The organism is Bradyrhizobium sp. McL0616, from assembly GCF_049993385.1.
GTDB lineage: Bacteria > Pseudomonadota > Alphaproteobacteria > Rhizobiales > Xanthobacteraceae > Bradyrhizobium.
On sequence record NZ_CP188255.1, the window covers coordinates 2,369,250 to 2,426,920 of the forward strand.

Genomic DNA, 57,671 nt, shown 5'->3' on the forward strand with positions numbered 1-57,671 from the left:
AGTTGCGCCCAATTCTCGTCTAGAAACGCCGCATCGAGCCTCCCGGCAACCAACCGTCAACGGTTTTGACCGAGAATTTGAGGGCTCAAAAGGGTCTGGCAATGCTGATTCGCGGCCAAATCGATGGGATTTCGGGGGAGGTGGCTCTGGCCGCCGCCACGATCCCGGCCGCGTCCCTGCCCACCCTGATTATTGGCGAGCTCCTTCTTAGCTGCCCCTGAGGGCCGGCTGGGCGCACGCGCCTGGGCACTCAGGGGTTGGTCGAGATCACCGGACACCTCCAAGCGCCCAGACGATTGAACGGCGCAAAAGCTCAAAAGGAATCTGACAATGGCCCCCGCGAACAAGTCCGAGAAGGACCGCGTCATCATATTCGACACCACGCTGCGCGACGGCGAGCAGTGCCCCGGCGCCACCATGACGTTCGAGGAAAAGATCGAGATAGCCGAGATGCTCGACGACATGGGCGTCGACGTCATTGAGGCCGGCTTCCCGATCACGTCCGAAGGCGACTTCCAGGCCGTCAGCGAGATCGCCCGGCGCTCCAAGAACTCCGTGATCGCCGGCCTGTCGCGCGCCAATCCAAAGGACATCGACCGCTGTGCCGAAGCGGTGAAATTCGCCAGGCGAGGCCGCGTCCACACCGTGATCGCGACCTCGCCGCTGCACATGCGCGTGAAGCTGAACATGACGCCCGAGCAGGTGATGGAGCTCTCGATTGCCAATGTCACCCGCGCCCGCAACCAGATCGACGACGTCGAATGGTCGGCCGAAGATGCCACCCGCAGCGAGATGGACTACCTCTGCCGCATCGTCGAGGCCGTGATCAAGGCTGGTGCCACCACGGTGAACATCCCGGACACCGTCGGCTACACCACGCCGGATGAATATAGCCGCTTCATGAAGACGCTGATCGAGCGGGTGCCGAATTCCGACAAGGCGGTGTTTTCGGTCCACTGCCACAACGATCTCGGCATGGCGGTGGCGAACTCGCTGGCTGGCATCACCGGCGGCGCGCGCCAGATCGAATGCACCGTCAACGGCATCGGCGAGCGGGCCGGCAACGCTTCACTCGAGGAAGTCGTGATGGCCATCAACGTCCGTAACGATGTGTTTCCGTGGTGGAATAAGATCGACACCACGCAGCTCACCCGCGCCTCGAAGGTGGTGTCGGCGGCGACCTCGTTCCCTGTGCAGTACAACAAGGCGATCGTCGGCCGCAACGCGTTCGCGCACGAGAGCGGCATCCATCAGGACGGCGTGCTGAAGGACGCCTCGACCTACGAGATCATGCGGCCCGAGATGGTCGGCCTGAAGCAGTCCTCGCTGGTACTCGGCAAGCATTCCGGCCGCCATGCCTTCGTGCACAAGCTGGAGGAGATGGGCTACAAGCTCGGTGCGAACCAGCTGGAAGATGCGTTCACGCGCATGAAGGCACTCGCCGACCGCAAGAAGGACATCTACGACGAGGACATCGAGGCGCTGGTTGACGAGGAGTTGGCGGCGTCCCACGACCGCATCAAGCTGACCTCGCTGACCGTGATCGCCGGCACCCATGGCCCGCAGCGCGCGACCATGAAGCTCGACGTCGACGGCCAGATCAAGATCGAGGAGGCCGAAGGCAACGGTCCGGTGGATGCTGTGTTCAACTGCATCAAGGCGCTGGTGCCGCACGAGGCCAAGCTGGAACTGTACCAGGTTCACGCCGTCACCGAAGGCACCGACGCGCAGGCGGAAGTGTCGGTGCGGCTGTCGCATGAGGGACGCGCGATGACGGCGCGCGCGGCGGATCCGGATACGCTGGTGGCGTCGGCAAAGGCCTATCTCGGCGCGCTCAACAAGATCGTCATGAAGCGCCAGCGCGACACGGTGACGACGGCCGCCGCGAGCTGAATAGCTGCCCTGCTAACGGCCAATAGCACGTCTGCGCGCCGGCCTGTATTGGTGCCCGGCATGAGGACAGGCCGCCCGCGCGCCGGGCGGCCCAAAAACAACAGGGAGAGACTATGCGCACCTTCGCGATCGCGGCATCCGTCGCGGCACTGGCCTTGGCGTTGGACTTGGGTCTTGCCGGCTCCGCCAGCGCCGACCCGATCATCATCAAGTTCAGCCATGTGGTCGCCACCGATACGCCGAAGGGCAAGGCGTCGGAGAAGTTCAAGGAACTCGCCGAGAAGTACACTGGCGGCAAGGTCAAGATCGAGGTCTATCCGAACTCGTCGCTGTACAAGGACAAGGAAGAGCTCGAGGCACTTCAGCTCGGCAGCGTGCAGATGCTGGCGCCGTCCAACTCGAAATTCGGCCCGCTCGGCATCCGCGAATTCGAGGTGTTCGATCTGCCCTACATCCTTCCCGACCTGAAGACGCTGCGGAAGGTGACGGAAGGCCCGCTCGGTCTCAGGCTGCTCAAGCTGCTCGACACCAAGGGCATCACCGGCCTTGCCTATTGGGACAACGGTTTCAAGCAGATGAGCGCGAACAAGAAGCTGGTGACCCCGGCGGATTATCAGGGCGTCAAGTTCCGCATCCAGTCCTCGCGCGTGCTCCAGGCCCAGTTCAAGACGCTCGGTTCGCTGCCGCAGGTAATGGCATTCGGCGAAGTCTACCAGGCGCTGCAGACCGGCGTGGTCGACGGCCAGGAGAACACCTGGTCGAACATCTATACCCAGAAGATGCACGAGGTGCAGAAGTACATCACCGAGACCAATCACGGCTACATCGGCTACGTCGTGATCGTGAACAAGAAGTTCTGGGACGACCTGCCGGCCGATATCCGCGACCAGCTCAGTAAGGCGATGAAGGAGGCGACCGACTTCAACAACGCGCAGTCGCAGAAGGAAAACGACGACGCGCTCGCCGAAATCAAAAAGAGCGGCAAGAGCGAGATCATCAAGCTGACGCCGGAGCAGGACGAGGCGATGCGCAAGGCGATGGAGCCGGTCTACAAGGACGCCGCAAGCCGCGTCGGCCAGCCGCTGATCGACGAGTTCCTGAAGGAATCCAAGAGCACGACGAACTAGGCGTACGACGAACCGGTTTGAATGAATTGTGAATGAAGGGCTTCCGTGCTGACTGCACGGAAGCTCTTTTTTGTTACGAATGATGTCAGACTGCGGCTGAACGGACATTCAGGTGAGTTACATCCGCGAAAGAACGCCCTCCCTGTCCAAGTTGTAATTTGCATGAGAGGCGAACGACGCTCATCTTCAACGCATCCTTCCAGAGGAGGTTGTTATGAGGAAGTTCACCATCGCCGCCATCGCCGTGCTCAGCATCGCCGGCTCGGGTGCGGTCTATGCCCAATATCATCGCCCGTGGATGGAGCACTTCCGCCACATCCGCATGAACCCGGAAGACCGCGCCGCTTTCGTCGACGCGCGGATCGCTGCCGTCCATGCCGGGCTGAAGCTCAACGCCGATCAGGAGAAGCTGTGGCCGCCGGTCGAGAGCGCCGTGCGCGACTTCGCCAAGCTGCGCATCGACCGCGCCAATGCGCGGATGAATGCCGGCCCCGGTGATGCTGCGAAGGATGCCGACAAGCCGGAGGATCCGGTCGCCCGCCTGCGCCAGCGCGCCGAGGACATGGGGGCGACCTCCGCCGCCCTGAAGAAGATCGCCGATGCCGCCGATCCGCTCTACAAGACCCTGGATGACGGCCAGAAGCGGCGCCTCGCTCTGCTGACCCGCCACCGCGGTCCGTTCGGTGGCGGCGAAGATGGCACTCCCCACCGGTTCATGGAGCGCGGCATGGACCGCTTCCATGGCGGCGACCGTTTCGACCGGGACGGCGGCCCGGATCGGGAAGGCCGGCTCTGAGCAGCCCGGGATTCCCCGGAAATTAACCCTTGCGAAGCCGCTGGAATCCAGCGGCTTTTCGCATTTCCGGGGCTGTGCAAGAACCCTTGGAAAACCTTCGCCGCATCGCTTGCCAGACCCGGATCGCTTTGCTAAACGACCGACCTCGCAAGGCATTGACCGCCTTTCGGGCGCATAGCTCAGTTGGTAGAGCAGCTGACTCTTAATCAGCGGGTCCCAGGTTCGAGCCCTGGTGCGCCCACCATTCAAATCAAGCACTTAGCATCTGGCTTGGTAGAGTAGGCGGCCTCATTTTACAGGTCGTTTTACAGTTTTGTTCTCGCTTCGAGCTTGAGTGCCGTAGCGTCTGCAAGCTGAATGTCGCGACCAAGATAGTACGCATTCAGAATGCTTTCGACGTCCTTTAACGAGTGGCCGATCACGGCCGCGATCTGCGGTACGCTCGCGCCAGCAATCGCCAGCCGAACCACTGCAGTGCCTCTCAGATCGTGAAACGTAAGGTCGCAAATGCCAAGCCCGTTCGCAGGCATTTGCCCATAACGAGCGAAAGCCATCGGACGTCCAGGGCCGGCCGAGCGTGTTCGTTAGGATAAGAGATCCACGACGCTGCGTGGTGTCGAGCAAGGCCCTCAAGGCAGTGCCGGCGGGCATCACCACGCGCCGCCCACCTTTCGACTGGCGGAGGCGAATGTGAGGGCTCTCGTAGGCTGACCAAGGCAATCGCAAAAGGTCGCCTTGTCGTTGACCGCTCCATAAGGCCAAGATCAGCGCCAGCCTGATCTCTTCGGATGCAACCGATAGAACCGGGGCAATGTCTTGTTCGGTCAGATCTTGTCTCGCCGGTCTGCGACGTAGAGCCGACCACCGCGCTCGCTAGGATTGCTGGTAACAATGCCTCGATCCTTTGCGAAAGACAGAATGCGCGCCAGCACCGTCCAGGCGAGATCAGTTTTGCGTGGCGTGTTGGCGTATTTGTCGCGCCAGCTTTTGAAGTCGTAGCGCTGCAGGCACAATTCATAGGCCAGCGTGCATTCTTCGGGCGAGCGGAGCCTGCCGAGAAATTCAGCTTCTACCAAGCGTGGCTGTAGGTCCGACGCAATGCTAGGTCATTGAATGCAGCAATGCCTTCAGCCCGGCCCGAAGCCCTTCTTCAAATAGTCCGCCGTTGGCGGCGCTCGCAGCATCTGACTGAGCGGACATGGCAAAGCCCGCTCGCCGTGCGGCAGGGTCAAGAGCGCTTCGTGTGAAGACACGATTGCAGTCGGTTGGTCGGTTTTTCTGCACTCTGACCTGTGTTAATGGCACAGGACTAAGCTAAACGGCAAAGGCCATTTCTAACAAGACCGCAGCGGCGTCCCATGAGCGTCTCCCAACTCACGAAGCGCGTTCGGCACGAGCTGACGTATTTGGACTACCCGGCTCGGGAGTGGACCGTTCCTCGATTTATAGACGGCGTGCCAGTTCTGGACGCGCTGATTGTCGGCGCTGGACAGAGCGGGCTGGGAATCGCGTTCGGTCTGAGACTTGAGCGCATAAGCAACTTCCGGATCATTGATCGTAGCCGCCGCGGTTTTGAAGGGCCTTGGCGCAGTTTCGCTCGGATGAAACAGTTGCGCACACCGAAAGAGGTAACTGGCATTGATTTCGGCATCCCGAGTTTGACGGTGCGGACGTGGTACGAGGAAAAATTCGGACGACGAGCATGGGATCGCATAGATACCCTACCTCAGGAAGTATGGCGATCGTATCTGGATTGGTACCGAGACGTCTTGGATCTCGCGGTTGAGAACGAGGTCGAATTAGTGTTGATTGAGCCGGCGGATGATATCCTCATTGCTCATCTCCGGAGATCCGACCGGATTGAGCGGGTGCATGCAAGAAAGATCGTTCTCGCAACGGGCTTTGAAGGAAGTGGTAGCTGGCGGGCTCCTAAGTCTCTGGTCACTCACTTGTCCGCACATCTTTATGCGCATTCGACCGATGATATTGATTTTCACAAGCTAGCGGGAAAACGCGTTGGCATTCTTGGTGCCGGGGCATCCGCCTTTGACAACGCGGCTCTTGCACTTGAATCGGGTGCTGCGCGAGTAGACCTTTGTTTCCGGCGTTCGGAGATGCCGCGAGTCAACCCGCTCACCTGGATGAATTTTGCTGGCATTTTGGGCCACTTCGGGGAGTTGGCGGACCTGGACCGCTGGCGCTTCATGCGCCACATTCTGGAGGAGCTTCCGGTCCCGCCCACACAGGACGCTTATTGGCGATGCCGTAAGTTTGATAATTTCGCCTGGCACCCCGACTGCGGGTGGAGTTTCGTTGACGAAGCAAGCGGTATCGCCAAGGTCCAAAGCAGCGATCGCAGCTTTGAATTCGACTTTATGATCTTTGCGAGCGGAGCCGAGACGGATCTCTCGGTGCGTCCGGAGCTGGCCCTGTTGGTTGATCAAATGGCCCTTTGGCACGACCGCTTTACGCCTCCAGCCGGCGAGGAAAGCGAGTCGCTCGCGCGCTATCCCTATTTGGGTCAAGCATTTGAATTCACGGAGCGGCACCGCGGCGCCGCTCCGTTCCTGCGAGGATTACACAACTTCACATTTGGAGCGATGCTGAGCCATGGCATATCGGGAGCGGCCATCACGGGAATGAAGTATGGAGTGCGGCGACTCGTAAACGGCATCGCGCGTGATCTGTTCTGCGAGGATTCAGCCGCTTACTACCGAGAGCTGCTGTCATACCGGACGCCTGAGCTGCGCACCCTGGACAATGCATTTGATTGGTTGAACCAACTTGGCAGTGACGCTGTTAATTTCGACAGCTTTGCCAACCAGCTCAATCAACATCAGTTTGTCGCGCTCCGTAGCTTGTTGCAGCGACCAAAGCCCCCGCATGAATCTCCGACTGCGAGATCCACCCGACCCGTCCGCGCAAAGCCCACCCCGCGACCGGCGCGGCTCAGGAAGAAAAAGCGGAAGTGAAATACGCCGACATGGCAGAGAGATGGGTGGCGGTACCGTTTGTTCTTGCGCGTCACGGCGGCAACCGCGGGCAGAAAGGCCGATCGAGCATTTCTTGAACAAATGCCGTTTGACTATAGGCCCATGATACTGGACAATATTGCACTTCACGGCCTCGCACATCGTGATCACCGCCTGACGACCACCACCCGCGGGAGGTAAGCAATGGCCTTCATCGCATTTGCGAAGTTGATCAATTCTGCCGCATTGACCGCCGACCAGCGAAAAGAGCTCAAGAGCATTCTTCTAAACCGTGAGAAGCAGCTCAAGCAGGCACTCAAGGATGTCGAGATGGCCCTGAGCAGGCTTGGACGAAAAGGCAGGAAGTCTCGAAAGCGAAAAGCGGCGAAGGGCAGGCGTTGATCGGACGTTGGTCAATTTGCGCCAAGCATGGATGTTGAGCAGCGTTGGCTAGCAGTTGCCGTGATCTAGCCCTCCTTCAGTCCTGAAACCGAGCTTAGTTCGTCCACAAGGTTCCTGGCATCTTCCAGATCGGGCGTGTCTCGACCTTCGGTAAACCAGGCGTATATTGGCTTTATGAGGGACCTAGCTTCAAAATATCTGCCTTCGTTACTCCAATGCCGAGCGAGACAGATCGAGGCGCGCAACTCCCACCAGCGGGCCTGCTGTTGCCGTGCAATCGCCAAGGCCCGCTGCAGTTCCGTCTCTGCTTGGTTTCGTCTGCCAAGCTCTAGGTTGATGCTGCCCCGAAGACGATACAGCTCAGCCTCAAAGAACCTCTCACCTGTTGCTTCGGCAAGCTGAACGCCTTCGTCCAGCAGACGGAGTCCAACTTCAGGCTCTCCGAGCTTGGCATGGGCGAAGGCGAGATGGCCCAAGTAGAGGGTGCGGCGACACCGTTCAGAGTTGCTGTAAGTTGCCGCCAGCGCGCTGCGCATCAGTTCGATTCCGGCTGGAAGCTCTCCTGCTTGGGCTAAGAGTGCTCCGCGGAAAAAACGCGCTCTTCGTTCGACGGCCGCAAATTCATGCTCGATGCTGAGCGATATCGCCTCGTCGGCGTGAGCCAATGCGCGCTTTGCATCGCCCCCGATCGTGCCCAAAACGACTACGTTCCCTAGAGCTAACGCTGTCGTAAAGCTTTGCTCTCTCGTTCGAGCAAGGTTTTCGGTCCGTTCGAGTATTGCTGCAGACTGTTCAGGATAGCCAAGCACGAGCAGCGTCGACGAGAGCCACGCCAGGCTGTTCACCGCGTCATCGACTCCGAAGCGGCGATAGGTCGAGACCGTGGCTGGATTGGTTGAGCACAGCGCGAGGGCGTGCTCGAGGTGCTTGCGTGCGTCTGCGAAAGCACCCGTCAAATGCAACGACTGCCCGATGAAGCGTGTGGCTAGGACGGACACGCCCGGGTGATCATACTCTACGGCCAACGCGAGGCAGTGCCGGGCCTCCTCCAGCGCTGCGCTATACTCAGCGCGCATGCTGTGGGCTAGGTAGTTGCCCCACAGGATCGTCATCTGTTCTTCCAGGCTGGCACTTTCGCCAAGTAGCGCGCGAGCCCGCGAGAAGACCCGGGACGTTTCGGGCGCGGCATCGCCCTCAGTCGCAGCGACTGCAGGCCCAAGGGCCAGATAGAAATCAAGTTCCTTGCGATCGCGTTGTGGTGAGCTCGGCAGTTGCTGGGTCAGTTCCATTCCCCGCGTGAGGTGCTCTACGGCCCCGGCGTTGGAGGAGCGACCGATCGCGCGCTTCCCGGCATTGAGCCAATAGTCCGTAGCCTGCTCAAGCAGGCCGGCTTCGGTGAAATGGTGCGCAAGGATTTCTGGGTCGTTCACGATGATATCCCTGAATCCGTCCTCGAGGACGCGCGCTATTTGAGCATGGAGTTGCCGCCGCCGTCTCTTCAGAAGACTTTGATAAGCCGCATCCCGTACCAGTGCGTGCTTGAAGCTGTAGATGGCATCGGGCAGTTCACCTTGGCGGAAAATAAGCCCGGCCTCCACGAGTTCGGCGAGGGAATGCTGCAACTGTGTTTCCTCTCGAGCAACCACAGCTCGCATCAAGGAATAGGAAAATTCGCGGCCGATGGTGGCACCAATTTGGGCGATCTCCTTCACTGAGTGCAGGCGGTCTAGCCGCGCCATCAGGGAGTCGTGAAGGGTTTCCGGGATGGCGAAAGGCGGTACCGGTCCCTCGAGCTGATAACGATCCTGATATTCGACCAGAATGCCTGCTTCGAGGACTGCCTTTGTGAGTTCCTCCACGAAGAGTGGATTTCCGTCGGTTTTCGTTACGATCTGCTTCATCACATCGATCGGAAGCGCGCGGCCATTCGCCACCTGCGTGGCCACATCTTTGACATCGTCTGGGTTGAGCCGTCCGAGGATCAGGCTTCCGACATTTGCAAGACCGGTCCAGGGAGGCTCGAACTCTGGTCGAAATGTAACGAGCGCAAGGATAGGCAATTGTCGGGCCCGCTCTACGACGAGGTCGAGCAATTCGAGGGTGGTGTCGTCTGCCCACTGAACATCTTCGATGATTAAGAGGATCGGCTGTTTGCGCGAACGGCTCTCGAATTGATCGAGGAGAGCGGCAAGTGTGCGACGACGCTGTTGGGCGGGACTGAGGTGTAGTTTCGGATAGCGGTCTCCGAAAGGAATCGATAGCAGCGCAGCAAAAAGCGCTGCCACTGTCTGAACAGGCGCCGCTCTCAGCGCGAGCAAAGCCTCCAGCTTTTCAAGCCGCATCTCGGCTGTATCGTTCGCCTTGAACCCGGCGCTCCTTTCTAATTGCTCGACCACGGGATGAAGTGCGCTGTTGGTGTGGTAAGGCGAGCACTGATAACGAAATTGCATGTATGGTTGATGCTTGGCTTCGCGTTCAGCTAGAGCGGCGGCAAGGCGCGACTTCCCGATGCCCGGCTCGCCGGAGATGAGAACGATCTGGCCTTCGCCGCCGCGAGCCAAACGCTGACATTCCAATAGGTACTCTAACTCCGAATCGCGGCCGATGAGATCGGCGAGCTCAGCCGGACGCGCCGCGTCAAATCGACTTTCGGAAGCCGAGAGGCCCTGAACGACCCACGCGCTCACGGGCGCGCTGATGCCCTTGAGCTGGTGAGCGCCAAGGTCGCGAAGATTGAAGATATCGCCAAGGAGACGGCGGGTCGAGTCGGCCACGACCACCGTATTCGGCTCGACCAATGCTTGCACGCGAGCCGCAATATTAGGAGCGCCACCAACCACGGAATGCTCCCGAAGCTTGCCCTCGCCGCCCAGGTCGCCGACTACGACCAGGCCGGTGGCGATGCCGATGCGCACGGCGAGAGGTTCTCCTGCGCGGGTTTCAAGCCGTGCGACGGCAGCAATGATATCGAGTGCAGCTCTCACGGTTCGTTCGGGATCGTCCTCGTGCGCAATGGGATAGCCGAAATAGGCGAGGATGCCGTCTCCGCGAAAGTCCGCCAGAAAGCCGTCATAGGAGCGCGTGATACGAGCACAAGCAGCGTGATAGGCGTCTATGACGGCGCCCATATCTTCCGGATCAAGGCGTGCCGCCAGGGCGGTCGAATCGACCAAGTCACAAATCATCACCGTGAGGTGGCGGCGTTCCGCGTACTCCGCAATTGCAGTATTTACGACAGGGGAGGGAGGGCTGGAGGGAACCGCACTGATCGCGTTCATAAGGCGCTTCCGGTCGCCTAGTGGGATGCCAATCTTTTCGAAGTCGACTTCTGTCAATTGCGCCAACACATCGCAATCTATGGCGTTCGCTATGAAGAGGGACTCATGTTGTCCCAGTCCTAGCCTTCTCAGCCAAGTCCCGATTTCCATGGCAGGACCCTGATGTGTGCGAAAAGCTTCGGCATCTCAAAGCCAAGCCTTGGTCCGAGCTTACTTCGTCCTGTTCGGAGATCCGTTCAACGAGCAGTTCGGCCTTGTCGCATCGACAATAGCATGCTGTCGGACCTGGAAAATATGAACAGCCTCGCAATTCGTCGTGTCCAAATACCTGCGAAAATACGGCAAGTGTCTTCCGCCCAAGGCGGCGCAGCCGAAGCTCGACCTTGGCGTGCTCAGGGACCTCTCGTCGAAGGAGATCATGCTCGGCGTGCTCGACCTCGCCGATCCCACGATTGAGAGCGTCGACACAGTGGCCGACCGCATTCGCAACGGCCTGAAATATGTCTCGCCGGACCGTCTTGTCCCGGCGCCGGATTGCGGGATGAAATACATGCCTCGGGCAGTCGCATTTGGAAAGCTGAAGGCGATGTGCGACGCCGCAGCTAGGGAGCGACAGGGCCGCTCAAAAGGGTTGTCTGCCGGCAATGGACTGGGTGGCGTCCGACGATGTCGTGGCATTTCCGTCCGAAGCCCCACAAGTAGCGGAAGGCACGGCGCCACGGATGCGCTTTGCCCTGGCTACGCGATTCCATCATACGGAAAATGCCGACGATGAGGCTCGCCGGGAGTTCGAAGATGGCTTTGGCGCTCTGCGCGCTCGGATCCCCGTGAACGCGCGTGCGCTGCAATAGTGGGCTTTGCTGTGCCTGCGCGATGGGCGCGTGGCGCCAAAATGGTCGAATTTTCTGATGGACATTCGAAGATGCTGATGCAAACTATGGATACATAATTCGGATAGTGAGGTGTGGCCGATGGTACGAACAGTGGTCCGAGCAGGCCATGTCATTGCTTTTCAGGATGGCGGTCATCGGCATTTGCAGAACGGCGTGATCGTCATCGAGGACGACCGCATAACCCATGTCGGCGGTGGCGAATTCGACGGTCAGGCAGACGAGATCATCGATGCCAAGGACAAGATCGTCACACCAGGCTTCATCAACACGCACACGCATCTGAGCGAGTCGCCGCTCGATCGCTCGTTTGTCGAGGATCGCGGCCCGCGGAATTTCTACCTTTCCGGTCTCTTCGAGTTTCTGACGGCACGCGATGGCGCCATCACCGACCAGGCGCGCCGCGCATCGGTTGCAGCGTCCATGCCGGAACTGATCCGTACAGGCACGACCACCGTCGTCGAGATGGGCAGGCAGGGCCAGTTTGTGGCCGAGCAGGCGGAGAAGGCCGGACTGCGTGCCTATATCGGCGAGTTCTACCGCTCCGGGCGCTGGTACACGAAGGACGGCAAGAGCGTTCAATACGAGTGGTCGGCCGACGACGGCGTGGCAGCGATGCAGCACGCGGTCGATTTCATCAAGGAAGTGGATGGCCGCGCCAACGGGAGAATCAAGGGTTTTCTGACGCCGGTCCAGGTGGACACTTGTTCTGAGGCGCTGCTGCGCCGTTCGCGCGAGATGGCGACCGAGCTAAAGGTGCCGCTCGCGCTGCACGTCTCGCAGTCGGTGCCGGAATTCCAGGAGATGGTTCGTCGCAACGGCTGCTCGCCGGTCGAATGGCTGGAGAAAATTGGCTTCCTTGGCAGTGACGTCATCCTCGGCCACGTCATCATGCCGGGCGGATCGAGCTGGACCAATTACCATGCTGACGATGTCGGCATTCTTGCCGACACCAGCACCAACGTCGCGCATGCGGTCTGGGTGTTCGCTCGCCGCGGTATCGCGATGGAGAGTTACTCCAAATACCTTGCGCGCGGTGTCAACATGACGCTAGCGACAGATACTTGCCCGCAAAGCATGATTGAGGCACTGCGCTGGACCGCCGTCATCAGCAAGATCATGGACCGGCGGACGGAGGTGGCGACGGCGGCCGACGTGTTCAACTCTGCGACATTGTCGGCAGCAAAGGCGCTTGGCCGTGACGACCTCGGCCGGATTGCGCCAGGCGCCAAGGCTGACCTGCTTTTCTGGGAAGGCGCAAGCCTGTTCATGACGCCGATGCGCGATCCGGTGCGAAATATCGTCTATTCCGCGCAGGCAGAGGACCTGAACGCAACCATGATCGATGGCAAATTCGTCATGAAGGATCGTGTCGTTCCGGGTTTCGACGTCGATGCGCTGCTGGCTGATCTACAGGCGGGCGCTCAGGACATGTGGGCCAACATGCACCGCGAGGATTGGGCCCATCGCGACATCAACATCCTTTCACCGGAAAGCTATCCGGCTTTCAGACGCTAGCCTTACCGACGACCTCTCCGCGATGGAGTCGGCGCGGAGCTACCGCATCACAGCACAATTAGGGGACTGAAATGAAGCTGCACATGAAGATGGCATCGTCGCTTCTGGCTGTCGTCGTATCGACTTTGTTGATCTGCGCGCCGGCAACGGGGAGCGAGCTCAAGATTGTGATGGAGAGCAGGCTTGGCAATCTGGATCCGATCCTCAGCGCCTCGCACCAGACGCGCGACCACGGCTATCTCATCTATGACACGCTGTTCGCGCTCGATGCGCAACAGAAGATTCATCCCCAGATGGTCGATAGCTACAAGGTGTCCGAGGATGGTAAGGTCTATACGTTCACGCTGCGTGACGGCCTGAAGTGGCACAACGGCGCTCCAGTCACCGCGGCGGACGTGGTCGCGTCGATCAAGCGGTGGGGCAAGCGCGATCGCATGGGCATCGCCCTGATGTCGATCACATCGGACGTTTCTGCCGCCGACGCCAAGACCTTCTCGCTCACGCTGTCGACCCCTTCCGGCGTCGTGCTCGATGCCTTTGCCAAGCCGAGCGGTGTTCCGCTCTTCATCATGCCCGCGAAGGTCGCTGAGACCCCGGTGACTGAGGCGATCACCGACTATACCGGCTCGGGTCCGTTCATCTTCAAGGCCGATGAATATCAGCCGGGCGTCAAAGCAGTCTACGTCAAGAACGAGAGCTACGTGCCGCGCAAGGAGGAGCCGAGTTGGTTTGCCGGTGGCAAGCTGGCCAAGGTCGACCGCATCACCCGAATCGAGATGGCCGATCCGTTGACCTCGCTGAACGCGCTGAACAGCGGCGAAGTCGATTACGTCCAAAACATCAATTCCGATCTGATGCCGCTCGTGAATACGTCGCAGGTGACGACGGCGCGTCTCGATCAGCTCGGCTACCAGATCAGCTATCGCCTCAATCATCTGCAGGCGCCGTTCAACAACAAATTGGTCCGCCAGGCCGCGCTTTGGGCGATCGGGCAGCAGGAGGTCATGCAGGCCCAGTTTGGCGCGCCGGAAAACTACAAGCTTTGCGGTGCGGTGTTCGGCTGCGGGCTGCCGTATGAGAGCGATGTCTCGGCAGAGATGGTGATGAAGCCCAACGTCGAGAAAGCGAAAGCGCTGCTGAAGCAGGCTGGCTACGACGGCAAGCCGGTTGCCATCCTGCATATCTCCGACATTCCCGCACTGTCCTCGATCGCTCCGGTCATGGCGCAGCAGCTTCGTGCAGCCGGCTTCGTCGTCGAATTGCAGGCGATGGACTTCATGACCATGTTGTCGCGCCGTGCCAATCAGGGGCCGACGACGGAAGGGGGCTGGAGCATCTTCATTACGAGCTGGCACAACACGGAAATCCAGGAGCCGCTGCGCAACTTCATGATCGTGGCGGAAGGCAAGAGCGGCTATGCCGGCTGGGCCGACGTTCCCGCCATCCCGCAGCTCACGAAAGCCTTCCTGACCGCGCCTTCGGAAGCCGAGCGCAAGGAGATTGCGACCAAGATCCAGTCGATCGTCTATGACGAAGGCGTCTTCGCGCCTCTGGGTTCCTTCGCGCGCATCAGCGGTTTCAGCAAGGACGTCAAGGGCGTACTGCCGGCGCCGGCGAACATCTTCTGGAATGTCTCCAAGGGCGCGCCGTAGGCTGATGTTTGGCTATATCGTCAGACGCGCCGTAATGACCATCCCCGTCATGGGGGTGGTCGCACTGATCGTGTTTGCCCTGCTGCATTTCGCGCCGGGAGATCCCGCAGCGATCATGGCCGGCGATTCAGCCTCTCCGGCTCAGTTGGCCGAGATCCGGGCACGGCTCGGCCTCGATCAGCCCATCCATATCCAGTTTCTGTACTGGCTGAGCCAGCTCTGCCAGGGCCATTTCGGAACGTCATTGCATTCGCATAAGCCCGTGGCCGAGATGATCTCGTCGCGCATCGGGCCGACGCTTTCGCTCGCCGTGACGACGATGACATTCTCCCTGTTGGTTGCCATTCCCATGGGCGTCTATTCGGCCTGGGCGCGCGGCCGGCTCAGCGACCGCCTGGTGATGATGGTGGCCGTGCTAGGCTTCTCGACGCCGGTTTTCGTAACCGGTTATGCGTTGATCTACCTCTTCTCGCTGAAGGCCGGCTGGTTTCCAGTACAGGGATTCACCCCGCTCGCCAGTGATCCTGTGCGCTTCCTGCAAACGGCAACACTGCCAACATTAACTCTCTCGGCAGTCTATGTCGCCCTGATCGCGCGCATCACTCGCTCGAGCGTGCTCGAGATCCTGGGCGAGGATTTCATCAGGACAGCGAGGGCCAAGGGCGTCCCCGAAGCACGCGTCGTGCTTCGTCATGCGCTGCGCAACGCGGCGGTTCCGATCGTCACGGTGGCGGGCTCCGGCGCAGCCTTCCTGATCAGCGGCGTGGTCGTGACGGAAAGCGTGTTCAACATCCCCGGTCTCGGCCGGCTGATGGTGGAGTCGGTGCTTGCGCGCGACTATCCGCTGATCCAGAGCCTGATGCTGCTCCTGTCGCTGATCTACATCCTCATCAACCTCGTGGTCGACGTCCTCTACATGGTGTTCGATCCGCGCATCCGGGCCTGACCGGTGGGAGAGTTCGACATGAAGATGTCCGCCGTCTTGCCTGCAGCGCGGGAGCGCCGCCTCGGGTGGTGGCGCGTGCGCCTGCGCGGCAACGGGCTCACGATCGCGGCTTCAGCTTTCCTTGTATGCCTCGTTCTGGTCGCGATCTTCGCGCCGCTGCTGACAAGTGCCGATCCGATCCTGATCAACGCTGTGAACCGGTTGAAGCCACCTTCGGCGCAATTATGGTTCGGCGCGGACACGATGGGGCGCGACCTGTTTGCCCGCGTCGTCTACGGCGCGCGGACGTCTCTGATCGTCGGCCTCGTCGCCGCGGGGGCATCGTTGCTGTTCGGCCTCGCGATCGGCCTTGTTTGCGGCTATTTCCCAATCGTCGACAGCGTGCTGATGCGGGTCATGGACGGAATCATGTCGATCCCGTCGATCGTGTTAGCTGTGGCGCTTGTCGCCATCACCGGTGCGAATTTGGTCACGGTCCTGCTCGCGATCGTGCTTCCCGAATTTCCACGCGTTGTGCGCCTGGTCCGCGGCCTCATTCTCTCGTTGCGTAACGAAGCCTATGTCGAGGCGGCGGTCTCACTCGCAACGCCGGCCTGGCGCATCCTGCTCGGTCATATGCTGCCAAATACGCTGGCGCCGCTGATCGTCCAGGGGAGTTTCATCCTGGCTTCGGCGATTCTGACGGAAGCCGTGATGAGCTTTCTCGGCGTCGGCCTGCCGCCCGAGGTGCCATCTTGGGGCAATATTATCGCCGACGGTCGCTCCTATTTCCAGCTCAGGCCCGGCCTGGTCTTCTTTCCCGGCATCCCGCTCGCATTGACGGTGCTCGCTATCAATCTGATCGGCGACGCCTTGCGCGATGCGCTCGATCCGAAACTCGCGCGTAGGGGCTGATCCATGACCGAAGTCAATGCGAACGCGGAAGTGCTGCGCATCGAGGGGCTGACCGTAGCGTTGAAGCAGTCCGGCGCAGCGGTCATCGATGACATCTCCTTTGGCGTTCGCGCAGGCGAGACGCTCTGCCTGGTCGGCGAGTCCGGCTCGGGCAAGTCCGTGACGTCGCTGGCGGTGATGGGCCTGCTGGATCCAGGCGCGCTCGAGGTCACCGGTGGCCGCATTACGGTCGACGGTGCGCACGTGTTGTCGGCCGGCACCGAGGAGCTGCGTCGGATGCGGGCGTCCCGGATGTCGATGGTGTTTCAGGAGCCGATGACTGCGCTGAACCCCGTGGAGAAAGTGGGCGGACAGGTCGAGGAGGTGTTGCGGGTGCACGGGGAGGGCAACGCGACCTCACGCCGGCGTCGCGTGCTGCAGATGTTCGAGGCGGTGCGGCTGCCGAATCCGGAGCGCATCCACGGCTCGTACCCGCACCAGCTCTCGGGCGGCCAGCGCCAGCGCATCGTCATCTCCATGGCGCTGATCATGAATCCGAAGCTCCTCATCGCGGATGAGCCAACGACTGCGCTTGACGTTACCACTCAGCGGCAGATCTTGCTGCTGATCTCGGAATTGCAGCAACGTTTCGGCACGGCGGTTCTGTTCATTACCCATGATTTCGGGGTGGTCTCTGAAATCGCCGACCGGATCGTCGTGATGAACCGCGGCAAGATGGTCGAAATCGGCAGCCGGATGGACGTCCTGTCGAACCCGCAAGCCGACTACACGCGGATACTGGCATCAGCGGTTCCGAGCCTGGTGCCGCCGCAGAGGCGAGCCTCGACCGATGCGGAGGTGCTGAGCGTCTCGAAGCTCGCGATGTCATACAAGGTCGGCGATCTCTTTTCGCCGCGGCCACCGGTGCACGCGCTGAAGGCAACCGAGATGTGCCTGCGACGTGGCGAGATTCTGGGCATTGTCGGCGAGTCCGGCTCCGGCAAGACAACGCTTGCCCGATGCATCACCCGGCTGATCCGCCCGTCCGGGGGCTCGATCGTACTTGACGGAGTTGACATTTCGCGGCTGGGGGAAACAGCGCTCCGTCCGCATCGCCGCCGCCTGCAGGTGGTGTTCCAGGATCCGTTCCGTTCGCTGAATGCCCGCAAGCGTGTACGCGACATCGTCGTCGAAGGCATGCTGAATTTCGGGATGCCGAAGAGGGATGCTTATGAACGCGCCGCCGTGCTCCTCGAACGGGTCGGATTGTCGCGGGACATGCTGATGCGCTTTCCCCACCAGTTTTCCGGCGGGCAACGCCAGCGCATCTGTATCGCCCGTGCGCTGGCGCTCGATCCGGATGTCCTTGTCGCCGACGAATCTGTCTCGGCTCTGGATGTCTCCGTGCAGAAGCAGGTGCTCGAGCTCTTGCGTGGGATCTGCGACGAGCGCGGTGTCGGCATTCTGTTCATCACTCATGATCTGCGCGTCGCCGCGCAGATTTGTGACCGTATCGCGGTGATGCGGGAAGGGCAGGTGGTCGAGGCCGGCACGGCACATGCGGTGCTGGCGACGCCCGAGCACTCCTACACGCGAGAGCTGATCGCCGCAGCTCCGGGTCGCGACTGGGATTTCGCGAATTTCCGCCCCTACGGCCATCCGGCGTGAGGCGGCATCTGCCCCCGGCATGACTGTCGACAATTAGCACAAGAAGACGAGGTGAGATGAAAACGATCGGCGTTGATGTGGGCGGAACGTTCACGGATCTCGTCTGCTGCGACATGAAGAGTGGTCAGGTTGTCATTCACAAGGTGTCCACGACTCCGCACGATCCGTCCGTCGGAGTCATGCAGGGTGTGAAGGAGCTGTGCGAGAGCGCTGGCGCCGAGCCATCTGAGATCGCCTATGTCTTCCACGGCACGACAACGGCGACCAACGCGGTGTTGGAGAACAAGATCGCCCGAACGGGTATGATCACGAACGAAGGATTCCGTGACATCGTGCATATCGGCCGCCACCAACGGGTCGAGCACTATTCCATTATGCAGGAGCTGCCTTGGCAGAACCGGCCGCCGGTCGCGCGTCGTTATCGCAAGACGGTCGCCGGACGCCTCGCGCCGCCCGATGGCAGGGAACTCGTTCCTCTCGATGAGGCTGGAGTCCGCCGCGCAGCCGAGGAGTTGAAAGCAGAGGGTGTTGAGGCTGTCGTCGTCTGCTTTCTTTTCTCGTTCCTCAATCCCGCTCATGAGCTCCGCGCCCGCGCGATCGTTGAAGGGGTCATGCCGGACGCCTTTGTCACGACGTCGTCGTTCATATCACCGCAGTTCCGCGAATTCGAACGCTTCACCACGGCGGCGCTTGCCGCCTCGATCGGGCCGAAGGTGAAGCGTTACATCGCTAATCTGGAAGCTGCATTGGCCAATCTCGGCATCGCCGGCGAACTCCGGATCATGGCCTCGAACGGCGGTGCCGCGACCGCTCGCATGGTGACAGAGAAGCCGGCGCTGACATTGCTGTCCGGCCTCGCCGCCGGCGTGTTGGGAGGAGCCTGGGTCGGCGACCTCGCCGGCCGCAACGATCTGATCACCTTCGATATCGGCGGCACTTCGGCTGATATCGGCATCATCCGCAACGGTCGTTTTGCCGAGACGGATGCCCGATCAACGTCACTCGCCGGTTTTCCTCTGCTGATGCCGATGATCGACGTGCACACGATCGGTGCAGGGGGCGGCTCGATCGCGCACATCGATCGCGGCGGCGCCTTCCGCGTCGGGCCCCAGAGCGCTGGCGCAGTGCCAGGCCCGGCGGCCTATGGGCGCGGCGGCAATGAACCCACGGTCACCGACGCCAACATCGTGCTCGGTCGGCTCGATCCGGATAACTTCCTCGGTGGTGGCATGAAGCTCGATGCCGAAGCCGCGCATCGGGTCATTGCTGATCTTGCCGAGCGGCTTGGCCTGCCAATCGATGAAGCCGCCGAAGGCGTGCTGACCGTACTTAATGCCAACATGGCCAACGCAATCCGTTCGCGTACGGTGCAGAAGGGCCTCGATCCGCGTCGTTTCGCATTGGTTGCGATGGGCGGAGCCGGGCCGCTGCATGGGGCGGAAGTTGCCGCAATGCTGTCGATCCCGGAAATCATCGTGCCGCCATATCCCGGCATTACCTCTGCGATCGGGTTGCTGACGACGGATCTGAAATATGACGAAGTGCGCACGCAGTTCCAGACGTCACAGACGCTCGACATCGAACGGCTGAACCGAAATTTTGCCGAGATGGAAGCGTCATTGGCCGCCCGCCTTAGGGCCGACCGCGTGCCGGACAATGCCGTCGGTTTCCAGCGCAGTGGTGACCTGCGCTATGTCGGTCAGGGCTACGAGTTGAAGATCGACTTCCCGGCAGGTGCGACGACACCGGAAGCAATGGCCAAGGTCTGGGGAGATTTTCACGACAGGCATGCCGAGGAATACGGCCACGCCTTCACAGCCAGCGTCATCGAGATCGTCAATATTCGAGTCACCGGCATCGGCGCACTACCGAAGCTGCCACCGCAAGGGGCGCCCATCGGCGGCTCGCTCACACAAGCAGAGCTGCGCCACAATAGTTGCACATTCCGCATCGGTGGGGTGCTGAAAATGTTCGACACGCCGGTCTATCGGCGTACGGCCCTGCCGGTCGAGGTCCCGTTCGTGGGGCCGGCCATCATCGTTCAGCAGGACAGCACGACGGTCGTGCCGCCGGGAGCAGAGGCCTGCGTCCATCCATCGGGCAGCATCATCATCACTTTGGGAGGCCGCGCATGATCGCAGATCAGCCGACAGGCGAGAGCCGCATCGATCCGATCACTGCTGCGGTCATTCAGGGCGCGCTCGATAACATCGCCATCGAGATGGGCCACAAGCTCATGCGCATGAGCTACTCATCCATCATTCGTGAATCTGAGGATTTCGGCACCGCGTTGACCGACGCCCAGGGCAGCCAGCTTTGCGAATGCCGGATGTCGACGCCGCTGCAGTCCGGGCCGATCCCGGGGTACATTCGTCATCTGCTGAAGACGATGAAGGAGCGGGGCGACGTGATCCGGCCCGGCGACGTCATCATGCACAATGATCCCTATGGCGGCGCAAGCCACGGGCCTGACGTCGCCTTCTGCGTGCCGGTCTTCCATAACGAGGAGCTTGTCGGATTCTCCGCCACGACAGCCCATCATCTCGATATCGGCGCACTCTCGCCTGGGAGCTGCGGCATTGTCGATGCCGTCGACACGTATGCTGAAGGGCTGCAGTTCAAGGCGGTCAAAGTCTACGATCAAGGTCGCCGCGTCGATCCTGTATGGTACATACTGGAAGCCAATCTGCGCGCGCCGCATCTGGTCGTCGGCGACATGGAGGCCCAGATCAAGGCAGCAAAGATCGGGGCGGATCGCTATCTAGAACTGGTCGGTACGTGGGGGCTCGACAAGCTCAAGGCTGCCCATGAGGACCTGATGGATTATTCCGAGCGGCTGATGCGCGACGCGATCCGCGCGTTGCCAGACGGCGACTATAGTGCGCTTGGCCATATCGACGGCTATCTCGACGATTCCGATCCGGCCCGCAAGGATCTGCCACTAGCGGTCACGCTTCGCATTCGGGGCGATTCCATGGTTGTGGATCTCACCGGCACGGCGCCGCAGATCCCGGACAAGCCGATCAACATGCCCTTTGAGGGCACGGTGGACTGTGCAGTCTGGCTGACGCTGCGCTCGATCCTGCTCGACAGCGTGATTTACGGCAACGTTCCGCAAAACGAAGGGTTGACGCGTCCGATCACCATCGTCGCTCCGAAGGGGTGTCTCGCGAATCCCGAATTTCCGGCGCCGGTGATCGCGCGTTTCTGCCCCGGCAATCAGCTCGCCGACACGCTGATGAAAGCGTTGGCGCAAGTGGTGCCGGCCCAAGTGTCGGCGGGCATCGGCAATCTGCGCATTGCGTCGTTCTCCGGCTTCAAGGACGGGCGGCACTGGGTGCACATGGAGATCCTCGAAGGCAGCTATGGCGGCCGCGCCGGCCTTGACGGTATGGACGCAGTGGACACGCTCTATGCCAACACGAGGAACAATCCAATCGAGGACATCGAGATGCACCTGCCGTTACGCGTCAATCGCTACGAGTTGCGGGAAGGCGCTGTGCCGGCGGGCCGTTGGCGCGGCGGCATCGGAAGCGTGCGAGAATTCGCCTTTCTCGATGACGGCGGCTTCTCGATCGAAGGCGATGGCCACAAATACCGGCCATGGGGCTATGACGGCGGTGACGATGGCAGGACCGCATCGATCACGCTCGTTTCTGGCAATCAAGTTGCGAAGGATCTCGTCTCGAAGGTCTCTTATCTCAAGGCGAGGCCGGGTGACCGTCTCATTTGCCTTGGTCCCTGCGGCGGAGGTTATGGCAATCCGCTGGAACGTGATCCTGAGGCTGTGTTGCACGATGTTCGCGAAGGCTATTTTGGTCCCGATACGGCGTTCGAGGATTATGGGGTCGTTGTGAGCGAAACAGGGGTTGATCTCGCCGCGACACAGGCCGAACGGCTGATCCGCCAGTGATCGGCGTGCCGCTGTCGGAGATACTCACGCTTCGAGGAATTCTCGCCAGCGGCGGACCAGATAAGTATGCTCGTCCATAAATGTGTTCCATACGCGCACGCGTCCCATGCGTGTCGCGTAAGAGCCACCCTCGCGCACATGTCCGGCGGGAATCGCGGGCTCGCCGAAAGGATCGGGCAGGGCTCTTGCAGCAGGCAGGCCGTCATACCAATAGTCCCACTCGTCCTGCTCCAGATAGCTGCGCGCACGCTCGGGGAAGAAAGCATAATAGCCTTGACGTGAGAGGCATGCGCTCGGCCATCCCTCGGCCCACCAGTTCAGATAGGCATAGGCTGCATCGAGCGCCTTCCCATGCGTCGCCGACGAGATGCAGAGATCGGAATGCCAGCCGCGACCACCTTCGATGGGATTGGCGATGGTCACAGGCAGTTTTTCTCGGCGCAGACGCGTCGCGCCCGGGGTAAACATGCTCTGCACCAACGCGCCGCGCTGCATGAGACGCGCGGCCTCCTCGTAGTTTGACCAGACACCGCGGAAATGGCCGAGTTTTTTGAGCTGGATCAGCGTATCGGCAACCAGATCGATGTCCTCGATGGAGAGATTGCCGATGTCGTCGAAGCTGATGTTCTGGGAGGCTTCCGTCGCCAGAGCTGCTTCGATCATTCCGAGAACGGGATCGGACAACAGCCCGACATGACCTCGTAGCCGGTCGTCAAAGAGCCAGCCCCAGCTTTCGCGAGCATCTGCGCCTATCAAGTCGCGGACCGCCGGCTGATAGGCGAAGCAATCCACGCCGCGAAGAACTGGCAACATCGATACATGGCCGCTCGGCGCGGCGTCGAGCTCGCCGTCCGCCTGGAGAAATAGCTTGCGCGTGACTGTGGGGGGCGACAATGCATCGAGCGGGGGGCGCGAGATGGCGCGGAGGGCGGCGGCGCAGGTCAGCCGATCCAGCGCGATCGGCTGGATCGCCCTGGACGTCCAGATGAGATCGACCGTATGCCATTGGTGGTAGACATCAAAGGTCTCGGGCGCCGTGACCACGCGGCGCAATCCATCCAGCGTGTCTACGACGTCGAATGCGATATCGATGTCGAGCGCACGCGTGGCCTCGACCTGTAGCGGCTCGGGTACGAATTCCCGGCGGGCGATGACACGGAGACGCGGGCGGCTCATATCAGTGGATTCGCGTTAGATAGGGCAGATCGTTCGCTGCGTCGAAAATCGACAGAACCTTGAGTCTTGCCCGCGTACGCTGATGCTGCAGATCAAGGTGACGTCGCAACGCCTGTCCGGCTCCCTCGGTATCCCTGCGGATGAGATGTGCAAGCACAATGTCATGCTCGTCGAGCAGCGCGGATTCGTCCTGCACGCCGATGTGCTCACGAAACAGGTCATCGACAACCGGCGCAATCTGCAAATTCATCACGTTGGCCACCATACGGCGGTTACGGCATTCACCTGGGAGTTCGCGGTGCAGCGCGCTTTCGGCGGCAACGATCTCCTCGATTGTCAGGACGTCTCGTCCGCGCAATGTCCCGATCTCGCGCCGCATTGCCAGTAGGCGTTTCTGATCCACGCGGGAGGCCGCATCCATCAGCGCTTGCGGCTCGAGAAGGCGGCGCATTTCGTGCGTTTCGTCCAGTGCTCGAGCCGAGAGCGGACCAACAATCCAGTGGGAGCTGCGGCTTTTCTCGACGTGACCCTGCATGTCGAGGCGCGCAAGCACCTCCCGGGATACGGTGCGACTGACCCCGAAATGATCACAGATACCTGTTTCGGAGATCTGAAAGGTGCCGAAAGGAATTGCGCGCAGCACGCCCTGCTTGACCTCTTCGAGGATCGTTTCCCAACGAGGTGCGAGCGGCGTGGATTTACCACTCTCCAGCAGCGACAGATCGAGGTCCAGCAGATGCAGGTTTTCGCGGCCTGGTTGTCCAGTTTCCTTGGTATCGCCTCCCACAATGTAGCCGTGTTGGGGATGGAGGACGAGAACACCTTCCTCCATGAGCTGGTCGAGGGCCCTACGTACGGGCGGAGGGCTTAGCGCCAGCCGATCCGCCACGGCGGCCGTGTAGAGACGCGTTCCATTTGGGATACGCCCCTGACGGATGTTCTCCTTCAGAAGAGTTCGAACAAGACTGTAATACCCTTTGCTGCGCATGGTCCTTGCATAACGGCGAGCGACTACCGGAGCGATTATTGATCCACTATTTGTAGAATGTGTTGCTAAACATCTGCAAGGACCGGTTTCCGCGGCGATTGCATGGTTCGGCGAGCAAATCGCTCGGTGTCACATCATCGGGTATTCGAGATGTTCGCGGACGCCGGGGTCGCGGCTCGGCAGCGCGCCGGACCGCGATTTTCAGTTTGGTCGGAACTTTTGATCTAAGTGGTGCTGGGAATGCCAATTACTTCGACTAAGATGTTGTAATTACTTGATAAATATGTTCCCTCCTTAACCGGAGGCCCTGCCGGGAGGCGGTTGCTTGAGCAAGCGAGCGGACGTCTGTGTGCTCGCTTGTCAGGAATTGCCTCAGGCGCAAGATGGGGTGTGGCATCTAGGTTCGGTTGGTGTGGGGAAAGCCGGTAGCTTTCCAGTGGCTCGAAGACTCGACGCTTCATTATTCATTATTCATTATTAGGTCATCAGCCGGCGCCGCTCGAAATTTGGTGTGCGCCGTTCCGACAAGCGGAAATTCAATTGGAGGTTCAATGCAGGCTCTACGAGGCGGTTGTCGGAATGCCCATCGATCTTGCTGACAAATCATACGCCTCTTAATGAGCGGGTCCCAGGTTCGAGCCCTGGTGCGCCCACCATATAAAGGCCCTGCTGATGCAGGGCTTTTCATTTCCGGGCGACAGAGCAAAGCGCGTCTCGTGCGACGCTTTTGGTGGTCGGACGTCGCACAGTGCGACGACCTGGCGATGTTCGCGAGATGTTCTTGCTGGTTCGCATGACCATCGCGCTCGTCGGCAAGGCGCCCGACCAAGCGTTGGCGTCGTACAAGCTGAGGCCCGCGCGGCATTCGATGTTCAGCGATGTGCATCTCGCATATGGTCGCGAGCATCATCCATGACTTGTCGCACGCCCACAAGAGCGTCGCGTTTCGTCGCAGTTGTGACGTTTCGCTGGCCGACGTCGAGGATTTCCCTAGCGAGATAGGCGCACAAAAACGCTGCCAGCGCCGTGACCATCATGTAGACCGAGACTGGCCAGCTCGAGCCGCCACTCCACAGCACCAGCAGTGTCGAAATCAGTGGCGTAAAGCCGCCGACGACAGCGCCGCTGACTTCTCGTGCGAAGACGAGACCGGTGTAGCGGATCCGCGTGTCGAACAGCTCCGAATAGAACGCCGCAATGGATCCGGAGATCGATGCGACGCCGAAAGACAAGCCGATGACGATGGCAAGCCAGATGACCGCGGTCTCCCGCGTATCGAGCATCCAGAAAAAAGGAAAAGCAAAGAGGGCCGATCCAACGGCGCCGGCCATGATCACCTGGCGCGAGCCCACGCGGTCGGCCAGCGCGCCATAAATCGGTATGGTCACCGCAGCAACGACTGCGGCAATCAGCACCCCTATCGACCCCACGTTCCGGCTCAAGCCCAGATTTGTCGTCGTATAGGTCAGGACATAGGTCTGTAGAACGTAGGAATATCCGACCAACGGAAGGTTGATCCCCATTCCCAGCAGGATGCGCCAGGGATGATTGCGCAGGGCCTCCCAGAGCGGGACGCTGATCTCCGCACGCCGATCCCGGACGTCGCGAGCGAATTCCGGTGTCTCCGGCATTGCGAAACGCAAATAGAGGCCGACGCTGACGGCAACGATGCTGAGAAGATACGGGACGCGCCAGCCCCAGCTTAGAAGTGTCTCCTGCGACATGGTACTGGTCACAAAACTGAAGACGCCGAGAGCGAGCGCAATGCCGATGAAGACACCGGACGCCGCGAACGCACCATAGAATCCACGGCGGCTGGGGTTTTGCTCTGCGAGCAGAAGCGCTGCGCCACCGTATTCCGCTCCGGCTCCCAACCCCTGGATTAGTCGCAATGCGACCAGCGCGATCGGTGCCCAGATCCCCACCCGATCAAACGTCGGCAGCAGGCCTATGAGGCTCGACGACACTCCCATGAGCGCTAGCGTTGCTGCAAGTATCGGCTTTCGCCCGATCCGGTCGCCGTAGTGGCTGAAGACAATTCCGCCAATTGGTCTCGATAGGAAACCGACTGCGAAGGTCGCGAACGCAGCAAGCGAACCGGCGACAGGCGACAGTGTTGGAAAGAACAACGGTGCAAATACCAGCGCCGCGGTAATGCCGTAGAGACTGAAATCATACCATTCAAGGGCAGATCCAATCAGGGCCGTGACGATCACGCGAGCAATCGGCGGGCTTTCGTCTGCATGCCTTTGGGGCGCGATCGTCGGCATGTTTGCCTTCGGAAGTGGCGGGCGACTTCTGCCTAATCTGGCATCCGCCATCAGATATGGAGAGAGCATCGGTCGACACCCGATGCTTCATGCGTTTAGGCATCCACTAGAAGGATTGGAGGCAATCTGAAAACATTCGGCTCCGTTGCGAGCCGGGCTTTTGGCGTTGCTTCGGCGGCGGAAGCCCTGAATGTGCGGATGCGCGCACGTCTGTCGGCGTCATACCGAACTCGCGCTTGAAAATGCGGCTGAAGCTCGACTGATCGGCGAAGCACAGACCTGTCGCGATCTCGCCGATCGGCTGCGCATTTGAAGTGTCACACAGCATGGAAAAGCCTTCGGAGAGACGACGGCGCTGGATGTAACTCGCCACGCCGCCTTCGCTCTCGAGGACGCGGTAGAGCTGAGACCGCGACATGGCCGTTTGGCGACACAGTTGGTCTGGGCCCAAGGATGGAGAGCGCAGACTTTTGGAAACCGCCTGACGGACCTTTTCCAGCAGCGTGAGTCTGATCTGTGGGAGCGCCCATGCCGATCGATCAGCGGAAGGAGCAACGCAGGCCGCCACCATGGCTCGAACGGCATTCGGAAGGCGCGCCGCGTCATCGGTCGTCAGCTTTGGTAGGTTGCGTTCCAACAAGAGCATATACTCTGCGAGCAGCAGGCCTGGTCCCGTATCGAGCATCGAGCCTATCGCCAGGTCCAAGGATCCACCCACCGCGGAAAAGGAGTCTCGCGGAAGGTAGAGTTGAAGGCGGTGCGACGCCGTGCGGCGGCTGTCCGAGACCTGCCCGAGCGACCAGACGAAGGGCACGCCCGCCTTCGCATCCAATTCGACGTTGCTCGTGGAGACCGCCGTCGAGCCACTGCCACTATATGAAATGACCCAGTGGTCTATCGGACTGCGCCGAATATGCGACGATGTCCGCACCGTGCGCGTGGCCGGGGCCGAAGCGCATGTCAAACTGACATCGCCAAGATTCCATACGGAATATTCCGCGGCGAAGCCAGGCTCGCGGGTATCTGGAGCGAGGACATCGAAAACGGGCTGAAACCAATCGGCCCACGCATCCTTCTGACTCCGAGCTTCCAAAAGACGTGTCGCAAATCCATGGGAATCCATGTCACCTCGCCCGAACGCATTGTCCCCATAACCCCTGGTTGCATTCGCCTGGAAGATCGTATGTTTCGAGAGGCGCGTTGACAAGACGCAAAGCTCGTCGTCGCGAGCCTGGGTCTACAATAGATATTCGCGGATGAACCGCCTGCACCGACAGATGCCGCTGTTGATTTCCGAATTACGGTATTTCAAAGAGGCCCCTTGGCGGAATATGGAAAGACGTCTTACCTAAACAGCGCGGACTGTTTTACGACGCAGCAACCTCGCCGGGCTGCTCGATAGCTGCTGCGCCGCCGTCAAGCGGTCGATGCTACAGCGCGCAGATTGACGGACGCATCTTCACAATCGCGTTTTCGACGACCCGTATGGTGCTCCTTGCCTGCAGCTCCTTGATTTGAATCAGGGAGCATCGCGCCAAATTTGGGATGCTCGGCACACGACGGGGACTGGTCGCCTAGAGGATTTCTACGTAGTGGCCTATACTGATTGTGTGGTCGGTGTGTCGCGGCGGTAGGCTAAATTTATCGGAGAGTTGTAGGAAACTAGCAGTTCGAAAGTTAGCACTGCAGGAAGGCGAGTGTATCATGTCCCTTCAGGAGACACCAGTTAGCCGACATGTTCGAAATGGCTGCGGAGGATCGAGGCACGCGCACAAGGCGAATTCCGAACGGTTCGCTCTGCAGGAAAAAGTTCATCGTCAAATTGCGTCGGAGCTTCACGATTCAACGTGCCAGCACTTGGTGGCGGCGAGCCTCATTCTGATGCAAGTAAAGAGTGCGCTAGGCGATCCTCTGAAGGCGACGAGACATTGCGATCAGCTCGAGATCTCGATCGATCGGGCCATGAAGGAATTGCGGTCTCTCACATATCTGCTTCACCCTCAGGACCTCTTTGAAGGAGGGCTCAGGACGACAATCGAGCAATTCGCAGAAGGGTTCGCAGCGCGAACGCCGCTGAATATTGAGGTCTCGATATCGTCCGCGGTCGACGGCCTGCCATACGGGGCGCAGCGAGCGTTGCTGAGAATTGTTCAGGAGGCCTTGACGAATGTTTACCGCCACGCCAAGGCGACACAGGTTGCGATAACTATCGTGACGAGGGACAGGAAGTTCAAGCTCGAGGTTCGAGACGACGGACAAGGCATGGTTGCTGCAGATGGTGCATGCCGCTTTCGCCCGTGGGCACCCGGAGCGGGAATCCGTATCATGCGAGCTCGATTGCGAGAGATGGGAGGGCAGCTTGAGATATTATCGGCACCCACAACGCTGCGGCGCGGAACCATCCTGCGCGCGACCTTTCCATGCGCTCCTGCGCGCGAGCGAGATGGCCCGGTTGGAGATACTGCTGAAACGCAGAGCCCATAGCTCGTCCAGGGTTTCTTGCGACAAGATCATCGAGGCAGCCTTCTCATGAAGCGAATTCTCATTGCTGATGATCATGATGCTGTTCGATCCGGGCTGCGGGCGGTCCTCGAGCAGCGGCCGGGTTGGATGATTGTCGCCGAGGCGTCCGACGGAAAATCGGCATTTGAGGCCGCTCTCAAGGAGCGGCCCGATGTTGCAATCGTCGACTTCTTTATGCCGCGCATGACGGGACTGGAAATAACTCGAGGAATAAAAAAACATCTCCGCGAAACTGAAGTGTTGATCTTTACCGCGCACGAATCCGGAGTGCTGGCTCAAGAGGCGCTTCAGGCGGGTGCGCGCGCGTTCCTGGTCAAGTCGGACGCAAACAAGCTGCTGTTGGCTGCCGTTGAAGCGCTAATGGCACGCAAGCCATTCGTTGACGGACGATTTTGTGGTCAGTCGGGTCGAGAAGACGAAGCTGGCGAGGGGCATATCAAGCTGTCTCCGCGAGAGCGGCTCGTTGTCAAGCTCGTGGCCGAGGGGTACAGCAACAAGGGTATCAGCGCGATGCTGAGCTCAAGCGTGAAAACCACGGAAACGCATCGAGCGTCGGCCATGGGAAAACTGGGTGTCAATTCGATAGCTGGACTGGTCCGCTATGCGATTAGAGCTAAATTGATTGAAGAGTGAACGAGATCAGCGGCCGCCGGTCCACCGCGCTGCGCAACCGATCGCGGCGGTGAAGCAGAGCTGATTACTGCGGAAGCACAGCTCTGTCGTTCCCCGTCCGCGAGGGGATCGCGGACTGTCACCTCCACCGCCACCCGCAATGGCGGCGACCGCGATGCCACCAGCAAACCCAACGGCGCCTGCGCGGTCGGGGCCGCCCCCAACCGGGGCTATGCGGAGGACCCCATTGCGCCTGCGTTGCAAGATCCGTGGTTCTCGCGGCCCGTCCCAGATTTGCGGCGACCGGCATAGCCTCCGCTGACACAATGAAACGAACGCCGATTGCGCCGACGGCTGCTGCGACGATGGCGCCCTGCGCAAGACCAAGGAAGGCGCGACGTGTGGGAGCGTTCATTGTTCTTCTCCTCGCTTCTTGTTGCGCAGCTTCATGCGCGGACTACGGTAGCGGGGAACGACAACGCCGGCATCCGACGAAACCCTGAGCAACAGGCTCGGAATATTCTTGCCGTCCTGGATACTCGGGTCACGTGGTTTGCGCCGGGACCGGTCGTGCCTTCGCGCGCTCGCGCAGGCGTTGAAATGTGACGTAAAGCATCGGCACCATAAAAATCCCGATTGAGCTTGCGGTGAGCATGCCGGCAAAGACAGCGGTCCCGACCGCCCTGCGGCTCAGCTCGGCGGCGCCGGTTGTGAATACGAGCGGGAGGAGTCCGAGAATGAAGGCAACCGAGGTCATCATCACCGAGCGGAACCGCATATGCGCCCCCAGGATCGCGGCCTCCGCAAGCTCTGTGCCGGCTTCCCGTCGTTCCTTCGCGAATTCCACGATCAGGATGCCGTTCTTGGCGGCAAGCGCGCTCAGCACCACGAGGCCAATCTGGCCGTACAGATCGAGATTGAGGCCGGCAATTTTGATGCCGATATATGAGCCGAGAACGCCGACAATGACGGAGAGCAGCACTGGGATCGGGATCACCGTGCTCTCATACAGCGCCACTGCGAACAGATAGGCGAACAGCATGGCAAGCGCTAGCACCACCCCGGTTTGTCCTGCTGCCTGTTGCTCCTGATAGGCCGTGCCGGTCCACTCGAAACTGTAGCCTGCAGGCAGCACGTCGTTGGAGATCTCTGCCATCGCTGCCATCGCGGTGCCGGACGAGACGCCTGGCGCCGGGCTGCCGTCCACCGTCACTGAACGATAATTGTTGTAGCGGGTAATGACCTGAGGCCCGGTTACGATCTTGATGCCGGCGAGCGACCGCATCGGAACCATCTGACCGGTGCTGTTGCGGACATAGATGCGCCAGATATCGGAAAGGTCGGCGCGATCGAGCGCCTCCCCCTGCACAATGACCTGCCAGGTGCGTCCGTAGAGGTTGAAGTTGTTGACGTAGATGCCGCCCAGCGTCGCCTGAAGGGCCGTGAAGATATCGCTGATGGTCACGCCAAGCGCCTGCGCCTTACGCCGATCGATGTCGAGATAGATCGATGGATTGGTCGAGGTGAAGGTCGAGAATACTCGCGTCAGCCGCGGATCGGCATTGGCCGCTCCGATCAACGCACCCGTGACACTGGAGATCGCGGCGGGACTCTATCCTTCCCAGCGCCTGGAGCTGGTACTCGAAACCGCCTGAGGTGGAGAGTCCGATGATCGGGAGCATATTGAACGGCAGTACATTGGCCTGCCGGATTTGCGCGCTGGCTGCGTAAATCTGCCGGATCAACGCCTGCGCCGAATCCGTGACCGCCTTGCGATCGGCAAATGGCTTGAGTCGTGTCACCACTAGCGCGCTGTTGGGCTCGGACGCCCCGTCAAGCAGGGAAAAACCGACGATGGCCAGCACATGCTCGACGGCCGGCATCTCCTTCAGGACGTCCTCGATCTGTTTGGTGACTTCATTGGTCCGCGCAACGGATGCACCGTCCGGCAACCGCACCGAAGTGAAGAAAGCGCCCTGGTCTTCCTCGGAGAGGAACCCTGTCGGCGTCAGGTGCGACATCCCTAAAATGCCGGCAGCGAACACGGCGACCAGGATGAGCGAGAAACTGGCCACGCGCAGCAGCCGTCATACGCTGCCGCTATAGCGATCGCGGATCCAGTTGATGCCGCCAAGGACGTGGCCGATCATGCCGCGCCGGGGTCCAGTACGCCGCAGGAACAGCGCGCACAAAGCGGGCGACAGGGTCAGTGCATTCAGTGCCGAAATCATCATGGCGGCGCTGATCGTCACCGCAAATTGCCGAAACAGCGTGCCGGAAAATGCCGGGAATGAAGGCGATCGGAACAAGGGACGGAGAGCAGCACCAACGTGATCGCAATGATCGGTGCCGTGATCTGCGTCATCGCCTTCTTGCTTGCCTCGCCTGGCGAAAGATCCGGTTCTTCCTCCATCACCCGCTCGACGTTCTCCACGACGACGATGGCGTCATCCACGACGATGCCGATGGCGAGCACCATTGCGAGCAGTGACACGGTATTCGCGGAATAGCCAAGCATCAGCAGCACCGCGAAGGTGCCGACCAAGCTGACCGGTACGGCAATGGCTGGTATCAACGTGGCCCGAAGGTTACCGAGGAACAAATAAGCCACGATCACGACCAGTGCGAAGGCCTCTCCCAGTGTCCGCAGGACCTCCGAAGGACCTCCGAGATGGTGTCCCGTACGAAGATCGTGGAATCGTACTGCACGAGATAGCTTAACTCCGTCAGGAATCGCTTCGATAGCCGCTGCATCGTCGCCGCGACCGCCTGCGCCGTCGTCACGGCATTGGCGCCCGGCGCCAGATAGATCGCGAGAGGCACCGCGGCGCGCCCGTCGATCCGCGCTTCGCTGTCGAGGTTCTGCGCGCCTATCTCGAGCCGGGCGACGTCCTTGACGAGCAACGTCGAACCATCCGGGTCGGCGCGCAGCACGATATTGGCGAACTGGTCGACTGTCGCGAGCCGCCCCAAGGTCTGAACGTTGAACTGGAATTTCTGGTCGTCGCTGATTGGGCGCGCGCCGAAGGGACCGGGAAGCCCGATCAGATAGAGCGCGACCCACACGCACAGTGTCATCAGGATGATGCGGATCAGCTGTCCGACGAACCACAGCCGCGGGACGTTTCCCATCTCGTTCATTACGGCACGTGTTCGGACGCGATAAGAAGGCTTCGTCAGCATCACGAGACTCTCGCAATGGCTGGTGGGATCAAAGGCGAAGAGGATACCGAGGAACGCGATCACCAGCACACCGGTCAGAAAGCTCGACGCTCTGCCAAGGCCGAGCTGGGCGTGGCTGAAGAACCGGCCTTGATCGGACAGCAGCCATTGCGCAAAATCGCGCCCCCATTCCGGACCAAGCAGATCGACGCCGCAGGTCAAAAGGCGCTGCTGCAAGACGTCGAATTGGGTGTCCATGACCTTCAGCAGGATGCGTGTTTGCTCCGGCAACTTGCCGCCTCCCCAGACGAGGCCTAGTCCGACCATGGTGGTGAACAGCAGCAGCACCAATGTCAGCCGCGAGACACGATTGAGTGGAATTAGTAGCGCCAGTGCGCGTGCGGCGGCATCCAGAAAGGCAGCAAACAGCACGCCTGCGAAGATGATGAGAAGATTCGAGGCTGTTTGCCATACGAGGAAGAGAGCAACGCTAATGGCGAGCAGGGCGAGACCCGTTGCGAGAAAGCGGCGCCGCCTGTCGGTCATGCCCTGGTCTGGAGGCTCGCGGACCACGACCTTGCGCAGTTGCTCTTGTTCTGTCCTCACGTCGCCCATCGATCGGGTGTCTCGGGGGCGGATTGCAATGACGAACTGTCGCGCCGGGGCTCAGGTACGAACACGGCGGCTGCCATAATGGGGATGCGAGCCGCCGCGATGACGCCAGTAGCGATGCTTGGTGGGGTTCGTATTCGTATTTGACGCGGCGGTGCTTGGCGCAGGTGTCGTGACCTGCTTTGACATGGATGCGGCCGGATCGGTCGTCAGCGCCTGGGAACTGGTCGACTGCGCGGTCGCAATCGATCCGGCAAGGATCAAGGCACCGCAAATGGTCCGGACATTCATGTTGGTCTCCAACTAACCCACAACACTTCAGATCGAGATAGCGCCGACGGCCAACGCGTAAACGCGGACGACGAGCCCTCAACCCCGGAGATGAGGTGGGCGGAAGGGTCGAATTTGAACGGGGTAGGCCGGCCACCCTCGGTTACGAGACTTGAGGCAGCTTGTCGGTCGGCGCATCAGGGATTCTATGTAGAGGACGAGGCAGGAAATCGGTCGAGCGCCTCTAATGAGGACTTGCCGATCCGGGCGCAGCGGCCGGGGCGACCAACACGAAGCTCGCGCGGAACAACTCGCCTGCCTTAGCGAGTTCAGTCGCGACATGCCTGGCGTGCAGAACGGCGGCGTCATGGTCGGCGCACTCGCATCCAATTCCGTCCGGACAAAGGCCGTATTTGTCGACGATGTGAAAGAAGTAGCGCATGCGAACGGATTAGGCCGGTGCGTGACCAGCTTCCAGTGACAAAGGTGTAAGAGTCCAGGCAAAAAGGGTGAGAAGCCTGGAGCAACCCAAGGTCACGTTTCGGTAAGTCGCTCTGGCGGGATACGGGTATATCGAGATAGGGTGATATATCTTCCGGCGCTCGGGTGATCATCAGGTGTCCCCGCAAGGGCCGAACCGCTAGCTTGATTTGTTCGTGCTCGCGCTGCTCGGCATGATCAGCAAGAACGCGGTCATTCTGATCGGTCAGATCGACGCCGAACGTGCTTTGGGCAAGACGGCCTGGGACGCCGCGGTGGACGCCAGCAGCTCCCGTTTTCGGCCGATCATGTTGACGGCCGTATCGACCGTTCTCGGGATGATTCCAATCGCGCCAACAGTATTCGGAAGACCGATGGCATTCGCGATCATGGGCGGACTCCCGGTCGCCACCGTTCTGACGCTGGTCTTCCTGCCGACGCTGTATGTAGCCTGGTTTGCGCGGGACGAGAAAGAGCAACCGTCCGCGGGATCGCGCCCGGCCTGACGGCCGCTAAAATCGGAGCAGCCAAGGCACCTGCGCCAGGGTCGTTACCATCACGACGACGGCAAAAGGGAAACCAATCTTCAAAAAATCGCCGAAACCGTAATTGCCCGGTCCGACCACCAAGGTGTTCACCGGCGAAGACACAGGCGTCATGAAGGCGGCCGAGGCCGCGATGGCGATAGTCATCGCGAAGGGATACGGCGAGGCACCGATGTCCTTCGCGACAGCGAGCGCTACTGGCGCCATGAGCACCGCGGTCGCCGTATTCGAGATGAACAGGCCAAGGGCAGCCGTGATTGCGAAAAGCAGCGCCAACAGGACTCGCGGTGATGCCTCGCCCGCAAGATGCGTCACCGCGTCGGCGGCGAGATCGACGCCACCGGTTCGTTGCAGCGCCAGCGAAAAGGGCAGCATGCCGACAATAAGTACCAGGCTCTTCCAATTGATCGAGGCATAGGCGCTGTTGAAATCCACACAGCCCAGCAACCCCATCAGCAAGCAGCCGATCAGAACCGCGTGCACGTTCGGCACCACACCGCTGACCATCATACCGACCGTCAAAGCCAGCACCGCGAGAGCCTGAGGTGCGAGGTTTGCGGCCGGCAGAACCTCTTTGTGCTCGGTCGGTAGGTTCAGGACGACAAGATCCGAGAATTCGGATCGCAGCTTGCGGATGTCAGACCAGAAGCCGGTCAGCAGAAGGGTGTCACCGACCTTCAAGGTCTCATCGAGCAGCCCCTGGCTCACGACCTCGCGACCGTGCCGCAACCCCAGCACCGTCAATCCCATTTCGCTACGGACCCGCGCCTGCAAAACGCTCGATCCGATCAGCTTCGACTCCGCCGGAACAATGACTTCGATCATGCCGATTTCCTGCGAACGATCGGTGAAGTAGCAGCCATCACCCAGAGGATTCTTCTCGACCTTATAGTCACGCAGCATCCGGTCGATCTCGACATCGGGCGCGATGACGTCGAGTAGCAGGATCTGCCCGGCGGCCAGTTCGGTCCTCGCATTCGGGCGGTTCACCTCGGTCCCAAAGCGGCCGGGGAGCTCGATGGCGAGCAGATTCACGCCACTGTCCCGGAGCGAAAGCTCTTCCAGACGCTTGCCGATCAGCGGCGAGTCAGTCAGCACGCGCACGCGCAAGGTTCGATCGGTGAGGCCATACTGCGTCACCCAATCAAGCAAGTTCGGCTGACGGCGCCCGCCGTCCTCACGCTTGGCCGAGACGGGCAGAAACCGCCGCGCGAACAGCATATAAGCAATGCCGAGCGCCAGGAATGTGAGCCCAAAGGGCGTGAAGCTGAAAAAGCCGAAGCCAGCCTCACCTTGGCGGATCAGCTCCGCGTTGACCACCAGATTTGGCGCCGTCGCAACGAGGGTGAGCATACCACTGATCAAGGCCGCGAAGCTCAAGGGCATCATCAGCTGGCTCGGCGCGGCACCCGTGTTCTGACAGATGCGCAGCACTACCGGGATGAAGATGGCCACCACGGCCGTCGAACTCATGAATGCACCGAGCCCGCTCACCGTGAGCATCAGCAGCACCAGCATGCGCGTCTCGCTGCTGCCAGCGGTCGCATTCAGCCAATCGCCCAGGCGACGCGCAACACCGGTGCGCACCAGCCCTTCTCCGATCACGAAGAGACCTGCGATCAGCACGATGCTGGGATCACTGAACCCCGCCAGTGCCTCGTTGATGGTAATCACCCCAGTAAATGGCATGATCACGATCATCAGCAGCGCGACCGCATCCATGCGCGGGCGATTGGCCATAAACATCACGATCGCGGCCGCAAGCAGCAGAAGAACCAAAGCAAGATGGGTGTTCATACGGAAATACCCCGTCGGTTAAGACGCAAACCAATCATCCTGCGAAAACTGCTCATCCTGCGAATGGCCAGAAGATGGGCACGAGAAACGTGCCTACCAGGAAGAACCAGAGCAGCAACGGTAGACCCATCCTCCAGAAATCGCCAAATCGATAGCCGCCGGGGCCCTGCACCATAAGGCTCGCCGAGGCGGCGATTGGCGTAAGAAAGGAAGCGGCCGCAGCCACCGCCACAGTCACCAGCGCGGTGCGCGGCGAGACACCGACAGCTTCCGCGGAGGCAATCGCTATCGGAATGACGATGAGTGTCGTCGCTGTGCTGCTGATCAACTGGCCGATTAGCGCCGTGAGCAAAAATAGTCCCGCCAGCAGCGCGTACGGGCTCGCATTGCCAACAATGGCAACGAGTGTATCGGCGATGAGATAGGCTGCACCGGTCTTGTACATGGCGGTCGAGAGCGGGATCAGCGAAGCGACCATGATCAGCACGTTCCAGTTGATCGTCCGATAGGCTCGTTCGATCTTGAGTACGCGAAACAGGATCACCGCGCAGGCCGCTGCCAATCCAGCGACGACTCTTGGCACGACGCCGGTCGCTAGCAGCGTCACCATGACCGCGAGAATGACAATGGCGCGTATGGAGCCGGTGCCCAGGGGCCTGGCTTGGCTGCGGATCATGTCAGGGGCAGCAACGACGAGCACGTTGGGATCGCGCCCGTACTCCTCAAGCGCTTCCCAACGGCCTTGCAGCAACAGCGTGTCACCCGCCGCAAGAACGGTTTCGCCCGGTCCTAGATTCTCGCCGCCGCGTTGAACGCCCAGAATAATCAGATCGCCACTTTCGGTGACCATGCCGGGGAAGACGGTCTCACCGATCAAACGAGAGCGGGGCGGCAGCACCACCTCGGAAAAGCCATGGCTATCGTTAAACAGTGCCTCCCGCATTTTGCCGATCGTCTCCTGGCAGGGCGTCAGGCCATGCTGCTCCGCGAACGCGTCCATTGCTGCCTGTTCACCGCGCATGATGAGCCGATCTCCTTCCACGAGGGAATGTTGCCACGAGATGCTGTTCTGGCGGCGAGGGCGAATAGCGATGAAGCTGAGCTCCGGCCGGTTCTCGCGCTCCAGTCGCGATTCCAGCACTGCCTGCAACGTGCCGAGATAGGGCGAGGCGGCGGTGATCTCGAGCTGGTACACTTGGTCAAACAGCTTGTATTGCTCGGTCAGCATGCGCGAATGGTGGCTCAGATCCTCCGGCATTTCCCGGCTGGCGCGCACCGGCAGCAGCGTATCGCCGAAAAAAATCACGATGGCCACGGTGCCTGCCAGGAGTGGTACGCCGATCACCGTCATCTCGAAAAAGCCGAAGGGCTTGAGACCGATATCGCTCGCCGCGTCGGAAAGCAGCACGTTCACAAGGCTTCCGGTCAGTACCAGCATCGAACCCGAATAGGAGGCGAAGGCGAGAGGCATCATGAGTTGCGCAGGCGGACGCTTGAGCCGGACGGAGACGATCACCAGCACGGGCAGCAGGGCGGCCACTGCGCCACCCGAGCCGATCAGCGCCGTGAGAAACGCCACTAGCAACATCGACAGCACCAACAGGCGTGTCCGGCTTTCGCCTGCGTAACGGATCAGCACCTGGCCTGCCCACGTGGTGACGCCGGACGAATCCAGGCTGGCACTCACCACGAAGAGCGAAGCAATGAAGAGTATCGTGGTGTCGCCGAAACCTGCCAGCGCCTCGGAGAGTTCCAGAATGCCGGTCGCGTAAAGCACGAGTGTCGCACTTAGCGCCACGACCGCGATCGGCACCCGGTTCGAGATAAACAGCAGCACCATCGTGGCGATGATGGCGAATGTAATGAGTATATGCGGCGTCATCGCACCTCGCGAGGGCGGTCTGGCCTGGAGCCAGCGCTGCTTGCCCGTGCCGCTCTACCGCGACAGCGCGTCTAGAATACGTGCCCAGGAGCGGATGCCTTTATGGAAACTCTTGAGATTGTACTTCTCGTTCGGGCTGTGGATGCGGTCATCCTCGAGGCCGAAGCCCGCCAGCACCACATCCATGCCCAGCGATTGTTTGAGCTGATGGGTTACGGGAATGGAGCCGCCACCGCCGATGAAGACTGCGGGCTTGCCCCATTCGGCCGTCAGTGCGTCGCGCGCCTTGCCGAAGGCCGGGGCCTCGATCGGGAAGCGGATCGCCTGACCCGCGCCATGCTCCAGGAATTCCACACGACAATCTGCCGGGACGCGTGCATGCACATGTTCCCGGAAGGCTTTGCGGATGGCATGGGGGTCCTGATCGAAAACCAGGCGGAAAGATACCTTTGCCGATGCCATGGCGGGAATCACGGTCTTGAATCCGGCCCCCTGGTAGCCGCCACCCATGCCGTTGATTTCGCAGGTCGGGCGCGACCAGACCATCTCCAGCGCGTCGCGGCCCTTCTCGCCGGCGGGAATCGAAAGGCCGATGGCGCCGAGGAATAACTTGGCGCTGAAGTTCAGGCTGTCCCATTGCTCGCGCAGCGCCTTGGGAAGTTCCGGTACGCCGTCATAGAAGCCGCGCAAAGTGACGCGTCCGTTGTCGTCGTGCAGGTCAGAGAGGATGCGGGCCAGGATGCGGTTCGGATTGGCCGCGGCCGAACCATAGAAGCCCGAGTGCAGGTCGCGGTCGGCGGCGTGTATGATGACCTCTTCACCGCAGAGTCCGCGCAGCATGGTCTGGATCGCCGGCGTCTCGTGGTCCCACATGTTGGTGTCGCAGATCAGGCCGATATCCGCGCGCAGCTCCGCGGCATGGGCATCGAGAAAGCCCGGCAGGTTCACGCCACCGGACTCCTCTTCGCCCTCCAGCAGGATCGAAACCGGAATCGGCAGTTTGCCGGTGACCGCCTTCCAGGCGCGGCAGGCCTCGACAAAGGCCATGAGTTGGCCTTTGTCGTCCGCGGCGCCGCGGCCAGTGATGATCTTCGCGCCATCGGGCATCGTCTGGATCGACGGGTCAAAGGGATCGCGCTCCCAGAGCTCGAGCGGATCGACCGGCTGCACATCGTAATGGCCGTAGAACAGCGCCGAGGGGCCAGGCCCGCTGCGGTCATGCGCCACGACCATCGGGTTTCCCGGCGTCGGGCGCACCGAGGCGTCGAAGCCAATGCTCGTGAGGTCGGCCACGTGCCACTCGGCATTGGCCGCACATTCGGCCCTGTAAGCCGGATCGGTCGAAATCGACTTGATGCGCAGGATCGCGAACAGACGCTCGAGAGCCGCATCGAGATTTGCGTCGACGTTGGACAGGACATCATCGAGCTTGGTCATGGAGCCCTCCGGAGGGTCTTCTGAGCCGTTGGTCAGTACGCGCGGGCGCGATCGCCACATGGTCCGTCGTCGCAAACGCCGTTCCTTGCCACGAGGTTACGATTGCAATTCGTTCCTTCCGCGCCTACGCGGCGCCGGGTCGGGAATTTCGCCTGGCAGGAAGTTGGGAAGCTTCCCTGCCGGGAAAATCGCAAGCAAGGCAACGCCAGCCATGACGATCAGGCCGATTTTCAAAGCGCGCAATCGCACGACAGTGTTGACGCGCACCGCTTCCGCCACTTGAGCCGGAGAGGCCGTGGTTTGCTCCATCACGCTCTGCAGCCGATCATTGCTGATGAAGGTGATGTTATCCAGGTCCAGCTGCGCCTGTATCTCAGGCGGCAGTTTTGGATTTTCGGCGATGGTCCGCAAAACAGCCGCGCTTAACAGGCCGACGAGGAGGGCCCCGGCCACCGCTGTGCCGACGGCCGCGGCGAGATTGTTGGTCGTGCCGCGCAGCGAGCCGACGTCGCCCGCGAGCTCTTTCGGCGAAGCCGTGACCAGGACGTTGAACAGCAGTGTGACCAGCGATCCCTGTCCAATGCCGAAAATCACCAGCCCAAGGAGAACCGGGACGGCGCTCCAATCATTCCTCACGACAAAGGCGAGCCAAAGGAGCGCCACGGTGCAGAGTATGAAGCCATAGCGTCCGATCTGCCTCGGCGTGAACCGACCATAGAATCGCACGATCAGCATCGCAGCGAAGAAGACGGTGAGGTTGAAGGGCATCATGGCGATTGTTGTCGCCAGCGGCGTGCGCCCCTGCACGATCTGGATGTATAATGGAACCGAGAAATTGAGCATCGCTTCCAGCGCTACGACGGCAAACATCGCATACACCGCCGCCCGCTCCTGCGGGGAGTCGATCACCTCGAGCGCAAGAAGCGGCGTCTTCCCCGCAGCCTGCTGTCTGTGGGTCCAACTCAGAAAGCCCTGACCGAGCACGATACCCAACACGATCATGATAGGGGCGGGAGATACGCCAAAGAGGTCGAATGGCGCATTGGGCCCCGCCAATCCCAGCCCCCACCGATTGAGGTTGTTGAAACCGAAGCTGATCAGAATGATGGCTGCGGCAGCGAGGATGACACCTACGAAATCGATCCGGACCTCGGGACGCGCCTCATCGGGCTTGAGACGAAAGCTCAAAAGGAAAACCACAGCCGACACGGCGATCAGAATCCCGAACGCGGGGCGCCATCCGATGAATGTGCCTAGAGTACCGCCGATGACAAACGCCAGAACGCCCGCAGCGGCGCGCGCGGAACCCAATGCGCCAACGGCTGTTGCCTGCTGCCGCCCCTTGTAGTTTTCCGCGATAAGCGCGACCAACGACGGTACGATCACCGCACCAGCCGCGCCGGACAAGGACTGCGCAGTAATCATGAGATCCGCGGTTGGACTGAACGTCATCAACACCTGCGCGGCGCCGAACACGGCAACGGCAACGCGGAATACGTGCGTCGCCCCGTAACGCTGTGTCAGCTTCGCACCGAGCATGACGAAGCCGGCAACAAGCATCGAATAAGCCACGATACCGGTGGCGACAGTCGTGGGCGGAACGCCAAAACTGTTGACCATCCCTCCCAGCGCAACTGGCAAGGAGGCGACGTTGAAGGACATGATCATCTGGCCGAGGGCGATGGTGATCATCGGCACCCAGGATGCATTCTCTTCTTCAACGGAGTGAACCGTCGTCGCAGCAGCCGTCGTCATGGCGTATCCCCTGTCATTTTTTCTGAAGTCCAGCCACAGTCAGTGCGGGCTGAATCTCCGACAATTGCAAACCTACGCTTCCGGGTTGGACATGAATAAATCCATGCCCAGTCGCTGCGACAGATACTTCGCTACAAGCTGTCCCTTGACGCTGTTTCCGGCGCCGTCAAGCGGCGGCGCAAAAGTCCCCAGGCCGCCCTTTCCCGGGGACACCGTGACGATCCCGCCGCCGATGCCGCTCTTGCCCGGTAGCCCAACATCGTAAAGCCAATCGCCTGATGTCTCGTACATTCCGGCAGTCGTCATGACGGCCAGTGCGTAGTGGCAGACCGATGGATCGACCACGCGCACTTTCGTGATGGGGTTCACGCCACCGTCCGCCAAAGTCGCACCCATCACCGCCAGATCCTTGGCACTCACATTCAGCGCGCATTGTCTGGTGTAAAGATCGGTCGCCTCTGCCGGATCACAGTAAATCCGCTCGAAACTCTGGAGCAGGCGGGCGATGCTCTGGTTTCGGAAGTTGGTCTCCGTCGCCGAGGCATAAACCTCGTCGTTAAGCGCAAGCGGACGTCCGGCGAACTGTGACAATCCGTCGTAGATGAACTTCCATTTCGCATCAGCCGTCGCTCCCGGGACGAGGCTTGTCGCCGCAATCGCGCCCGCATTCACCATCGGATTTGTGCGGCCATCGGGGCTGCGTTCGACGGCAGCGAGCGAGTTGAACGGAAGGCCGGTCGCGTTCGCTCCAAGCTTCTGGCGTGCCTGCGCCGCGCCGAGGGCCTGACAGACCAATGCAAAGATGAACGGCTTGGAAACGCTCATGATCGAGAACTCGTATTCGGCCGCCCCCACAGCGTAGACCGCACCGTTGGTGCCGACCACGCAAACGCCGAACAGGTCGCTCGGCACTTCGGCGAGCGCGGGATATACTTGAGAGTTCTTGCCGTCCGTATTTGATTTGTAGCGCGCGTACACCTCGTCGATCAGCGAGATGACTTCAGCTTCGGCCGGCAAGTGTCCGGTTGATACGTAGGAATAGTTGTTGTCGGTATCGGCTTTCGCATTCATTGTGCGTTCCAAGCCTCCATGATGAGAAGCGCCGAGGGAGCCCCGACATGTGTCGGTCAAACGCTCCTCATTCGCCGTTCTCTTTCGCGGCCCTTAACGAGGCCCAACGGACCGTCATCTAACGTTGATTTTCCTTGGTGAACAATCAGGCCATTTACCCGGACATCTCGGGGGTTTTTCCGAGTTAGGGGCGCCTTGCGCCTCACAATCCCCAAGGCAAGCCCAGCAGGTACCAGACAACGAATAGCACGGTCCAAATGATGGCCATCCAGAGAGTGTACGGCAACATCAGCGCAACAACCGTCCCGACGCCCGCCTTCTTGTCGTAAATCTGGGCAAATCCGACCACCATGGCAAAGTAGGCATTGAGCGGGGTGATCGCGTTGATCGGCGAGTCGCCGACGCGGTACGCGGCCAGTACGGCTGCGGGATCGACGTTAAGCTGCACGAACACCGGTACGAAGACCGGCGCGAAGATGGCCCATTTGGCGATCGCCGGCGTGAACACGAAGTCCAGGATCATGACGACAATGATGAAGCCAACCAGCAGCCACAGCGTGCCGATATTCGCGCTCTTCAAGACATCGGCCATCGTCAGGGCCATCAACGTTGGAATGTTGCTATAGTTGAAGTAATCGACGAACTGGCTGATGACGACGAAGAGGAGGATGGTGCCGCTCAGCGAAGCCACCGCCTTGGTCATGGCCGCGATGACCGCCGTGGAACTATTCACCGTTTTCGCGCCGATGCCGTATGCGATCCCGGTTGCAAGGAACAGCACCATGATGACCCCGATCAGGCCGTTCATGAATGGTGAGTTGCCGATCAGAACGCCCGTCGTGGGATTGCGCAGGGGCGCGCCTGACGGAACCGTTAACAGAAGGAACAGGATCACGACCCCGAGCAGCGCAAAGCCGCTGTACCTCAGCCCACGCGACTCGTCGGCGGAAAGCTGCCCTCCATTCGCCTCCGGCTGAGTGTTGGCGGTCTTCTCGGACTGGTACGCGCCCAGCCGTGGCTCGATGATCCGGTTGTTGATGAGCGCGATGACGATGGTCAGGACAAGAACTGAGGCGATCGAGAACGAGACGTTGGCGGTCAGATCCAGCGACGTGGTGGGGTTGACCATGTGGATTGCGTCGTTGGTGATTTCCGTCAGAACGGCGTCAAGCGGCTTGATGATCATGTTCACGGTGAATGCACCGGCGACTGCGGCAAATCCTACAGCGAGCCCCGCGAGAGGATGCCGGCCAACGCTCAAGAAGGCGGCGCCGGCCAACGGGATCAACACCACATAGCCGGCGTCTGCGGCGATGCTGGACAAGATACCGACGAACGCGACGATGTAAACGAGTGCCCAGCTCGGAGAGACGGCTACGAGTTTTCTGATCAACGCGTTGACTAGGCCGGCTTCCTCGGCAACGCCGACGCCCATCATGGCGACGATCAACAGCCCAACCGCGGTGAAACCCATGAGGTTTGGCACGAGCCGGGTGTAAATGTGACGAATTCCATCCGCCGTCAGCAGGCTATTGGCGGCAGTGGTCGCGGTCTCGATCTTGTGAGTATCCGGATTGATGGCCTGATAGGTGACGCTTGCCCCCAGCATGTAGAGTAAGTGAGACAGCACCAACACGATGGCGATGAGGATCAGAAATATCACGACCGGGTGCGGGACGCTGTTTCCGACACGTTCGACAGTGTCGAGGGCTCTTTGCGTCATCGTCTTCGATGGCGGCGTCTTCGATGGCGGCGTGTTCGTCGCGTCACTGCGCGCGCTCATGTCGGAAATCCTCCCGCTCCATTAGCGACGGCTGGAGCAGCGCTGGTACCATGATGATCCATGCCATGAGAACAGCGAGGAAGGATCGACGCCAATTCACGCACGAAACCGCTGATCTCGTAATCAACGCGACGACCCCGCTACTCCTCTGACGAAGATGCCAGCGTCATGGCCGCGAGTGCGGCGACGATCTGAAAGGACCATGGAGAGACGGAGGTCCCTCGGGAGAGGAGTGCTCATCCTTTCGCGATCGGTCCGTTCACACGCTGCCTTACAAACAATCAATAAGACGGATTAAAATCCGGCTGAATACCGAATGCGCCTTAGATTACTCCGGGGCAATTACTGACCCGAACGAACGTCTGTGTCAGCAAGGCTTCCATGTCCGCCTGCGAAGCAACAAGGCTGTCTTCAGAACCGCACAGTGGCCGAGCCAAGGATGCGATTGGCGGTACCAGAACCGGTGCTGACCGGGGCTGTTGCTGCGGTGCCGCCGTACACGTCCCGATGAGAGTAGACATATTCAAGACCGACGTCGAGCCATCCGGTCCCGACGCTGTTGCCACGAAGCTCGGCGAACGGACTCCAGATCAAATTGACGATGCCCTGCTGCATGGTGCTGTTCAACGACGTCGCCGAGGCAGATCCCGGCACGAACAATTGCGCATAGGACGGATATTGCTGCCATGCGTAGGAGTAGACGAAATTGCTGCGCACTTGCGGTGTCCAGAAGTGACGGTAGCCTGCGCTCGCGCCATAGGTCGGCAGGGCGTCGAGACTGGGATCCACAACGCCGGGCAGGCCGATGTTCGACAACGGATCCTGGCCGAAGGTATTGGCGCCGAAATAGCGCCCGATGCCTTGACCGTAATAGGCCATGCCAACCAACTCGTCCGGACCGAACGCCGGTGACAGCCATCGCATCGGAAAGCGGCCACTGCCCGCGAAACCCCAACCGGCGGTATTGCGCTCGACAGCGGGAGGTGCTGCCGAAGTGCCTGCGGTACGGATGGTGAGATCGCGCAACAGGCCGCGCAGGTCGAGGCCCAGGCCATCGTTCCGGTATTCCAGCCGGCCGAGCAGATCGGGCACGGAGGCAAATGCGGGACTGAGCCCGCCAAAGCCAGCCGGGGTGCTTATCTGCGTGAATACGCCGGCCGTGGACGTGTACTGCGTATCGGGCATCTCGATCGAAACGTACCCGGTCAATCCCGGAGCCAATGTCGTGGTCGCCCGAACCTGCGCCTGGCGCACAAATGACTGGTTGAGATTGGTCGAGAAGTTCAGGGTTTCATAAACACCCTCGTTCCACAGGCTGTTCGCCCAGCCGGCCAGGACACGAAACTGTTCGGTGCCGAGTTCGCCCCAGGCCTGACGAAGTCGAAACACCGCATTGGGTGAGGCTGCCGTACCCCCACCGAAGTCTCCTTCCACGCGGGTTTCCAGAGTGCCCCAGCCGATCGCCGTGCGCGTATCCATGCCGATGCGACTGAACCGGGCGGACAATCCAGTATCGCCTCCCTGGATGTCGGCGGGGCTTCCGGAAAGCGGAATGGCTTGCACTGTCGGCGCATCGGACTGATTGCGGCCATTGAAGTCGTGATAGCCTTGGACGTTCGCGAAACCGTAGAATCGCACTTCGGACTGCGAACCCGGGATGCGCAAAGACAAACCCGGGAGATCGGAACGCAGCGCGTCCTGGCCTTCGCCGTCGTACTGACTGCCCATCGGTTCGGGCGGACGCAGGCCCGGAATGGGCGCCGCCGCGGCTTGTAGCGGGACCGCAGCATTCGCAGTCGTTCGCGGCTCAGTCGACGCAACCGGAATCGCAGGCGGCTTTTGCCCGGCGGTCGGTGCGACGACGTCACGACGTGCGGTCGCGGCCTGGGACTTCGAATGCTTATCGCGCGTTTCGAGTTCGTCGACGCGATGGCGCAGCGCGCTGATCAGCTTGTCACCTTCTGTTGCGCGGGCTTGCAGCGCATCGAGACGGCGCATCAACTCTTCCATGGAAGGTTTCTGCTCCTGACTGGCGGGTGTCTGTGCCAAAGCCGGACCGGTAAATATTGCAATTGATGCAAAGCTGCAAAGCGCTCGGAATGTTCGCACGAAAGCCTCCTGTCGGCACGTTCAGGGCCCATCGAGTTTTGCGCTTGATTTCAGCGGTCGCAAGGCAGCTCCATCGAATGTCGAAATTTTCGGCGAGATTGTGCCATTTCGGTTGTACCGCAGCGCAGTTGCATCACGCTCGGTCGGCTCAACATCATCCTGCAGCGGAGAAAGCGATCTCAGGATAGGGACGGGTGCGTGAAATCGAAATGGCTCACAATCCCACCGCTGTGCGCTGCGTCCCGAACCGTCGCGTCTTGAGCGTCGCCACCATATTTGCGTGGCACGAACTGCATAGTCGCATGCCGGAATTCATGTCGGTTATGCAAGGTTTTGGTCTTCGGGGGATACAGCCTGCTGGCCGAGAGTAAGATCGAGGGTATAATCCGCTCCCTCCCCTAGGGCGTTTCCTGTAGTCCGGTGATAGACGCTGGGACGATGGAGAGGGGAGCTTTCGAGATCGAGCGTTGAGTTCGACCTCGAAAACGACCCGGAAAGTTGGGTGCGTACCGTGAAGCCATACAATTCTCCTGCTTGCGAGCCGATGCTTCCCTTTATCGACGGTCACCTGATTGGCCCGGACGCGATTGGCGATCGCTCAAATTGGACATACTCCGAAGAGCTCCTTTTTGCGGTCCGCCCGTCACTCGGCGGGCGCTTGGACGCGGTAATCAAGGAAATCCGCTCCCTGACCTATCTGCTCCATCCCCAGGATCTGACGGACTAGGGGCTCAGGGCGACGATCGAACAGTATGCCTTGGGTTTTGGCGCACGTACGTCGTTGCGGGTGAGCACAAGGATTCCCGCCGCCGTCATCAGCTGCCTTACGCGAGCCAGCTCTCGGTGCTGCGGGGCATTCAGGAAGTGCTCATGAACATATTCCGCCACGCGAAGGCGACGGAGGTCAGAATCGTCGTCGAGGCGATCGAGGGGCACTTCCAGCTGACGATCAGCGACAACGGGCGCGGTTTTCCCGTCGATCACACAAAACGTGGCAACGGTGCGATACCGCCCGGTGTCGGCATTCCCGCCATCAGAGCGAGACTTAAGCAGCTCGAGGGCACGTTCGAGATCCGGTCCGATCCTGCACCGCGACATTCCGGCACGACGCTGTGCGCGGTGTTCCCGCATGGTCTCATGACCAAAAGGCGCATCCGGCGCGCCTCACTGAAATCAGAAGCCAGCGTGTGCAGGGAATGACGAAGATCAGGAACCCCGAGGGCAGGCACTCTGCCCGTCGGTTCCCGGAGTTCCCTTCATGAAACGAATGCCGATCGACGACGATCGTGTCGCGGTCCGAATTGGGTTGCTTGCGGGCAAGTCCCGTCAATGTCTCATTGGAACCGCTGATCTTTGGTACATCCGCCCGAAGATGTCAGGGGTTTGTAAGGATAACCCATTGAAGGATAATCGGTAGTTTGGCAAACTTGACTGCTGGAAATCTCCATCGATTGCCCGACAGGTTCTGGGCCCGCATACGGGAACGACGCCGTGAAACGCATCGTGATTGCGGATGATCATGACGTCGTACGTTCCGGGCTCCGAGCGATCGTTGAGACCCGCTCAGGCTGGATCGTCAGCGGAGAGGCGAGCAACGGCGAGCAGGCTGTGGCCGTGGCGATGGAGACACGTCCGGACGTCGTGATAGCCGACTATTCGATGCCGCTGATGAATGGACTTGAGGTCAGCCGCCGCCTCAAGTCGATGCACCTGCGCGCCGAAGTATTGATCCTCACGATGCACGAGAATGAGGAATTGCTGAATGAAGCCATCCTGGCTGGCGTTCGCGGCTTCTTGTTCAAATCGGACGCCAGCAGGCACCTGATCTTCGCGATCGAGGCCTTGCTCGATGGCAGACTTTACTTCACGGGCGTTCTGTTGGAGAAGTTGCTCCACGAATATCAGGCCGGCAAGCAAAATACGTCCGGCATGCTGCTCACCGCGCGCGAGCAGGGCGTTGTCCAGCTTATTGCAGAGGGACACACCAACAAGTCGATCGGCGTCATCCTGAAGCTGAGCGTAAAGACCGTCGAGACCCACCGCGCGTCAGCGATGCGCAAGCTGAGAATGTCATCGACGGCCGAGCTGGTCCGCTATGCCGTTCGCAGGAAGCTCGTCAATCCTTGATGGAGTTTTCAATACGAGTCGCCGCGTCGCTAGCGATCAACGACAACACGTTCTCCTGTTGGAAATACCGCAATTTTCGCCGGAGCGACAGCGGTGCTGCCAAGGTCCGGACTTGGGCAGACCCGCTCCAGGTGCATCCGGGCATTTCTTTCTTGCCGCCCGAGGCTCGCAAGCACGACGTTGATCTCCCGAATTCGACAATACAACGCCGAGCTCGGCACACCTGGTTGACCGGCAGCGCAATGGCGGATTGTAATCGTTCGATGGAGCCTATTTTTAGCCGCATAAGCCTGAAATGTGATCGACAAGTCATTGATTAGCTTGAAACCGCAGGTGACTCTTAATCCGGCGGTATTGGGTTCTTTAAAATCCTACCAAAGGGGGCAAGCTAACCACCGAAACGCCGCTTACAAACGGTGATGAAGGTAGTCAATCAGGAACGCGCTTGATTGTTTTTGTTGGATTTTTCGATCGCTACTTGCGTTTGGGGTGCGAGGGGCGCAGGTGCTGAAGGCGCGGCCGAGTAATTTACATTTCGTGTGTAGGCTATTGATTCCGATAGGACTCTCGCAGTGGTATTTTACGCCCAAATACCTGCAATTGCGTCTGAAAGATCAGACTCTTAATCAGCGGGTCCCAGGTTCGAGCCTTGGTGCGCCCACCAAATAAATCAAACACTTAGCCGTTTGAGCAAGCGGCAAAACTGGCGCCGTTTACAGTTTTGTTCTCGCTTCGGCGGCGCAGCGATGTTGTCGCCGGCACCGCGCAGCGTATAGCGGCGAGTTCGCGCTGGCGCGAGCTATACTCAGTGCAGCTTGGGTTGAACCAATGCGCTCGGAAGCCGCAACCGAGCATGGAAAGCGTCGATCTCAGATTGATGGGGCGCGAGAAGCGCAGCGGCGTTATCCAGCGCCTCGATCAATTCCGGTAGCCAAGCAGCGCTCGTGGCGGCGGTGCTGACCGCTCCCTGGGTCTTCATGCCGGTAATCGAAGCCGAAATGACCTTACCGTAGATCGCGTCCAGAAGCACGTTCAACATGATCGCCACCCCTTCTTGATTGGCAGCGACGCTAGGCGCGAATTGTTTCGGGGGTGCTTCGCCGCTCTGCGAAATAGCTTCGTGGGTTGCCACTTTTGAGTACTGGCTTAGTGTCCAAATGTTGGACGCAGCAGAAGGGCAGAGGGGGGAGTGACTGATATCGCTGGCGCTTTCTAACAGGTCTGTTGATGGAGAAAAACGCTACGTCGATCGATGGCCGGACGAGAGCCGGCTGTCCGAGTTCCAGCCGAGGTTCATCTGCCAAGCGTGCGGCAAGCGCGGGGCGATACCGCAGGGTGGCAGCGCGGCGACGATGATGGCAATTCGCAGATAGTGGCCGGCGTGTTCGCGAAAATCACTTCGCTGGCGCAGGTTTCCTGACTGACTTCTCTGGGGAAGTGTGATCAACCACTTGGACGCTTGGAAACTCGTATATTTCCCTGCACATAGTGGTCGGGGACGCGACCGTGGGAATTTTCTTACTGTCTCTCGCGGCGTGCGTTGTTGGGATCCTTATCTATATTGCATTCTGCCGATAGGTCCGACAACGGGCGCAACAGTTGCATTGAAACCTCAGCCGAAGGCCGAAATTGAGAGTTTCGGCTGCTTGCTTTTGACTGTGCACGGGTGAGCGCGTTCAACTCCAAGACGGAGGTGAGCGTGATTACTTGGGTGCTTGTGGTGTTCATTGCTGTCAGTGCAGCGGTCTTGATCGCCCACGCGATCGACGCTCTACGCTCCTGATGGGGCGCTTCGCTCAACGTCATTCAGTTCCCTTTTTCGGAACTCAATGCCCGGCAGGCACATTTCGGTTTCCGCGAACTTTGCGCTGCAGCCCGAACATGATTGAGGCTAAAGTTCGTTCACCGGGGCTGGAAGCATATTTCACTTAGTCCCTTTTACCCGGTTCATTTGACCCATGCGCAGGCCGCAGCGATTTAACCTCCCGCCGCGGCCTTCGTATTTCGAGGTACGCCGCCAACGTGAACCGGGAGAGGTTTGCCCGAACAGGGAACGTCTAATCTCCAAACCGGCCAATGGGATTTCGGTCATGTGGTTAGCGCCGATCTCAAGTTGATTAGTGCAATTAGTTGCCTTGTTTATTCCCGCATTTAATATTCAATGGCAGTCAGTTAATTGCGTTTAAGAGGTCTCCCGAGAGGTGTGGCTCTATACCGGGGTTGCAGTAGCTTCGTCGTGGATTAGTTTTCGTATTTTTTAAATCAGATAATTCAGATTGTTTTCTCGGGACGGGGCCGTGGGGGAGATACCCGGTCTTGGCTCCGAGGTGAAGGCCGCCAGCTCAGCCAGCCCCGGCGGCCCACCCTCACGGGGCATCGGAATCAACTATGTACGTTAAGCAAACCAGTTGGTTTCGCTGCGTCACCGAAATAATCAGTTTGCAAGCACAACAGCCTAAGCTTTAAAAACAAAGTTCCGGGGCTGGCTGCATATTTCACTTAGATCGTTTTCACCCGGTTTTTTGACAATGCGGGCCGCAGCAGACCCCTGCTGCGGCCTTCGTGTTCACGGAGTGAAAATGAGCAGCGATCGAGAAACGCTTTGCCTGCTGAGTGCTTTCCAAGAGATCAAGAGTCGAGGCACGCGCCGAGCGGTCATCATGCTGGTCGAAGAACTGGCACAGAAGACATCCAGCAGTGATGCCAGTGCCAGCGGGGGTCGGAGAAGCAGTTCATCTGCCGCTATTTCGCAATAAGCGACGGTCTACGTTCCAAGTTGCTCTAGCAAGCCGTCGAGGTCGCCGATGCCGCTCTCGGCGCAGTCTAGTTCGAGGTCTCGCCGACTTCCCGCCGCACATCGTTCCTGATTGGGATGATGGCTGCCGAGGGACGGCTCGGCAGCCCGTCATCCTCTGCCGGATCATCCCCTTTTCAACTCGTCGTCGCCTTCGTCCTCCAGCTCTATGTGGTTGTCGGTCTCGTCGAGAAACCGGATCGGCCGGTCAATCTCGTCTCCCTTGCGGAGTCTGCCGATGGCCTGGAAGATTTGCTCGGAGGAAACGTCGGTCCGGACGCAAAGCTCGCCCTCTCTGATCCAAGAGTTGGGCAATGCTAATTTTTAGCTGTGGCTCGTAGCGCGATTTGAGCCGCTTTGCGGATCCGCTCGTGTTGGCTCGGGTCGAGCACTTCCTCCAAATGATAAATGCTGCATAGAAGGCCGTTGATGCGCCTTACAAGAAGGCGGCTATCGGAATGCCGGTTGCGCGCCTGCACAAGTTGACGGCGGATCTCGAATAGATCCATGGGACGGAATGTTCTCGGTTGCACCATGCGAGTGTGACCCTAGGGGCGTGTCCGCTTAGACACGGCACCAATCAGATGAACTTGCTCCCCGCGCACGTAAGAATGGGCACGCTCACGAACCCCCCGGGCTCCATCGTTGCGGGTTGAACGATCGCCGGGGGTCAAAACAAGTCCCAGATGGCAATAAAATGCTTTTCAGTTAATTGACCAGATGTTATTAAAATTAAATTGACTATTTTGCAAATTTCTGTTCGGGGGCGTGATTTGAATAGCCCATTTCAACCGAAGTTCGATGCTGCTGGGTCAGAGTTAGCCTCGGGGTCCTTTAATTTACCCGAGCCTGGCCTAGCTAATGCGGTGATCATTTCCGACGCGCATCTCCTGTTCTCGGGAGAGTATGCACGTTCGGGTCATGATCTCATCATTTCGGATCCTGACCATCGTGTCACACTCCACGGGTATTTTCTCGGTGAAAAACGTTCGCCGCTCATCTCGGCAGACGGTGCGCTACTCGACGCGAGAGTGGTCGAAACCCTAACCGGCTATCAAAGCTTTGCTCAAGCCGCGGGAAATCCGGCGACCGCTGCAAAGGTGATCGGTCATGTCGCTACCGTAACGGGAAGCGCCAGCATTGTTCGCAATGGCGTTACCATTGAGGCAAACAATGGAGACGTCGTCTATCAGAACGACCTCGTGCAGACTGGAAGTGGCTCGACAATCGGTCTGGTTCTGATTGACGGCTCAACGTTCAACCTGAGTGCCAACGCTCGGTTCATGTTGAATGAGTTAGGATATGAAGGGCAGAATAATGCGAACGGTACCTTGGTCAGCCTGACCAGCGGTTCGAACCATTCTCTGTTCACACTTGTCCAAGGCGCGGCCAGTTTTGTTGCCGGGCAGGTCGCCAAGACTGGTGACATGCAAGTCGCGACGCCTACTGCCGTGATTGGAATTCGCGGTACAGCAGTCATTCTCAACGTCGATTCAGTGGATGGGCAGGTCTCGATCTCCGTTGCCGATCAGCATGATGGTCAGGTTCATTCAGTACAGGTCTTCAAATGCGTTCCAGCGAGCGCGCTTCAGGGCGCTTGTGTTGCGGGAGATGCAATCGGAATAGTCACCAGCGATGGTCCATCGCTGAGCATAACGCCAGCCGCCAATCTCGAGGTGATCACCCAAGCCATCAGTAAGAGTCAAGGCCAAGTTGCGCAAGAGTTCAGCGCATTTCAACAGGTGTTGACGACCTACGATATAGGAAAACAGATTGCTCCAAACACTCCGCTACCGAGCGATGGCAAGCGAGGAGACGTCGATACAAAGTCGCTGCAGAAGTTCGCTGGAAGTCCTCCACCATCACCCACCGAGGCTTCGACTACCGTTATTGCAGACGACGTGAAGGGGCAGGCTAGTGGTGGATCGATCACTCCAACTTCTGTAACTCTGGCTTCCATCACAGGAAGTTCTGCGTCAGCAACGAAATCGCTTGCCGCCGCTTTGGATACCGTTGTCGTGACTTCATTCGGACCTGTAGTTATCAGCAACGCAGGCGGTTCAATCAACCAAGGAAGTCAGACGATCAGCGGAACCGTTGATACCGCCTTCGTTGGAACCACAGTCACGCTGTACGACACTTATAACGGTATCACCACGCAAATTGGATCAGTTACCGTTGGCTCTGGTGGCGTTTGGAGTAAGGCCGTCACTCTGGCAGGTGATGGCAATCATAGTATCGTCGCCCTGGATCCTAGCGCCAACATTACCACGAGCGTGCCCGTTGTTTTCACGCTGGACACTACGGCTCCGACGGTCGCCATCACCAGCGCCGGCGGTCCGACCAACCAGGCCAGCCAGACCATCGGCGGCACGGTCGACGTCGCCGATGCCGGCGCCACCGTCACCATCCTGGACGGCACGACGACGATCGGCACTGCCGTGGTGCAGGGCAACGGCAGCTGGAGCACCACCGTCACGCTGAACCAGGGCGGCAACTCGCTGACCGCCCGGGTGAGCGATGCGGCCGGCAACACCACGACCAGCGGTGCGGTGGTCTATACGCTCAGCACCACCGGTCCGACGGTGACCGAGGCTCTGGTGTCCGACACCGGCAGCTCGGCCACCGACCACGTCACCACCAATCCGGCAGTGACCGGCACCGGGCTTGTCAACACGGTGGTGCACTTCACCGTCGATGGTGTTGTCAGCGCCACCACGGTCACGGCCGATGCGCAAGGGGCGTGGTCGTTCACGCCGGGCGGGCTGGCGAACGGATCGCACACCATCGTGGCGAGCCAGACCGATACCTTCGGCAACGCCGGCTCGGCCTCGCTGAACTTCACGCTGGATACGCTTGCGCCAGCGGTCGCGATCACGACGATCGAGGGTGGCGACAACCTGATCAACGCAGCTGAAGCGGCCGGCGGGATCCAGATCAGCGGCACCGCGGAGATCGGCTCGACCTTGACCGTCAACGGTGCAGCGGTGACGGTCGACGGGACCGGTCACTGGACCACGTCGATCACGCCCGCCGGCCAGGGTGCGCTGGTCGTGACGGCGATAGCGACCGATGCGGCGGGCAACACGGGCTCGACCTCGACGACGCTGACGGTCGATACCGTTGCCCCGACGGTCGCCATCACCAGCGCCGGCGGTCCGACCAACCAGGCCAGCCAGACCATCACCGGCACGGTGGATGTCGCCGATGCCGGCGCCACCGTCACCATCCTGGACGGCACGACGACGATCGGCACCGCCGTCGTGCAGGGCAACGGCAGCTGGAGCACCACCGTCGCGCTGAACCAGGGCGGCAACTCGCTGACCGCCCGGGTGAGCGATGCGGCCGGCAACACCACAACCAGCGGTGCGGTGGTCTATACGCTCAGCACCACCGGTCCGACAGTGACCGAAGCCCTGGTGTCCGACACCGGCAGCTCGGCCACCGACCACGTCACCACCAATCCGGCGCTGACCGGCACCGGCCTTGCCAACACGGTGGTGCACTTCACCATCGATGGTGTTGTCAGCGCCACCACGGTCACGACCGATGCGCAAGGGGCATGGTCGTTCACGCCGGGCGGGCTGGCGGACGGATCGCACATCATCGTGGCAAGCCAGACCGATACCTTCGGCAACACCGGCTCGGCCTCACTGAGCTTCACGCTGGACACTACGGCCCCGACGGTCGCCATCACCAGCGCCGGCGGTCCGACCAACCAGGCCAGCCAGACCATCGCCGGTACGGTCGACGTGGCCGATGCCGGCGCCACGGTCACCATCCTGGACGGCACGACGACGATCGGCACCGCCGTGGTGCAGGGCAACGGCAGCTGGAGCACCACCGTCACGCTCAACAACGGCTCGAACTCGCTGACCGCCCGGGTGAGCGATGCGGCCGGCAACACCACGACCAGCGGTGCGGTGGTCTATACGCTCAGCACCACCGGTCCGACAGTGACCGAGGCCCTGGTGTCCGACACCGGCAGCTCGGCCACCGACCACGTCACCACCAATCCGGCGCTGACCGGCACCGGGCTTGCCAACACGGTGGTGCACTTCACCATCGATGGTGTTGTCAGCGCCACCACGGTCACGGCCGATGCGCAAGGGGCATGGTCGTTCACGCCGAGCGGGCTGGCGGACGGATCGCACATCATCGTGGCGAGCCAGACCGATACCTTCGGCAACGCCGGCAGCGCATCGCTGAGCTTCACGCTGGACACGCTTGCGCCAGCGGTCGCGATCACGACGATCGAGGGTGGCGACAATCTGATCAACGCAGCTGAGGCGGCCGGCGGGATCCAGATCAGCGGCACCGCGGAGACCGGCTCGACCTTGACCGTCAACGGTGCGGCGGTGACGGTCGACGGGACCGGTCACTGGACCACGTCGATCACACCTGCCGGCCAGGGCGCCCTGGTTGTCACGGCGACAGCGACTGATGCGGCAGGCAATACGGCTTCGGCCTCGACGACGCTGACGGTCGATACCGTTGCGCCAGCGGTCGCGATCACCAGCGCCGGCGGTTCGACCAACCAGGCCAGCCAGACCATCGCCGGCACGGTGGATGTGGCCGATGCCGGCGCCACGGTCACCATCCTGGACGGCACGACGACGATCGGCACCGCCGTGGTGCAGGGCAACGGCAGCTGGAGCACCACCGTCACGCTCAACAACGGCTCGAACTCGCTGACCGCCCGGGTGAGCGATGCGGCCGGCAACACCACAACCAGCGGTGCGGTGGTCTATACGCTCAGCACCACCGGTCCGACAGTGACCGAAGCCCTGGTGTCCGACACTGGCAGCTCGGCCACCGACCACGTCACCACCAATCCGGCCGTGACCGGCACCGGGCTTGCCAACACGGTGGTGCACTTCACCATCGATGGTGTTGTCAGCGCCACCACGGTCACGACCGATGCGCAAGGGGCATGGTCGTTCACGCCGAGCGGGCTGGCGGACGGATCGCACACCATCGTGGCGAGCCAGACCGATACCTTCGGCAACACCGGCTCGGCCTCGCTGAACTTCACGCTGGACACTACGGCTCCAGCGGTCGCGATCACGACGATCGAGGGTGGCGACAATCTGATCAACGCAGCTGAGGCGGCCGGCGGGATCCAGATCAGCGGCACCGCGGAGGTCGGCTCGACCTTGACCGTCAACGGTGCAGCGGTGACGGTCGACGGGACCGGTCACTGGACCACGTCGATCACGCCCGCCGGCCAGGGTGCGCTGGTCGTGACGGCGATAGCGACCGATGCGGCGGGCAACACGGGCTCGACCTCGACGACGCTGACGGTCGATACCGTTGCCCCGACGGTCGCCATCACCAGCGCCGGCGGTCCGACCAACCAGGCCAGCCAGACCATCACCGGCACGGTGGATGTCGCCGATGCCGGCGCCACCGTCACCATCCTGGACGGCACGACGACGATCGGCACCGCCGTCGTGCAGGGCAACGGCAGCTGGAGCACCACCGTCGCGCTGAACCAGGGCGGCAACTCGCTGACCGCCCGGGTGAGCGATGCGGCCGGCAACACCACAACCAGCGGTGCGGTGGTCTATACGCTCAGCACCACCGGTCCGACAGTGACCGAAGCCCTGGTGTCCGACACCGGCAGCTCGGCCACCGACCACGTCACCACCAATCCGGCGCTGACCGGCACCGGCCTTGCCAACACGGTGGTGCACTTCACCATCGATGGTGTTGTCAGCGCCACCACGGTCACGACCGATGCGCAAGGGGCATGGTCGTTCACGCCGGGCGGGCTGGCGGACGGATCGCACATCATCGTGGCAAGCCAGACCGATACCTTCGGCAACACCGGCTCGGCCTCACTGAGCTTCACGCTGGACACTACGGCCCCGACGGTCGCCATCACCAGCGCCGGCGGTCCGACCAACCAGGCCAGCCAGACCATCGCCGGTACGGTCGACGTGGCCGATGCCGGCGCCACCGTCACCATCCTGGACGGCACGACGACGATCGGCACCGCCGTGGTGCAGGGCAACGGCAGCTGGAGCACCACCGTCACGCTGAACCAGGGCGGCAACTCGCTGACGGCCCGGGTGAGCGATGCGGCGGGCAACACCACGACCAGCGGTGCGGTGGTCTATACGCTCAGCACCACCGGTCCGACAGTGACCGAGGCCCTGGTGTCCGACACCGGCAGCTCGGCCACCGACCACGTCACCACCAATCCGGCGCTGACCGGCACCGGGCTTGCCAACACGGTGGTGCACTTCACCATCGATGGTGTTGTCAGCGCCACCACGGTCACGGCCGATGCGCAAGGGGCATGGTCGTTCACGCCGAGCGGGCTGGCGGACGGATCGCACATCATC

Annotated in this window: 35 protein-coding genes, 1 tRNA gene and 4 pseudogenes (1 of these 40 only partly in view); 21 read left to right on the forward strand and 19 right to left on the reverse strand. The window is 60.6% G+C overall.

The features are described from left to right. The first annotated feature begins 330 nt into the window (after positions 1-330). The 4 genes from ACPPVR_RS11445 (at position 331) to ACPPVR_RS11460 (ending at position 4,060) form a co-directional block, all read left to right on the forward strand. Positions 331-1,893 carry a 2-isopropylmalate synthase gene (locus ACPPVR_RS11445; RefSeq protein WP_426614325.1) on the forward strand — a complete coding sequence of 521 codons (1,563 nt, stop codon included), beginning with the start codon at positions 331-333 and terminating at the stop codon, positions 1,891-1,893. A 113-nt stretch (positions 1,894-2,006) separates the two neighbouring features. Next, the gene (locus tag ACPPVR_RS11450) at positions 2,007-3,020 is read left to right on the forward strand and encodes a TRAP transporter substrate-binding protein (protein WP_426614326.1); all 1,014 of its coding nucleotides are present in this window, start codon (positions 2,007-2,009) and stop codon (positions 3,018-3,020) included. A gap of 214 nt (positions 3,021-3,234) precedes the next feature. Continuing rightward, positions 3,235-3,816, forward strand: coding sequence for a Spy/CpxP family protein refolding chaperone (locus tag ACPPVR_RS11455; RefSeq protein WP_426614327.1), 582 nt, complete (start codon positions 3,235-3,237; stop codon positions 3,814-3,816). A 168-nt stretch (positions 3,817-3,984) separates the two neighbouring features. Further along, positions 3,985-4,060: transfer RNA gene (locus tag ACPPVR_RS11460), tRNA-Lys, on the forward strand. A 61-nt stretch (positions 4,061-4,121) separates the two neighbouring features. Here the strand turns inward: ACPPVR_RS11460 and ACPPVR_RS11465 are convergent. Together ACPPVR_RS11465 and ACPPVR_RS11470 are read right to left on the reverse strand one after the other, a co-directional pair. Beyond that, the gene (locus tag ACPPVR_RS11465; RefSeq protein WP_426614328.1) at positions 4,122-4,370 is read right to left on the reverse strand and encodes a hypothetical protein; all 249 of its coding nucleotides are present in this window, start codon (positions 4,368-4,370) and stop codon (positions 4,122-4,124) included. A gap of 270 nt (positions 4,371-4,640) precedes the next feature. Beyond that, positions 4,641-4,892 carry a hypothetical protein gene (locus tag ACPPVR_RS11470; RefSeq protein WP_426614329.1) on the reverse strand — a complete coding sequence of 84 codons (252 nt, stop codon included), beginning with the start codon at positions 4,890-4,892 and terminating at the stop codon, positions 4,641-4,643. A 282-nt stretch (positions 4,893-5,174) separates the two neighbouring features. On the opposite strand from ACPPVR_RS11470, the gene ACPPVR_RS11475 reads away from it, so the two are divergent. Together ACPPVR_RS11475 and ACPPVR_RS11480 are read left to right on the forward strand one after the other, a co-directional pair. Continuing rightward, complete coding sequence (locus ACPPVR_RS11475) at positions 5,175-6,788, forward strand: NAD(P)-binding domain-containing protein (protein ID WP_426614330.1); 1,614 nt, start codon at positions 5,175-5,177, stop codon at positions 6,786-6,788. Positions 6,789-6,992: 204 nt separating this feature from the next. Beyond that, positions 6,993-7,190: a hypothetical protein gene (locus tag ACPPVR_RS11480; RefSeq protein WP_426614331.1), complete on the forward strand. Its 198-nt coding sequence runs from the start codon at positions 6,993-6,995 to the stop codon at positions 7,188-7,190. Positions 7,191-7,255: 65 nt separating this feature from the next. Here the strand turns inward: ACPPVR_RS11480 and ACPPVR_RS11485 are convergent, their stop codons facing one another. Together ACPPVR_RS11485 and ACPPVR_RS11490 are read right to left on the reverse strand one after the other, a co-directional pair. Beyond that, positions 7,256-10,468, reverse strand: coding sequence for an AAA family ATPase (locus ACPPVR_RS11485; protein WP_426616075.1), 3,213 nt, complete (start codon positions 10,466-10,468; stop codon positions 7,256-7,258). A gap of 42 nt (positions 10,469-10,510) precedes the next feature. Continuing rightward, positions 10,511-10,618, reverse strand: a pseudogene (locus ACPPVR_RS11490) (hypothetical protein); the annotation flags it as partial. Between the two features lie 208 nt (positions 10,619-10,826). Here ACPPVR_RS11490 and ACPPVR_RS11495 point away from each other — a divergent pair. The 8 genes and pseudogenes from ACPPVR_RS11495 to ACPPVR_RS11530 form a co-directional block, all read left to right on the forward strand. Beyond that, positions 10,827-11,084: pseudogene (locus ACPPVR_RS11495) on the forward strand (5-methyltetrahydropteroyltriglutamate--homocysteine methyltransferase); the annotation flags it as partial. Between the two features lie 355 nt (positions 11,085-11,439). Then, a complete protein-coding gene (locus tag ACPPVR_RS11500; protein ID WP_426614332.1) occupies positions 11,440-12,876 on the forward strand; it encodes an amidohydrolase family protein in 1,437 nt (478 codons plus the stop codon). A gap of 71 nt (positions 12,877-12,947) precedes the next feature. Further along, on the forward strand, positions 12,948-14,528 hold the full coding sequence (locus tag ACPPVR_RS11505) for an ABC transporter substrate-binding protein (protein WP_426614333.1): 1,581 nt from the start codon (positions 12,948-12,950) through the stop codon (positions 14,526-14,528). 4 nt (positions 14,529-14,532) lie between these two features. Then, positions 14,533-15,474 (forward strand): ABC transporter permease, encoded by a 942-nt coding sequence (locus ACPPVR_RS11510; RefSeq protein WP_426614334.1) that lies wholly within the window; start codon positions 14,533-14,535, stop codon positions 15,472-15,474. An 18-nt stretch (positions 15,475-15,492) separates the two neighbouring features. Continuing rightward, positions 15,493-16,368, forward strand: coding sequence for an ABC transporter permease (locus ACPPVR_RS11515; protein ID WP_426614335.1), 876 nt, complete (start codon positions 15,493-15,495; stop codon positions 16,366-16,368). Positions 16,369-16,371: 3 nt separating this feature from the next. Beyond that, positions 16,372-18,015, forward strand: coding sequence for a dipeptide ABC transporter ATP-binding protein (locus ACPPVR_RS11520; protein WP_426614336.1), 1,644 nt, complete (start codon positions 16,372-16,374; stop codon positions 18,013-18,015). Positions 18,016-18,071: 56 nt separating this feature from the next. Then, positions 18,072-20,150: a hydantoinase/oxoprolinase family protein gene (locus tag ACPPVR_RS11525; protein WP_426614337.1), complete on the forward strand. Its 2,079-nt coding sequence runs from the start codon at positions 18,072-18,074 to the stop codon at positions 20,148-20,150. Further along, positions 20,147-21,928: a hydantoinase B/oxoprolinase family protein gene (locus ACPPVR_RS11530; protein ID WP_426614338.1), complete on the forward strand. Its 1,782-nt coding sequence runs from the start codon at positions 20,147-20,149 to the stop codon at positions 21,926-21,928. The genes ACPPVR_RS11525 and ACPPVR_RS11530 overlap by 4 nt, the downstream gene beginning before the upstream one ends. A gap of 24 nt (positions 21,929-21,952) precedes the next feature. On the opposite strand, the gene ACPPVR_RS11535 is transcribed toward ACPPVR_RS11530, so the two are convergent. From ACPPVR_RS11535 to ACPPVR_RS11550, 4 genes are all read right to left on the reverse strand, one after another. Next, positions 21,953-22,972: an ABC transporter substrate-binding protein gene (locus tag ACPPVR_RS11535; protein ID WP_426614339.1), complete on the reverse strand. Its 1,020-nt coding sequence runs from the start codon at positions 22,970-22,972 to the stop codon at positions 21,953-21,955. Positions 22,973-23,105: 133 nt separating this feature from the next. Then, positions 23,106-24,092 (reverse strand): GntR family transcriptional regulator, encoded by a 987-nt coding sequence (locus tag ACPPVR_RS11540; RefSeq protein ID WP_426614340.1) that lies wholly within the window; start codon positions 24,090-24,092, stop codon positions 23,106-23,108. 872 nt (positions 24,093-24,964) lie between these two features. After that, the gene (locus ACPPVR_RS11545; protein WP_426614341.1) at positions 24,965-26,362 is read right to left on the reverse strand and encodes an MFS transporter; all 1,398 of its coding nucleotides are present in this window, start codon (positions 26,360-26,362) and stop codon (positions 24,965-24,967) included. A gap of 106 nt (positions 26,363-26,468) precedes the next feature. Further along, positions 26,469-27,485, reverse strand: coding sequence for a helix-turn-helix domain-containing protein (locus ACPPVR_RS11550; RefSeq protein WP_426614342.1), 1,017 nt, complete (start codon positions 27,483-27,485; stop codon positions 26,469-26,471). A 581-nt stretch (positions 27,486-28,066) separates the two neighbouring features. Between ACPPVR_RS11550 and ACPPVR_RS11555 the strand changes: the two genes are divergently transcribed. Together ACPPVR_RS11555 and ACPPVR_RS11560 are read left to right on the forward strand one after the other, a co-directional pair. Then, positions 28,067-28,846 carry a sensor histidine kinase gene (locus tag ACPPVR_RS11555; RefSeq protein WP_426614343.1) on the forward strand — a complete coding sequence of 260 codons (780 nt, stop codon included), beginning with the start codon at positions 28,067-28,069 and terminating at the stop codon, positions 28,844-28,846. Positions 28,847-28,891: 45 nt separating this feature from the next. Beyond that, on the forward strand, positions 28,892-29,518 hold the full coding sequence (locus ACPPVR_RS11560) for a response regulator (RefSeq protein WP_426614344.1): 627 nt from the start codon (positions 28,892-28,894) through the stop codon (positions 29,516-29,518). Positions 29,519-30,041: 523 nt separating this feature from the next. Here the strand turns inward: ACPPVR_RS11560 and ACPPVR_RS11565 are convergent. The 3 genes and pseudogenes from ACPPVR_RS11565 to ACPPVR_RS11575 all read right to left on the reverse strand — a co-directional run bounded on the left by ACPPVR_RS11565 (position 30,042) and on the right by ACPPVR_RS11575 (position 33,983). Beyond that, positions 30,042-33,274 (reverse strand): annotated as a pseudogene (locus ACPPVR_RS11565) (efflux RND transporter permease subunit). A 51-nt stretch (positions 33,275-33,325) separates the two neighbouring features. Beyond that, positions 33,326-33,562, reverse strand: coding sequence for a hypothetical protein (locus ACPPVR_RS11570; protein WP_426614345.1), 237 nt, complete (start codon positions 33,560-33,562; stop codon positions 33,326-33,328). Between the two features lie 223 nt (positions 33,563-33,785). Further along, complete coding sequence (locus ACPPVR_RS11575) at positions 33,786-33,983, reverse strand: DUF6894 family protein (RefSeq protein ID WP_426614346.1); 198 nt, start codon at positions 33,981-33,983, stop codon at positions 33,786-33,788. 208 nt (positions 33,984-34,191) lie between these two features. Between ACPPVR_RS11575 and ACPPVR_RS11580 the strand changes: the two are divergent. Beyond that, positions 34,192-34,527: pseudogene (locus ACPPVR_RS11580) on the forward strand (efflux RND transporter permease subunit); the annotation flags it as partial. 6 nt (positions 34,528-34,533) lie between these two features. Here ACPPVR_RS11580 and ACPPVR_RS11585 read toward each other — a convergent pair. The 7 genes from ACPPVR_RS11585 to ACPPVR_RS11615 form a co-directional block, all read right to left on the reverse strand. Next, positions 34,534-36,363 (reverse strand): SLC13 family permease, encoded by a 1,830-nt coding sequence (locus ACPPVR_RS11585; RefSeq protein WP_426614347.1) that lies wholly within the window; start codon positions 36,361-36,363, stop codon positions 34,534-34,536. 52 nt (positions 36,364-36,415) lie between these two features. Then, positions 36,416-38,245, reverse strand: coding sequence for an SLC13 family permease (locus ACPPVR_RS11590; RefSeq protein WP_426614348.1), 1,830 nt, complete (start codon positions 38,243-38,245; stop codon positions 36,416-36,418). Between the two features lie 54 nt (positions 38,246-38,299). Further along, positions 38,300-39,682 (reverse strand): M20/M25/M40 family metallo-hydrolase, encoded by a 1,383-nt coding sequence (locus tag ACPPVR_RS11595; protein WP_426614349.1) that lies wholly within the window; start codon positions 39,680-39,682, stop codon positions 38,300-38,302. A gap of 96 nt (positions 39,683-39,778) precedes the next feature. Next, the gene (locus ACPPVR_RS11600) at positions 39,779-41,437 is read right to left on the reverse strand and encodes an MFS transporter (RefSeq protein ID WP_426614350.1); all 1,659 of its coding nucleotides are present in this window, start codon (positions 41,435-41,437) and stop codon (positions 39,779-39,781) included. Positions 41,438-41,509: 72 nt separating this feature from the next. After that, positions 41,510-42,508: a glutaminase A gene (gene glsA / locus ACPPVR_RS11605; protein WP_426614351.1), complete on the reverse strand. Its 999-nt coding sequence runs from the start codon at positions 42,506-42,508 to the stop codon at positions 41,510-41,512. A gap of 202 nt (positions 42,509-42,710) precedes the next feature. Next, positions 42,711-44,291, reverse strand: coding sequence for an AbgT family transporter (locus ACPPVR_RS11610; RefSeq protein WP_426614352.1), 1,581 nt, complete (start codon positions 44,289-44,291; stop codon positions 42,711-42,713). Between the two features lie 411 nt (positions 44,292-44,702). Then, complete coding sequence (locus ACPPVR_RS11615) at positions 44,703-46,301, reverse strand: DcaP family trimeric outer membrane transporter (protein WP_426614353.1); 1,599 nt, start codon at positions 46,299-46,301, stop codon at positions 44,703-44,705. Positions 46,302-46,902: 601 nt separating this feature from the next. Between ACPPVR_RS11615 and ACPPVR_RS11620 the strand changes: the two genes are divergently transcribed. From ACPPVR_RS11620 to ACPPVR_RS11630, 3 genes are all read left to right on the forward strand, one after another. Further along, positions 46,903-47,127: a hypothetical protein gene (locus ACPPVR_RS11620; protein ID WP_426614354.1), complete on the forward strand. Its 225-nt coding sequence runs from the start codon at positions 46,903-46,905 to the stop codon at positions 47,125-47,127. A 116-nt stretch (positions 47,128-47,243) separates the two neighbouring features. Continuing rightward, positions 47,244-47,600, forward strand: a complete 357-nt coding sequence (locus ACPPVR_RS11625) for a sensor histidine kinase (RefSeq protein ID WP_426614355.1) — start codon at positions 47,244-47,246, stop codon at positions 47,598-47,600. Between the two features lie 291 nt (positions 47,601-47,891). Further along, positions 47,892-48,527, forward strand: coding sequence for a response regulator (locus ACPPVR_RS11630; RefSeq protein ID WP_426614356.1), 636 nt, complete (start codon positions 47,892-47,894; stop codon positions 48,525-48,527). 805 nt (positions 48,528-49,332) lie between these two features. Here ACPPVR_RS11630 and ACPPVR_RS11635 read toward each other — a convergent pair. Beyond that, complete coding sequence (locus ACPPVR_RS11635) at positions 49,333-49,566, reverse strand: hypothetical protein (RefSeq protein ID WP_426614357.1); 234 nt, start codon at positions 49,564-49,566, stop codon at positions 49,333-49,335. Between the two features lie 4,031 nt (positions 49,567-53,597). Here ACPPVR_RS11635 and ACPPVR_RS11640 point away from each other — a divergent pair. After that, positions 53,598-57,671, forward strand: partial view of an Ig-like domain-containing protein gene (locus ACPPVR_RS11640; RefSeq protein ID WP_426614358.1) — the start only. Its footprint extends 11,646 nt past the window's final position; 4,074 of the gene's 15,720 nt are visible here — the first part of the coding sequence; the start codon lies at positions 53,598-53,600; the stop codon falls past the right edge of the window.

Excerpts from the sequence above, each read along its gene's own strand:
- ACPPVR_RS11445 (WP_426614325.1), top strand. The coding sequence starts at position 331 with ATGGCCCCCGCGAACAAGTCCGAGAAGGACCGCGTCATCATATTCGAC.
- ACPPVR_RS11450 (WP_426614326.1), top strand. The coding sequence starts at position 2,007 with ATGCGCACCTTCGCGATCGCGGCATCCGTCGCGGCACTGGCCTTGGCG.
- ACPPVR_RS11455 (WP_426614327.1), top strand. The coding sequence starts at position 3,235 with ATGAGGAAGTTCACCATCGCCGCCATCGCCGTGCTCAGCATCGCCGGC.
- ACPPVR_RS11465 (WP_426614328.1), bottom strand. The coding sequence starts at position 4,370 with ATGGCTTTCGCTCGTTATGGGCAAATGCCTGCGAACGGGCTTGGCATT.
- ACPPVR_RS11475 (WP_426614330.1), top strand. The coding sequence starts at position 5,175 with ATGAGCGTCTCCCAACTCACGAAGCGCGTTCGGCACGAGCTGACGTAT.
- ACPPVR_RS11480 (WP_426614331.1), top strand. The coding sequence starts at position 6,993 with ATGGCCTTCATCGCATTTGCGAAGTTGATCAATTCTGCCGCATTGACC.
- ACPPVR_RS11485 (WP_426616075.1), bottom strand. The coding sequence starts at position 10,468 with ATGAACGCGATCAGTGCGGTTCCCTCCAGCCCTCCCTCCCCTGTCGTA.
- ACPPVR_RS11500 (WP_426614332.1), top strand. The coding sequence starts at position 11,440 with ATGGTACGAACAGTGGTCCGAGCAGGCCATGTCATTGCTTTTCAGGAT.
- ACPPVR_RS11505 (WP_426614333.1), top strand. The coding sequence starts at position 12,948 with ATGAAGCTGCACATGAAGATGGCATCGTCGCTTCTGGCTGTCGTCGTA.
- ACPPVR_RS11510 (WP_426614334.1), top strand. The coding sequence starts at position 14,533 with ATGTTTGGCTATATCGTCAGACGCGCCGTAATGACCATCCCCGTCATG.
- ACPPVR_RS11515 (WP_426614335.1), top strand. The coding sequence starts at position 15,493 with ATGAAGATGTCCGCCGTCTTGCCTGCAGCGCGGGAGCGCCGCCTCGGG.
- ACPPVR_RS11520 (WP_426614336.1), top strand. The coding sequence starts at position 16,372 with ATGACCGAAGTCAATGCGAACGCGGAAGTGCTGCGCATCGAGGGGCTG.
- ACPPVR_RS11525 (WP_426614337.1), top strand. The coding sequence starts at position 18,072 with ATGAAAACGATCGGCGTTGATGTGGGCGGAACGTTCACGGATCTCGTC.
- ACPPVR_RS11530 (WP_426614338.1), top strand. The coding sequence starts at position 20,147 with ATGATCGCAGATCAGCCGACAGGCGAGAGCCGCATCGATCCGATCACT.
- ACPPVR_RS11540 (WP_426614340.1), bottom strand. The coding sequence starts at position 24,092 with ATGCGCAGCAAAGGGTATTACAGTCTTGTTCGAACTCTTCTGAAGGAG.
- ACPPVR_RS11545 (WP_426614341.1), bottom strand. The coding sequence starts at position 26,362 with ATGCCGACGATCGCGCCCCAAAGGCATGCAGACGAAAGCCCGCCGATT.
- ACPPVR_RS11550 (WP_426614342.1), bottom strand. The coding sequence starts at position 27,485 with ATGGATTCCCATGGATTTGCGACACGTCTTTTGGAAGCTCGGAGTCAG.
- ACPPVR_RS11555 (WP_426614343.1), top strand. The coding sequence starts at position 28,067 with ATGTCCCTTCAGGAGACACCAGTTAGCCGACATGTTCGAAATGGCTGC.
- ACPPVR_RS11560 (WP_426614344.1), top strand. The coding sequence starts at position 28,892 with ATGAAGCGAATTCTCATTGCTGATGATCATGATGCTGTTCGATCCGGG.
- ACPPVR_RS11570 (WP_426614345.1), bottom strand. The coding sequence starts at position 33,562 with ATGAATGTCCGGACCATTTGCGGTGCCTTGATCCTTGCCGGATCGATT.
- ACPPVR_RS11575 (WP_426614346.1), bottom strand. The coding sequence starts at position 33,983 with ATGCGCTACTTCTTTCACATCGTCGACAAATACGGCCTTTGTCCGGAC.
- ACPPVR_RS11585 (WP_426614347.1), bottom strand. The coding sequence starts at position 36,363 with ATGAACACCCATCTTGCTTTGGTTCTTCTGCTGCTTGCGGCCGCGATC.
- ACPPVR_RS11590 (WP_426614348.1), bottom strand. The coding sequence starts at position 38,245 with ATGACGCCGCATATACTCATTACATTCGCCATCATCGCCACGATGGTG.
- ACPPVR_RS11595 (WP_426614349.1), bottom strand. The coding sequence starts at position 39,682 with ATGACCAAGCTCGATGATGTCCTGTCCAACGTCGACGCAAATCTCGAT.
- ACPPVR_RS11600 (WP_426614350.1), bottom strand. The coding sequence starts at position 41,437 with ATGACGACGGCTGCTGCGACGACGGTTCACTCCGTTGAAGAAGAGAAT.
- glsA (WP_426614351.1), bottom strand. The coding sequence starts at position 42,508 with ATGAATGCGAAAGCCGATACCGACAACAACTATTCCTACGTATCAACC.
- ACPPVR_RS11610 (WP_426614352.1), bottom strand. The coding sequence starts at position 44,291 with ATGAGCGCGCGCAGTGACGCGACGAACACGCCGCCATCGAAGACGCCG.
- ACPPVR_RS11615 (WP_426614353.1), bottom strand. The coding sequence starts at position 46,301 with ATGGAAGAGTTGATGCGCCGTCTCGATGCGCTGCAAGCCCGCGCAACA.
- ACPPVR_RS11635 (WP_426614357.1), bottom strand. The coding sequence starts at position 49,566 with ATGTTGAACGTGCTTCTGGACGCGATCTACGGTAAGGTCATTTCGGCT.